Annotated in this window: 43 protein-coding genes (2 of these 43 running past the window's edge); 25 read left to right on the top strand and 18 right to left on the bottom strand. The window is 72.7% G+C overall.

Annotated features, from left to right (window positions below):
* Nucleotides 1–67: the final stretch of an AbgT family transporter gene (locus DB32_RS40285; RefSeq protein WP_053237973.1), read on the top strand. 1,496 nt of this gene lie to the left of the window's left edge; 67 of the gene's 1,563 nt are visible here — the last part of the coding sequence; its start codon lies off the left edge, out of view; its stop codon occupies nucleotides 65–67.
* Between the two features lie 62 nt (nucleotides 68–129).
* Nucleotides 130–1,689, top strand: a complete 1,560-nt coding sequence (locus DB32_RS40280; RefSeq protein ID WP_053239119.1) for a leucyl aminopeptidase — start codon at nucleotides 130–132, stop codon at nucleotides 1,687–1,689.
* Nucleotides 1,690–1,695: 6 nt separating this feature from the next.
* On the opposite strand, the gene DB32_RS40275 is transcribed toward DB32_RS40280, so the two are convergent.
* Both DB32_RS40275 and DB32_RS40270 read right to left on the bottom strand, forming a co-directional pair.
* Nucleotides 1,696–3,213, bottom strand: a complete 1,518-nt coding sequence (locus tag DB32_RS40275) for an aspartate ammonia-lyase (RefSeq protein ID WP_053237972.1) — start codon at nucleotides 3,211–3,213, stop codon at nucleotides 1,696–1,698.
* A gap of 90 nt (nucleotides 3,214–3,303) precedes the next feature.
* The gene (locus DB32_RS40270) at nucleotides 3,304–4,557 is read right to left on the bottom strand and encodes an ester cyclase (RefSeq protein WP_053237971.1); all 1,254 of its coding nucleotides are present in this window, start codon (nucleotides 4,555–4,557) and stop codon (nucleotides 3,304–3,306) included.
* 76 nt (nucleotides 4,558–4,633) lie between these two features.
* On the opposite strand from DB32_RS40270, the gene DB32_RS40265 reads away from it, so the two are divergent.
* The 5 genes from DB32_RS40265 to DB32_RS40245 all read left to right on the top strand — a co-directional run bounded on the left by DB32_RS40265 (nucleotide 4,634) and on the right by DB32_RS40245 (nucleotide 8,620).
* On the top strand, nucleotides 4,634–5,536 hold the full coding sequence (locus DB32_RS40265) for a LysR family transcriptional regulator (protein WP_075098144.1): 903 nt from the start codon (nucleotides 4,634–4,636) through the stop codon (nucleotides 5,534–5,536).
* 112 nt (nucleotides 5,537–5,648) lie between these two features.
* Nucleotides 5,649–6,320: a DUF542 domain-containing protein gene (locus tag DB32_RS40260; protein WP_053237969.1), complete on the top strand. Its 672-nt coding sequence runs from the start codon at nucleotides 5,649–5,651 to the stop codon at nucleotides 6,318–6,320.
* Nucleotides 6,317–6,820 carry a hemerythrin domain-containing protein gene (locus DB32_RS40255; protein ID WP_053237968.1) on the top strand — a complete coding sequence of 168 codons (504 nt, stop codon included), beginning with the start codon at nucleotides 6,317–6,319 and terminating at the stop codon, nucleotides 6,818–6,820. The genes DB32_RS40260 and DB32_RS40255 overlap by 4 nt, the downstream gene beginning before the upstream one ends.
* Nucleotides 6,821–6,882: 62 nt before the next feature.
* The gene (locus DB32_RS40250; protein WP_053237967.1) at nucleotides 6,883–7,560 is read left to right on the top strand and encodes an alternative oxidase; all 678 of its coding nucleotides are present in this window, start codon (nucleotides 6,883–6,885) and stop codon (nucleotides 7,558–7,560) included.
* Between the two features lie 79 nt (nucleotides 7,561–7,639).
* A complete protein-coding gene (locus tag DB32_RS40245) occupies nucleotides 7,640–8,620 on the top strand; it encodes a hypothetical protein (protein WP_053237966.1) in 981 nt (326 codons plus the stop codon).
* 7 nt (nucleotides 8,621–8,627) lie between these two features.
* Here DB32_RS40245 and DB32_RS40240 read toward each other — a convergent pair whose 3' ends face one another.
* Genes DB32_RS40240 through DB32_RS40230 form a run of 3 tightly spaced genes read right to left on the bottom strand, consistent with a single transcriptional unit; the run spans nucleotide 8,628 to nucleotide 10,874 of the window.
* Nucleotides 8,628–8,975 carry a DUF1304 domain-containing protein gene (locus DB32_RS40240; RefSeq protein ID WP_053237965.1) on the bottom strand — a complete coding sequence of 116 codons (348 nt, stop codon included), beginning with the start codon at nucleotides 8,973–8,975 and terminating at the stop codon, nucleotides 8,628–8,630.
* A 38-nt stretch (nucleotides 8,976–9,013) separates the two neighbouring features.
* Nucleotides 9,014–9,562, bottom strand: coding sequence for a TetR/AcrR family transcriptional regulator (locus DB32_RS40235; protein WP_053237964.1), 549 nt, complete (start codon nucleotides 9,560–9,562; stop codon nucleotides 9,014–9,016).
* A gap of 25 nt (nucleotides 9,563–9,587) precedes the next feature.
* The gene (locus DB32_RS40230) at nucleotides 9,588–10,874 is read right to left on the bottom strand and encodes a fibrinogen-like YCDxxxxGGGW domain-containing protein (RefSeq protein WP_053237963.1); all 1,287 of its coding nucleotides are present in this window, start codon (nucleotides 10,872–10,874) and stop codon (nucleotides 9,588–9,590) included.
* 145 nt (nucleotides 10,875–11,019) lie between these two features.
* Between DB32_RS40230 and DB32_RS40225 the strand changes: the two genes are divergently transcribed.
* Nucleotides 11,020–13,929 carry an Hsp70 family protein gene (locus DB32_RS40225; protein ID WP_053237962.1) on the top strand — a complete coding sequence of 970 codons (2,910 nt, stop codon included), beginning with the start codon at nucleotides 11,020–11,022 and terminating at the stop codon, nucleotides 13,927–13,929.
* A gap of 3 nt (nucleotides 13,930–13,932) precedes the next feature.
* Here DB32_RS40225 and DB32_RS40220 read toward each other — a convergent pair whose 3' ends face one another.
* Together DB32_RS40220 and DB32_RS40215 are read right to left on the bottom strand one after the other, a co-directional pair.
* On the bottom strand, nucleotides 13,933–15,144 hold the full coding sequence (locus tag DB32_RS40220; protein WP_053237961.1) for a serine hydrolase domain-containing protein: 1,212 nt from the start codon (nucleotides 15,142–15,144) through the stop codon (nucleotides 13,933–13,935).
* 71 nt (nucleotides 15,145–15,215) lie between these two features.
* The gene (locus DB32_RS40215; RefSeq protein ID WP_053237960.1) at nucleotides 15,216–16,619 is read right to left on the bottom strand and encodes a flavin monoamine oxidase family protein; all 1,404 of its coding nucleotides are present in this window, start codon (nucleotides 16,617–16,619) and stop codon (nucleotides 15,216–15,218) included.
* Between the two features lie 112 nt (nucleotides 16,620–16,731).
* Between DB32_RS40215 and DB32_RS40210 the strand changes: the two genes are divergently transcribed.
* Both DB32_RS40210 and DB32_RS40205 read left to right on the top strand, forming a co-directional pair.
* On the top strand, nucleotides 16,732–17,412 hold the full coding sequence (locus DB32_RS40210) for a hypothetical protein (RefSeq protein WP_053237959.1): 681 nt from the start codon (nucleotides 16,732–16,734) through the stop codon (nucleotides 17,410–17,412).
* A 30-nt stretch (nucleotides 17,413–17,442) separates the two neighbouring features.
* Nucleotides 17,443–18,720, top strand: coding sequence for an MFS transporter (locus tag DB32_RS40205; protein ID WP_053237958.1), 1,278 nt, complete (start codon nucleotides 17,443–17,445; stop codon nucleotides 18,718–18,720).
* 5 nt (nucleotides 18,721–18,725) lie between these two features.
* Here DB32_RS40205 and DB32_RS40200 read toward each other — a convergent pair whose 3' ends face one another.
* From DB32_RS40200 to DB32_RS40190, 3 genes are all read right to left on the bottom strand, one after another.
* The gene (locus DB32_RS40200; protein ID WP_053237957.1) at nucleotides 18,726–19,436 is read right to left on the bottom strand and encodes a hypothetical protein; all 711 of its coding nucleotides are present in this window, start codon (nucleotides 19,434–19,436) and stop codon (nucleotides 18,726–18,728) included.
* Complete coding sequence (locus DB32_RS40195; RefSeq protein WP_053237956.1) at nucleotides 19,436–20,851, bottom strand: PEGA domain-containing protein; 1,416 nt, start codon at nucleotides 20,849–20,851, stop codon at nucleotides 19,436–19,438. Before DB32_RS40195 ends, DB32_RS40200 begins: the two co-directional genes overlap by 1 nt.
* 78 nt (nucleotides 20,852–20,929) lie before the next feature.
* Nucleotides 20,930–21,745 carry a DODA-type extradiol aromatic ring-opening family dioxygenase gene (locus DB32_RS40190; protein WP_053239118.1) on the bottom strand — a complete coding sequence of 272 codons (816 nt, stop codon included), beginning with the start codon at nucleotides 21,743–21,745 and terminating at the stop codon, nucleotides 20,930–20,932.
* Nucleotides 21,746–22,054: 309 nt separating this feature from the next.
* Between DB32_RS40190 and DB32_RS40185 the strand changes: the two genes are divergently transcribed.
* From DB32_RS40185 to DB32_RS40175, 3 genes are all read left to right on the top strand, one after another.
* Entirely contained in the window at nucleotides 22,055–24,364 is a 2,310-nt protein-coding gene (locus DB32_RS40185) for an ATPase, T2SS/T4P/T4SS family (RefSeq protein ID WP_053237955.1), read from the top strand.
* A gap of 107 nt (nucleotides 24,365–24,471) precedes the next feature.
* Nucleotides 24,472–25,272, top strand: coding sequence for a hypothetical protein (locus DB32_RS40180; RefSeq protein ID WP_157070174.1), 801 nt, complete (start codon nucleotides 24,472–24,474; stop codon nucleotides 25,270–25,272).
* Nucleotides 25,273–25,507: 235 nt separating this feature from the next.
* Nucleotides 25,508–27,262 (top strand): hypothetical protein, encoded by a 1,755-nt coding sequence (locus DB32_RS40175; protein WP_053237953.1) that lies wholly within the window; start codon nucleotides 25,508–25,510, stop codon nucleotides 27,260–27,262.
* 377 nt (nucleotides 27,263–27,639) lie between these two features.
* Here the strand turns inward: DB32_RS40175 and DB32_RS40170 are convergent, their stop codons facing one another.
* Nucleotides 27,640–28,614 carry an FHA domain-containing protein gene (locus DB32_RS40170; RefSeq protein ID WP_053237952.1) on the bottom strand — a complete coding sequence of 325 codons (975 nt, stop codon included), beginning with the start codon at nucleotides 28,612–28,614 and terminating at the stop codon, nucleotides 27,640–27,642.
* Between the two features lie 165 nt (nucleotides 28,615–28,779).
* On the opposite strand from DB32_RS40170, the gene DB32_RS40165 reads away from it, so the two are divergent.
* Together DB32_RS40165 and DB32_RS40160 are read left to right on the top strand one after the other, a co-directional pair.
* Nucleotides 28,780–30,585 (top strand): PilZ domain-containing protein, encoded by a 1,806-nt coding sequence (locus DB32_RS40165; RefSeq protein ID WP_169791711.1) that lies wholly within the window; start codon nucleotides 28,780–28,782, stop codon nucleotides 30,583–30,585.
* Between the two features lie 186 nt (nucleotides 30,586–30,771).
* Complete coding sequence (locus DB32_RS40160; RefSeq protein ID WP_053237950.1) at nucleotides 30,772–32,139, top strand: NTP/NDP exchange transporter; 1,368 nt, start codon at nucleotides 30,772–30,774, stop codon at nucleotides 32,137–32,139.
* A 105-nt stretch (nucleotides 32,140–32,244) separates the two neighbouring features.
* Here DB32_RS40160 and DB32_RS40155 read toward each other — a convergent pair whose 3' ends face one another.
* Entirely contained in the window at nucleotides 32,245–34,050 is a 1,806-nt protein-coding gene (locus DB32_RS40155) for a two-component system sensor histidine kinase NtrB (protein WP_053237949.1), read from the bottom strand.
* Nucleotides 34,050–36,068, bottom strand: coding sequence for a PAS domain S-box protein (locus DB32_RS40150; protein WP_240481309.1), 2,019 nt, complete (start codon nucleotides 36,066–36,068; stop codon nucleotides 34,050–34,052). Before DB32_RS40150 ends, DB32_RS40155 begins: the two co-directional genes overlap by 1 nt.
* A gap of 152 nt (nucleotides 36,069–36,220) precedes the next feature.
* On the opposite strand from DB32_RS40150, the gene DB32_RS40145 reads away from it, so the two are divergent.
* The 4 genes from DB32_RS40145 (at nucleotide 36,221) to DB32_RS40130 (ending at nucleotide 40,884) form a co-directional block, all read left to right on the top strand.
* Nucleotides 36,221–37,336 carry a PEGA domain-containing protein gene (locus tag DB32_RS40145; RefSeq protein ID WP_053237947.1) on the top strand — a complete coding sequence of 372 codons (1,116 nt, stop codon included), beginning with the start codon at nucleotides 36,221–36,223 and terminating at the stop codon, nucleotides 37,334–37,336.
* 1 nt (nucleotide 37,337) lies between these two features.
* On the top strand, nucleotides 37,338–38,474 hold the full coding sequence (locus DB32_RS40140; RefSeq protein WP_157070171.1) for a hypothetical protein: 1,137 nt from the start codon (nucleotides 37,338–37,340) through the stop codon (nucleotides 38,472–38,474).
* Between the two features lie 46 nt (nucleotides 38,475–38,520).
* Entirely contained in the window at nucleotides 38,521–39,348 is an 828-nt protein-coding gene (murI, locus tag DB32_RS40135) for a glutamate racemase (RefSeq protein ID WP_053237945.1), read from the top strand.
* An 81-nt stretch (nucleotides 39,349–39,429) separates the two neighbouring features.
* On the top strand, nucleotides 39,430–40,884 hold the full coding sequence (locus DB32_RS40130; RefSeq protein ID WP_169791710.1) for an oligosaccharide flippase family protein: 1,455 nt from the start codon (nucleotides 39,430–39,432) through the stop codon (nucleotides 40,882–40,884).
* 9 nt (nucleotides 40,885–40,893) lie between these two features.
* On the opposite strand, the gene DB32_RS40125 is transcribed toward DB32_RS40130, so the two are convergent.
* From DB32_RS40125 to DB32_RS48845, 3 genes are all read right to left on the bottom strand, one after another.
* The gene (locus DB32_RS40125; protein WP_053237943.1) at nucleotides 40,894–41,847 is read right to left on the bottom strand and encodes a glycosyltransferase family 2 protein; all 954 of its coding nucleotides are present in this window, start codon (nucleotides 41,845–41,847) and stop codon (nucleotides 40,894–40,896) included.
* A gap of 131 nt (nucleotides 41,848–41,978) precedes the next feature.
* A complete protein-coding gene (locus DB32_RS48850; protein ID WP_169791709.1) occupies nucleotides 41,979–42,896 on the bottom strand; it encodes an OmpA/MotB family protein in 918 nt (305 codons plus the stop codon).
* A 125-nt stretch (nucleotides 42,897–43,021) separates the two neighbouring features.
* Nucleotides 43,022–43,612, bottom strand: coding sequence for a hypothetical protein (locus tag DB32_RS48845; RefSeq protein WP_053237941.1), 591 nt, complete (start codon nucleotides 43,610–43,612; stop codon nucleotides 43,022–43,024).
* 111 nt (nucleotides 43,613–43,723) lie between these two features.
* Here DB32_RS48845 and DB32_RS40110 point away from each other — a divergent pair, with 111 nt between their 5' ends.
* From DB32_RS40110 to DB32_RS40095, 4 genes are read left to right on the top strand one after another with little or no spacing between them, the layout of a single operon-like run.
* On the top strand, nucleotides 43,724–45,247 hold the full coding sequence (locus DB32_RS40110) for a flavin-containing monooxygenase (RefSeq protein WP_053237940.1): 1,524 nt from the start codon (nucleotides 43,724–43,726) through the stop codon (nucleotides 45,245–45,247).
* A gap of 52 nt (nucleotides 45,248–45,299) precedes the next feature.
* Entirely contained in the window at nucleotides 45,300–48,563 is a 3,264-nt protein-coding gene (locus DB32_RS40105) for a PD-(D/E)XK nuclease family protein (protein WP_053237939.1), read from the top strand.
* Nucleotides 48,560–51,964, top strand: coding sequence for a UvrD-helicase domain-containing protein (locus DB32_RS40100; RefSeq protein ID WP_053237938.1), 3,405 nt, complete (start codon nucleotides 48,560–48,562; stop codon nucleotides 51,962–51,964). The genes DB32_RS40105 and DB32_RS40100 overlap by 4 nt, the downstream gene beginning before the upstream one ends.
* 38 nt (nucleotides 51,965–52,002) lie before the next feature.
* A complete protein-coding gene (locus DB32_RS40095; protein WP_075098143.1) occupies nucleotides 52,003–52,431 on the top strand; it encodes a hypothetical protein in 429 nt (142 codons plus the stop codon).
* A 17-nt stretch (nucleotides 52,432–52,448) separates the two neighbouring features.
* On the opposite strand, the gene DB32_RS40090 is transcribed toward DB32_RS40095, so the two are convergent.
* Nucleotides 52,449–53,810, bottom strand: coding sequence for a hypothetical protein (locus DB32_RS40090; RefSeq protein ID WP_157070169.1), 1,362 nt, complete (start codon nucleotides 53,808–53,810; stop codon nucleotides 52,449–52,451).
* A gap of 6 nt (nucleotides 53,811–53,816) precedes the next feature.
* Here DB32_RS40090 and DB32_RS40085 point away from each other — a divergent pair, with 6 nt between their 5' ends.
* Both DB32_RS40085 and DB32_RS40080 read left to right on the top strand, forming a co-directional pair.
* Complete coding sequence (locus tag DB32_RS40085) at nucleotides 53,817–54,515, top strand: AAA family ATPase (RefSeq protein ID WP_053239117.1); 699 nt, start codon at nucleotides 53,817–53,819, stop codon at nucleotides 54,513–54,515.
* Nucleotides 54,515–55,297: a class I SAM-dependent methyltransferase gene (locus DB32_RS40080; protein ID WP_053237935.1), complete on the top strand. Its 783-nt coding sequence runs from the start codon at nucleotides 54,515–54,517 to the stop codon at nucleotides 55,295–55,297. Before DB32_RS40085 ends, DB32_RS40080 begins: the two co-directional genes overlap by 1 nt.
* On the opposite strand, the gene DB32_RS40075 is transcribed toward DB32_RS40080, so the two are convergent.
* Nucleotides 55,277–57,671: the 3' portion of a DEAD/DEAH box helicase gene (locus DB32_RS40075; RefSeq protein ID WP_053237934.1), read on the bottom strand. 1,277 nt of this gene lie beyond the right edge of the window; only the last 2,395 of its 3,672 coding nucleotides appear in the window; its start codon lies beyond the right edge, outside the window; it ends in the stop codon at nucleotides 55,277–55,279. The genes DB32_RS40080 and DB32_RS40075 overlap by 21 nt on opposite strands.

Below are 57,671 nucleotides of genomic sequence, written 5' to 3'. Positions count from 1 at the left end.
CGTGACGGTCGCGTGGATGATCCTGCTCGCGTTGTGGCAGGTGCTCGGACTTCCCTGGGGACTCTGACGTCGCGCGAGCGTGTCAGTCAGCGCGCCAATCGGAACGAGAAAAAGGAGAGCCGTCGAATGATGAACTTCCCGTCCTTCCACGCGGCGGCGGTCGCCGAGTTCCACCCCGCGCCCTCGGTCGACGAGATCACGGCGACGAGGATCCGCGTCGCGAAGTCGGCGCCGAAGAACGCGGGCGCGATCGGTGTGCCGGTGGGCACGGAGGGCGACGTGCCGAGCGAGCTCGGGCTCGATCGCGCCACGCTCGCCGCCGCCGGGTTCGAAGGAAAGTCCGGCCAGACGCTGGTCGTCCCGCGCCCCGGCCAGCCCGCGCTCGTCGCGGTCGGGCTCGGTGCCGACTCCGAGCGCGATCTCGCCTCGCTCCGGCACGCGGCCGCGAGCTTCGCGCGCGCCGGTGCTCACTACGGCCACCTCGCGTTCGCGCTCCCGGCGCTGCGCGACGTCTCGCTCGCGCACGTCGCGCAGGCCGCCGTCGAAGGAGCGCTCCTCGCGCGCTATCGATATCGCCCGCTCAAGCGCAAGACCGAGCAGGAGCCGCCGCTCGAAGAGCTCACGATCGTCTCGAGCGCCGGCGAGGACGAGGTGAAGCGCGGCATCGATCGCGGGCGCATCACCGCGCGCGCGACCGAGCTCGCGCGCGATCTCTCGAACGCGCCGGCCACGCTGCTCACCGCGCGCCACATGGCGGAGATCGCGAAGGTCGTCGCCGACGCGTCGGGCCTCGAGATCGAGGTCTTCGACGAGAAGAAGCTCGCCGAGCTCGGCTGCGGCGGAATGCTCGGCGTCAACGCCGGCAGCTCGGAGCCCCCGCGCCTCATCAAGCTCACGTATCGCCCGAAGGCCGACGGCAAGGGCGCGGGCCGCATCTCGCTGATCGGCAAGGGCATCATGTACGACTCGGGCGGCATCAGCCTGAAGCCGAACGACCTCGTGCACGCCGCGATGAAGACGGATATGTCGGGCGCCGCGGCGATCCTCGGTGCGATGTCCGCGCTCTCCGCCCTCGGCTGCAAGAACGCAGTCACCGGATATCTGATGTGCACCGACAACATGCCTGGCGGAAACGCCATGCGGCTCGGCGACGTGCTCACGGCGCGTGGTGGGAAGACCGTCGAAGTCCTCAACACCGACGCCGAAGGACGGCTCGTGATGATGGACGGGCTCGTGCTGGCGACCGAAGAGAGCCCGCCTCCGCAGGCGATCATCGACATCGCGACGCTCACCGGCGCGTGCGAGCGCGCGCTCGGCAACGACAACGCCGGGATCATGGGCAATCACCAGGGCCTGATCGATCAGCTCAAAGCGGCCGCCGACACCACCGACGAGACGATCTGGCAGTTCCCGCTCGATCGCCGGCTGCGCAAGGAGCTCGACTCCGAGGTGGCCGACATCAAGAACATCGGCGGTCCGCTCGCCGGTCAGATCACCGCGGCGCTCTTCCTCGAGGAGTTCGTGAACGGCCTGCCGTGGGCGCACATCGACATCGCGGGCACGTCTCGCGTCGAGACCGACAAGACGTGGCGCTCGAAGGGCGCGACCGGGTTCGGCACGCGGCTCCTCATCGACTTCTTGATGGACTTCAAGGCACCGGAGCAGCCGAAGGCGAAGGTGAAGAACTGAGCCGGCTCACGGCTCGCGTCCTCCATTGCCCGTCTCTCGCGCGCGGCCGTCGCGCGAGAGACGAGGCACCGAGACGTCCAGTCCCGACAAGCGCTCCGGCGTGAGCAGCACGTCGACGTCGGCGCGATCCATCAGCCCGGCGCGCACGACGAGCTCGGCGATCGTGCCTTCGCCGTCCAGCGCGCGCCTCGCGAGATCCGCGGCCGCCGCATATCCGATGTACGGAGTCAGCGCGGTCACCACACCGACGAACGAGGATGTCTGTTCGGCCAGCCGCGCCCGATTGGCCTCGATCCCGACGACGCAATTGTCGCGCAGCGTGATCACCGCCGCGGTGAGCCACTTGAGGCTCTCGAGCAGCGCGTGCGCGACGACCGGGCCGAACGCGTTGAGCTGCAGCTGTCCGGCCTCGCACGCCATCGCGACGGTCACGTCGGCGCCCGCGACGACGAACGCGACCTCGTTGACGACCTCCGGGATCACCGGGTTCACCTTGCCCGGCATGATGCTCGAGCCCGCCTGGCGCGGCGGAAGTCGGATCTCGCCGAGCCCACACTGCGGGCCCGACGCGAGCAGCCGCAGGTCGTTGCAGATCTTCGAGAGCTTCATCGCGAAGCGCTTGAGCCCGCCCGAGAGCTGCATGAACGAGCCCATGTCGCTCGTCGCGGCGACGAGGTGCGTGGCAGTCCGCAGCTCGATGCCGGTGATCTCCGACAGATGCTTTCGCACCGCCGACGCATAGCGAGGATCGGCGGTGATCCCGGTGCCGACCGCGGTCGCGCCGAGGTTGATCTCGTGGAGGTGGTGCGCGATCTCGCGCAGGTTCGCGACGTCGTCGGCGAGCGTGATCGCGAACCCTTCGAGCTCTTGTCCGAGCGTCATCGGGACGGCGTCCTGGAGCTGCGTGCGGCCCACCTTGAGCACACCCGCGAACACGCTTCCGCGCTCTCGGAACGCGCCGACGAGCGACTCCATCTCGCGGAGCAGTCGACCGAGCGCCGAGTCGAGCGCGATCTTGAGCGCAGTCGGATAGACGTCGTTCGTGCTCTGACTGCGATTCACGTCGTCGAGCGGATCGAGATGGCGATAGTCGCCGAGACGGTGCCCGGCGAGCTCGAGCCCGACGTTCGCGATCACCTCGTTGGCGTTCATGTTCGTCGACGTCCCGGCGCCGCCCTGCATCACGTCGACCACGAATTGGTCGAGGAAGCGGCCCTTCTTGATCAGCGCGGCGGCGCGATCGATCAGCGCGGCGCGCTCGCGCGGCAGGGCGCCGATCTCCGCGTTGGCGCGCGCCGCCGCCTGCTTCACGCACGCGAGGCCGTGCACGAGATCGGGATAGTCGGCGATCGGACGTCCGCTGATCGCGAAGTTCTCGAGCGCTCTCGCGGTGTGGACGCCCCAATATGCCGACGCCGGGACGTCCACCGATCCGAGTGAGTCCTTCTCGGTGCGTCGCTCGGCGCCGTCGACGCCGCGTGCGGTGTGGATGCTGAGGTCGAACGCGCCCTGCGAGCTGCTCATGCAAGGCTGCGTAGGTCCGACCTCACGCGCACAAGCTCTCCGGTCGGACACTGCGCGAGCGCAAGGGCCGTGCGCCAGCGCTGACGCGCGTCATCCGCTCAGACGCTCGGCGAACGCCTGACGGTCGAGCTCGGTCCACGAGCGCGTGATGCGTCCTCCGCGCAGCTCGAAGAAGCTCATCCCGCGATGCGTGATCGCGCGTCCCGTCGGCGCGATCCCTCGGAACGCGCCGCGGTGGGTGCCCGACCACGACCACCGCACCGCGACGCGTTCGCCCTGCGTGATCACCTCGTCGAGCACGTACTCGATGTCGGGGAACCCACCGCGCAGTCCCTCGATCAGCGCGCCGAACGCGGCGGGCCCACGCTCGCCCTGCGCGCCCACGTAGTCCGCCGCGAAGAGCTCCGGCAAGAGCTCCATGCGACGCTGGTTCACCACCTCGTCGAACACGCGCCGCACGACGAGGCTCGCATCGCTCGGCGCGAGACCACGACGCAGCACCTCCTCGAGCGTCACCCGGCCGCGCACGCTGCGGCCCGTGCCCTCGTAGGAGAGCAGCCCGCGCGCGATGCCCTCGCTCAGCTCGCGGAACAGCGACGCGACGTTCTCCGACATCCCGGTGCTCGTCAGCATCGGCACGATCGCATCGACGGGCACCACGCGCGTCGTCACGTCGCGTCCGAGGATCTCCGACGCGATCGCCGCCGCCTCGACGAAGCTGCGATCCCGCGGTCCGCGCACCTCGACGATCTCGGTCGCGCTCGGCGGCGCGAGCAGCGCGTCCGCCGCCACGTCCGCGAGATCGCGCGCCGCGACCATCGGGATCGCGTGCTGCTCCCCGCCGCCCATCACCGGCAGCGCTCCGTCGCTCCGCATCGCGTGCGCGCTCGCGAGGAGGTTCTCCATGAAGAACGGCGCGCGCACGAACGTGAAGCGGATGCCACCCACCGCGCGCAGCGCGCGCTCCGCCTCGTGGCTCAGCCGCGTCGGCCCGGTGCCCGACGCGTGCTGGGCGCCCACCGACGACAGGAACACCGCGTGCGGCACCTTCGCGCGCGTGAGCCCCGCGACGTAGTGCGCGACGATCGAGCGGCTCTTCGCGAGAAGATCCGTCGCCCGCAGATCGGGCGGCACGATCAGGTACGCGCCCTCGGCGCCCTCGAGCGCGCGCGCGACGAGCGCCGCGTCGGTGACGTCGCCCACCACCAGCTCCGCGCCCTTCGCGGCGAGCGCCGCGCCCTTGCCGCGATCGCGCACCACCGCGCGCACCTTCGCGCCCGCTGCGAGCAGACGCTCCGCGACCACCGATCCCGTGTTCCCCGTGGCTCCGAAGACCGTGAGCATGTCGTTCTCTCCTTCGATGCGCTCACCGTGTGTTCGGCCTCGTCATGCGTCCAATGCATGCGACGCTATGACGATCATGCGCGAAGTGGATGACGTCCCGAGCCTCGATCTGTTGCGGTGCTTCGTCACCCTCCACCGCGAGCGCCACCTCTCGCGCGCCGCGATCCGCCTGGGGCTCAGCCAGCCCGCGATGAGCCGCGCGCTCACCCGGCTGCGCGATGCGTTCGACGATCCGCTGTTCGTGCGCACGCCGCGCGGGATGGTCCCCACCGCGCGCGCCGACGAGCTCGCGCCGCGCGTCGTCTCGGTGCTCGAGGCCGCGGCCGCGCTGGTGCGCCCGACCGAGCTCGATCCCGCGCAGCTCACGCGCACGTTCGTCGTCGCGACCTCGGGGTTCGTCGACGCGCAGCTCCTCTCGCGGCTCACGCCGCTGCTCGTGCACGAGGCGCCCGGCGTGTCGATCACCACCCGTCCGAACACCGACGATCTCGCAGAGTCGCTCGCGAGCGGGCGCGTCGATCTGATGATCGGCGTCTCGGGCAGCGTGCCGCGCGACGCGCACCGCACCCGCCTCTACGAGGAGAGCTGGGTGTGCGCGGTGCGTCGCGATCATCCCGACGTCGGCAAGCGGCTCTCGCTCGAGCGCTACGCGAAGCTGCCGCACCTGCTGGTCGCGCCGGGCGGGCATCCCGGCAGCCACGTCGACACCGCGCTCGCCGCGCGCGGCCTCGCGCGGCGCGTCGTGCTGCGCATCCACGCGTTCGCGCCGGCGCCCGCGATCGTCGCGGGCTCGGACCTCGTGGTCACCGCGCCGCGCCGGATCATGGAGCCGCTCGCGCGTCCGTTCGGATTGCGCCTCTTCCCTCCTCCGATCGAGATCCCGGGCTCGACGATCGTCGCAGCCTGGCACCCGCGCTCGCAGGACGATCCCGCGCACGCCTGGTTCCGTGCCGCGCTGGTCGCCGCCGTGAAGGGCTGAGCGTCGTTCCGCGTGTTCCATCATGGAACGCGCGTCCTCGCGTTCCTTCGCGTTTTGCAGCGAAATCTCGGTGGCACCTCCGCTGCAACGTGTCGGTGCGGAGGATCCGGAAATGAGCATCGACGTCTCTCGGCCGGTGGCCGATCTCGTGACCGCGCACCCCGAGCTCGCGGCGGTGCTGCAGCGCCACCGCATCGACTTCTGCTGCCGCGGCGCGCGCCCGCTGCGCGACTGGTGCGCCGACCGCGGGCTCGACACCGCCGTGGTCGCGCGCGAGCTCGACGCCGCGATCGCCGCGCGGGTCCCGACCGACGACGACCCGCGCGCGCTCTCCACGCCCGCGCTCGCGCAGCACATCGTCACGCGCCATCACGGCTACCTGCGCGAGGCGCTGCCCTTCCTCGTGCCCCTCGCCGCGAAGGTCGCCCGGGTGCACGGCGATCGTGATCTGCGCCTCGTCGAGCTGCGCACGATCGTCGAGGAGCTCGACGCGTCGCTGCGCCCGCACCTCGAGCGCGAGGAGCTCGAGCTCTTCTCGATGATCGCGCGCGGCGACCGCGTCCCGCAGCACGAGCTCGACGCGATGCGCGAGGAGCACCTCGGGGTCGGCGCGCTGCTCGAGCGCATGCGCGAAGCGGCGCGCGACTACGTCGTGCCCGAGGGCGCGTGCCGCAGCTGGACCACGCTGCTCCGCGAGCTCGAGACCCTCGAGCGCGACGTGCTGATCCACGTGCACCTCGAGAACCACGTGCTCGCGCCGCGGCTCGAGAGCGAGGCGTCGTGACCAGCACGCTGCGCGCGCTGATCGAGGACGAGCACCGCGAGCTCGACGCGCTCCTCGCGCGCGCCGACGCGGCCGGCCTGCTCGACCTCGAGGCGTTCGAGGCGCTCCGCGCGCGGCTGCTCCGGCACATCGCGATCGAGGAGAAGCTGATCCTCGCCGAGGTGCGCGTGGTGCGCGGCGGCGAGCCGATCGAGGGCGCGCGCCGGGTGCGCGTCGAGCACGGCGCGATCGCGTCGCTGCTCGTCGGCACGCCCGACGTCGCGCTGGTGGCCGAGCTGCGATCGCTCCTGATCGCCCACGAGGCGTTCGAGGAGCAGGGCCTCTACGCGGCGTGCGAAGTGGTGCTGGGCCCCGAGCGCGCGCTCGACATCGCACATCGCGCGCGTACCTACCCCGCGATCCCGGTCGCGAAGCACTTCGACGGGCCGCTGGTGCCGCGCACCGCGGCCGACGCGCTGCGCGGCGCGGCCCGGATGAAGTTCGCCGCGGGCGGACACTGACCCCAGATCGTCGAGAGACGACGACGCGCGCGGCCCTGCCGTCGCGCCGAGAGGAGATCGTCATGGACACCACGCTCGAGCGGCGCGCCGAGGCGCGCCGTGACGAAGAAGCGCGCACCCTGCGCGCGCCCCGCATCCGCCACGGCATCGCTGCCCGCGCGCTCTTCGCGGTGATGGATCTCGTGTACGGCCGCGCCGCGAGCCTCGTGAAGTTCCGCGTGCTCGAGGTGATCGCGCGCGTGCCCTACCAGGCCTGGGAGAACGTCGCGTACGTCGCGATCACCCACACCCATCGCGACCCCGACGCGCCCTCGCGCATCTTCGGCGCGGTGAGCGAGCACCGCGCCCAGCAGGACAACGAGCAGTGGCACCTGCTGATCCTCGAGGAGCTCTGCGCGCGGCTCGGCGCGCGCGAGTCGTGGCTGCTCCATCGCGCGATCCCGCAGGTGCTCGCGATGGTCTACTACCACCTGAGCTGGTTGCTCTACGTCCTCCATCCGGCGTGGAGCTACGCGCTGAACCGCGACTTCGAGGACCACGCCGAGCGCGAGTACATGGCGTTCGTGGCTGCGCACCCGGAGCTCGAGCGCGAGCCCTTCGCGTCGCGCTACGAGGCCGAGTACGGCACGTACCTGAGCGTCGCGGATCTGCTGCGGCAGATCGCGCTCGACGAGCGCGAGCACAAGCTCGAGAGCGAGGCGCGCATCCCGTCGCCGCGCTTCGGCCTCGAGCGAGCCTGACCGCGTTCGTGGTCGTGGCAGGCGCGCGACACGGGGACGACATGCTCCGTGACCCGCACTCCAGCCAGGACGGTCACCCATGAGCGCCGCACGAGCCGCCGCCGCCGCCACGACGCCGAGCGTCTTCACCCATCAGACCCGCGCGGAGTGGGGGCGCGCGGTGATCGCGGAAGCGCTGCCCGACCGCACCAAGTACGTGTTCGAGCACGCGGGTGAACGAACGTTCATGAACGGCCACACCGCGATCCGCGAGCTCGAGCTGCCCGAGGGCGAGCGCGAGTCGCTCGCGCGGCAGCTGCTGCGTCGCCCCGCGCCGACGAGCGCCGCGTCGAAGAAGAAGGCCTCGCGATCGAAGAGCGCGGCCGAGGCGCCGCCCGCAGAGCCGACGGTCACGTTCGAGCGACAGCAGGCGATCTTCGCGTCGCGCTTCGCCGACGGGTTCGCGGGGGCTCGCTACGTGCGCGAGGAGCGCGGCACGCTCGACGGGGACGAGCGCCACCTCGACGCGCTGATCGCGCTCGCGCGCGAGCTGCTCTCGGCCGAGCGGCTCGACGCGGCCCTCGCGCGCGGCGCGCACGACGAGGTCTTCGCGGACGCGACGAAGGTGCTGGGCGCGACCGACGCGCTCGCGTTCCCCAAGCCCGATCGCCCGGCGTTCCAGCGCGTCCCCGAGACCGCGCACGCCGACGTCGCGCGCACGCTGCGCGAGCTGCTGCACGGGAGCGAGCCCTACGATCGGCGCTTCGACGCGTTCGTGCGCTCGCTCGGCTCCGCGCACGCGCCGTGGACGATCGCGACGATCTTCTCGGCCGCCGTGCACCCGGACGCGCACGTGCTGGTGAAGCCGACGGTCAGCCAGCGTCAGGCGCGCGTGCTCGGGCTCACCGCGCCGCCGATCGGCGCGCCGACCGGCGCCGCGTACGGGCTGCACCTCGCGGTCGCGCGCACGCTGCGCGATCGCCTCGTCGAGGCGGGGCACACGCCGCGCGATCTCTTCGACGTGTACACCTACGAGTGGCGCACGCTGAGCAAGGGCGCGCTCGCGTCGTCGCCCGACTGATCGTCGATCAGAGGCCGAGCTGGGTGAGCGCGAGGGCGATCGCGGCGGGCAGCGCCTGGATGAACAGGATGCTGCGCTTCGCGGTCGCCGCGCCGTACGCGCCGACGACGATCACGAAGAGCAGCAGCACCGACGCGGCCGCGGTCTGTCCCGCGGTCGCCGCCCACGCGAGCGCGGCGCCGAGCGCGCCGTTGTAGACGCCCTGGTTGCCGGCGAGCACGCGCGTCGTCTCGGCCTGCTCGGCGGACTGCGCGAAGATCTTGCGCACGCGTGGCGTGGTCCAGAGGAACGTCTCGAGGACCATGAAGCCGACGTGCAGCAGCGCGACGAAGAGCGTGGCGAGGAGCGAGAGCATGGCTCGCTCCTTATGGATCGAGATTCTTGAGCGGTCGATCAAGAATCGTCGTCGTCGCGCAGGCCGGTGGCCTCCAGCGCGCGCTGCGCGACGCGCTTCACGCGCGCGCTCGACGCGCCGCTGCGCATCATCACGTGGATCGACGTGACCGCCGCCGCGAGCAGCGCCGCATCGTCCTTCGCGCGCTCGCCGCGCTCGTGCAGGCAGAGCGCGAAGAAGTCCTCCATCGCGCGGAGGCGACCGGCGACGAGCTCCTGTCCCTGCGGATCGAGCAGCGGGTGCTCGACCGCGCTGGTCACCAGCAGACATCCCTTGCCGCGCCGCGACGGCGCGGTGATCGCACGCAGCCATGCGCGGATCGCGTCGTGGCTCGGCGCGGCGGGCAGGCCCTGGGACGCGAGATAGCGCTCGATCGCGCGGTGGAAGCACGCTTCCTTGCTCGTGAACGCGGCGTAGAAGCTGCCCGGCTGCACGCCCATCGCGTCGCAGAGCTGGCGCACCGACGTCGATGCGTAGCCGCGCTCCCAGAAGAGGCGCACGGCGACGTCGAGCGCGGCGTCGACGTCGAAGTCTCGCGGTCTGGCCACGCGCGCGTTCTACTCCACCGCGCGATCACCTGCCCATCACGATGCCGACGCGCGGGTCCTCGCCGCGCTGTCCGGGCGCGCCGCAGAGGAGCGCGCTTCCGGCGACGATGGTGGACTCCGAGGTGTCGCAGCCCATCGCGCGCGTCGCGCCGATGCCGAACCACGCGTGGAGCTGCTCGCACGACGACGTGCGGCCCGCGACGACGCCGAGGCGCACCTGGAACGTGCGGAGGGCCGCGCTCGCGCCGCTGTCGCACACGCTGGGCACCGTCGCGTCGACGTCGAGCATCGTGCGCAGCGACGCCGCCGACGTGCTGAACGTCGCGGTGCCGGCGTGGACGATGTCGCGCAGCGGCGCGGCGCTGGTCCCGTCGAGGGCCGTGACCGCCCACTGCGTCGTGCCGCTCGTGCGCGCGAGCGCGATGCGCAGCGTGTCGACCGGGAGGTACCAGTACGCGCTCGTGAGCGCGTCGGCGTAGGCGAGATCGTTCGTGCCCATCACCATCGGTGCAGAGCTCGTCCACGCGGCGTGCTCGAATTCGAGATCGCCCTCGGGCGTGACCTTCGCGAGCAGCGTCCAGCCGCCGTCGCAGTACGCCTCGAAGGCCGGGATCGGCCCGGTGCCGTCGGGGTCGATGGTGTACACGCCGCTCGCGCTGCCCGCGGGGAGCGCAGCGCACGCGACGGGGAACGTGCCGCCGTCGCGACCGCCTCCATCGATCGTGCCGCCGTCGGTGCTGCCGGCGTCGGTGCTGCCCGCGTCGGTGCTGCCCGCGTCGATCGTGCCCGCGTCGGTGCTGCCCGCGTCGTGCGCGCCGCCATCGTCCAGCGCGGCGTCGGGGATCTCGGCGCCAGGCGTCACCTCGTCCAACGTGCTCGGATCGACGCTGCTCGGATCGCACACGCCCGCGATGCAGGTGCGCCCGTCGGGGCACTCGACGTCGAGGCAGCGCGTCGAGAGCGCGACGCGCAGCAGCCGCACGCTGCGGGGCACGAACGACGTCCGCGCCTCGCGCGAGACGAGCACCGTTCCGTCGGCGCGCCGGCCCTCCACCACGAGGTGCACCGTGCGCGCGGCGTCGCCTCCGCGCGGCTCCACCACGAACGAGAACGGCACGCGCACCCGATCGATCGGGTCCTCCGTCGTCAGCTCGAACGTGTGCTCGCCCTCGCCGTTCACGACCGCGCGCACGTCGTCGAGCGGCTCGGGGATCCCGAGGTCGCTCTCGACGACGACGATCAACATCGATGGATCGTCGTCGCACGCCGCGAGGACGACCCAGAGCGCCAAGGCCACGACGCAACGCGCCATCGCGGTCGAGGCTACACCCGCGAGCACCCGCGCGTACGCGCGTCACCGACGCGAAACACGGCGTCGCGTAGCACTCCAGCGCGAGGCCGCTCTCGATCCACCACCGGGTGCCCACGCAGCACGGAAAACCGGCGCCGGCGCGTTCATGACGGTGGATCGGGGCGCATGGTACACATCGCGCCCAGTGGCCTCGCACGAGCCTCGTTACATCGTCGGCATCGACCTCGGCACCACGCACACCGTCGTCGCGTACGGGCCCGCGGACGCGAGCGCGCCGCCGAGGATCTTCGCGATCGATCAGCTGATCGCGCCGGGCGAGATCGAGGCGCGCCCGCTGCTGCACTCGCTGCGGTATCACCCCGCGCCGGGCGAGATCTCGGACGACGATCTCGCGCTCCCGTGGGGCGAGACCCCGGCGATCCCGGGCAGTGAAGGGCGCTACGTCGTCGGCGAGCTCGCGCGCGAGCTCGGCGCGAAGGTGCCGGGCCGTCTCGTCGCGAGCGCGAAGAGCTGGCTCTCGCACCCCAGCGTCGATCGCACCGCGCCGATCCTCCCGTGGGGCGCGGCCGAGGACGTGCCGAAGGTGAGCGCGGTCGTCGCCTCGGCGAGCTATCTCGCGCACGTGAAGGCCGCGTGGGATCACCACCACCCGCGCGAGCCGCTCGACGAGCAGGAGGTCGTGCTCACGATCCCCGCGTCGTTCGACGAAGGCGGGCGCGCGCTCACGCTCGAGGCCGCGCGCCTCGCGGGGCTGCCGCGCGTGCGCTTGCTCGAGGAGCCGCAGGCCGCGTTCTACGACTGGCTCGCGCGGCGCGGCGTCGACGCCGCGGAGGCGGCGGGCGCGACCAAGCTCGCGATGGTCGTCGACGTCGGCGGCGGCACCACCGACCTCACGCTGATCCGCGTCGAGATCCGCGACAGCGGGCCGCGCCTCACGCGCATCGCGGTGGGCGACCACCTGATGCTCGGCGGCGACAACATGGACCTCGCGCTCGCGCATGACGTCGAGGCGCGCCTCGGGACCGGCGGCGGAGGAAAGCTCGGCGCGGGCCGCTTCACGCAGCTGCTCGTGCAGTGCCGCACCGCGAAGGAGCGCTTGCTCGGATCGACCCCGCCCGAGAGCGTGCGCGTGACCGTGCTCGGCTCGGGATCGAAGCTGGTCGGCGGCGCGACGAGCGCCGAGATCACGCGCGCCGACGTCGACGCGCGCCTGGTCGAGGGCTTCTTCCCGCTGGTCGGGCTCGACGCGCGCCCGCAGAAGCGCGCGGGCGCGATCGTCGAGTTCGGTCTGCCCTACGTCGCCGATCCTGCGGTGACGCGGCACGTCGCGGGGTTCCTCGCGCGGCACGAAGAGCTCGCGCGCGAGGCGCTCGGTCCCGACGGGCCCGCCGTGCCCGACGCGGTGCTGCTCAACGGCGGCGTGTTCCGTGGCGGCCCGCTCGCGGCGCGCATGATCGGACAGCTCGAGTCGTGGCGTGGCGCGAAGGTGCGCGTGCTCGAGAACGACGACCCCGAGCTCGCGGTCGCGCGCGGCGCGGTGGCGTACGGGCTCGCGCGGCGCGGCGTCGGGCTGCGCATCGGTGGCGGCTCGGCGCGCAGCTACTTCCTGCTGCTCCCGCCGGTGAGCGAAGACGCGCCGCGACGTGGTCTCTGCCTCCTCCCGCGCGGCGCCGAAGAGGGCGAGGAGGTCACGCTCGAGGAGCGCACGTTCTCGCTCAAGCTCGGTCAGCCGGTGCGCTTCCTCCTCGCGTCGAGCACCGGACAGGCCGCGTACGTGCGCGCGGGCGAGATCGTCGACGTCGACGACGAGCTCTTCCGCGATCTTCCTCCGCTCGCCGCGGTGCTCGACGACGAGCGCACCAGCGCGACGTCCTCGGGCCAGCTGCGCGCGCCCTCGATCGTGCCCGGGGGCAGCACTGCGCCTGCCGCGCCCCGTGAAGAGCACGTGAAGCTCGCGGCCGGGCTCACCGAGATCGGCACGCTCGAGCTCTCGTGCCTGCAGCTCCAGGAGTCGGCCGAGGCGAAGCCGTCGCGACGCTGGAAGCTCGAGCTGCAGCTCCGCGGCGGCAGTGACGAGACGCTCTCCGCGCAGCGCATCACCCAGCTGCACCCGCGTTTCAAGGAAGCGCGCGCGAAGATCGAGGCGGTCTACGGCAAGAGCGAGGCGGGCCTCGAGGGCAAGCCGCAGAAGACGCTGCGCACCGACCTCGAGAAGATCCTCGGACCGCGCGCGCAGTGGAGCACGCCGCTGCTGCGCGAGCTGTGGGGCGCGCTCTTCGCGGGGACCAAGCGGCGCCGGCGCAGCGCCGATCACGAGCGCGTGTGGTTCAACCTGATCGGCTTCTGCCTGCGCCCGGGGTTCGGCTATCCGCTCGACGACTGGCGCGTGCGTCAGCTGTGGACGGTGTTCGATCAAGGCGTGCAGTTCGCGCCCGAGGCGCAGAACTGGAGCGAGTGGTGGACGCTCTGGCGCCGCGTCGCAGGCGGGCTCGATCAGCCGATGCAGCAGAAGGTGCTCTCGTCGATCGAGTGGTACCTCCACCCTCCGACGCCGCGCCCTCGTCCGCGCCCCGCGGGCCCCAAGGCGCTCGGCTACGACGACATGGTGCGGCTCGCGGCATCGCTCGAGCGCATCGCGCCGAGCGACAAGGCGCGCATCGGTGACTGGCTCATCGAGCGGCTCACCCAGCACGGCGAGAACGTCGCGTCGTGGTGGGCCGTCGGTCGCATCGGCGCGCGCGTGCCGTTCTCGGGCAGCGCGCACCACGTCGTCGCGCGCGCGAAGGCCGAGGACTGGCTCGCGCAGGTGATGAAGCTCGACTGGCGCAAGGTGGAGCCCGCGGCGTTCGCCGCGGCGCAGCTCGCGCGGCGCACCGGAGACCGCGAGCGCGACCTCGACGCGCAGCTCGCGGCACAGGTCGCGGCGAAGCTGCGCACCACGAGCGCGCCCGAGTCGTGGGTGCGCATGGTCAGCGAGGTCGCGGAGCTCGAGGCGGCCGAGGAGCAGCGCATCTTCGGCGAGTCGCTGCCGCCCGGCCTGCGCCTCATCTCGTGATCGTCAGCGCCCGTACACCGCGCGCTCGAGCTCGCCGGGGAAGCGCCCGCTCATCCCTTCGAGCGCGGTGTTCGTCAGCGCGACCACCGTGATGCGCGCCTCGGGATCCACGAACCACGAGTGGCCGTAGGCGCCGCCCCATCGGAACGTCGCCGCGTGCGCGGCGCTCCCCGCCAGGGCGGGATCGAGCACGACCGCGCCGCCGAACCCGAACCCCATGCCGGGGCCGAGCGCCGCGTGATCGGCGCTCCCGAGCTGATCGCGCATCATCGCCTGCGCCGTCTCGGCCCGCAGGATCGCGCCGCCACCCCTTCGGATCATCTCGAGCACGCGCAGCACGTCCTCCGCGGTCCCGACCATCCCCGCGCCGCCCGACGGGTACGAGCGCGAGGAGAGCGCGCGCGACGGCGCGTAGCGCACACCGCTCGCGCCGAACGGCACGACGTGACCGTCCTCCATCCGCACCGGCCGGGGCGTCCCGTCCGCGTACGCGACCGCGAGGCGATCGACGTCGCTCACCACGAACCCGGTGTCGCGCATCGCGAGCGGATTCGTGACGAGCCGCGCGACGACCTCGGGCAGCGCGCCTCCTCCGGCGCGCGCGACGATCTCGCCGAGCACGTCGATCGAGAGCGAGTACCCGAACGCCGCGCCGGGCTCGGCGAGGAGCGCGACCGACGCGAGGCGCCGCGCGTTCTCCTCGAACGAGAGCCCCGGCTGATCGAGACCGTCGGACACGCCGGCGCGGTGATAGGGACCGTCTTCGGGCTCGAAGAACCCGTATCCGAGCCCGCTCGTGTGGTTGAGCAGCTGGCGGATCGTGATCACGGACGGGCGCCCCTCGGCGTCGCGGAACGTGAGCTCCGGCAGGAAGCGGGTGATCGGATCGTCGAGCCCGATCGTGCCCGCATCGACGAGCGCGAGCGCGGCCGCGGTCACGATCGGTTTGCTGACCGACGCGAGCCGGAAGATCGCGTCCTCGCGCATCGGCGTTCCGGCCTCGCGATCGAGCAGCCCCGCCGCACGCCGATGCACGACCTGGCCGTCCACCGCGACGAGGACGACCGCGCCCACGATCCGCTCCTCTTCGATCGCGCGATCGATCACGGCATCGACGCGCGCGGAGAGCGAGCGATCGGTGTGTGGCGCGGGCGCGGGAGAGCCAGCGCACGCGAGGAGGACGAGCGCGAGCCCTGGGGCGAGCAGACGATGCATGCGCCTGACCTGTGGCGCTGATCGTCCGCGTCAAGCCGGGGCGCTCGACCTCCTTCGCGGCGTCGATTCGATTACAGGAACGCGGGCGGGAAGTGACGGATCACGAGATCGCGCGCGTAGCGCGCGGAGTGCTCGACCGTCTCGAAGCTGAGCGTGCTGCCCACGTAGTACGTGTGGTTCTCGCCCTGCAGCGACTCGACGCGCTCGTAGAACCCGCCGCGCAGCGCCTCGGTGCTCACGTGCGGGAAGTAGTCCCACTCCTGACGCAGCTGCAGCGCGCCGAAGCGCCCGCCGCGCGACGCGACGTCCGCGGCGAGCGTCGCGGTGATGTCGGCGTACGACGAGCTCCAGTCGGCGATCTGGTACGCGACCATCAGCGGCGACTGATCGCGGCTCGCCCACACGTTCACGTGATCGATCGTGTCGGGGAACGCGTGGTCGTGGAAGAAGAGCACGCTCTCGCGCGGCAGATCCTGCGCGGTGAACGCGCTGAAGAAGTAGCGCTCGCTCTCGACCTGCGAGAAGAGCTCGTCCTCTTCGTCGGTGAGCGGCATGAAGTCGCCGACACGGTTGAGCGCGACCGAGACGATCACCTCGTCGAACTCGTAGCGGCGCGTGCCGTTGATCGTGATCTCGATCGGCGCGCCGCGGCGGGACGAGCGACGGGTGATCGACGTCACCTCGGAATTCAGCCGCACGTCGAGCTCGCTCGCGACCGCTTCCCAGATCGACTGATAGCCGGTGGGGAACGTGTAGTACGGCGCCTGCTGCAGGCCGCGCTCGCCGCCGAGCTTCACGAGCCACGGGATGAGCTTGAGGAAGTACATCGCCGGCGCGTCCTCGTAGTACGAGTACCCGAAGCCCACCATCACGCTGCGCACGAGCTCGGCGATCGGCGTGATGCCGTTGCGCGCCGCGAACTCGTCGAACGGCAGATCGAGCTCGTCGGGCAGGTACGCGAAGCCGCTCAGGTTGAGCTGCGCGAAGCGCGCCTGGACGCCGGCGTACGCGACGAGCGCGCCGATCAGCTCGAGCTGCGAGTAGCGGCTCGCGAGGAACGACTCCGCGCTGTGCACCACGTCCTGGTCGAGGATGCCGCGGTCGGTCTGGTACTCCTCGTACGGAATGCCGTAGCGGTCCGCGAGGCCGAGCACGTGGTGGTAGTCGGGCGACGCGAACACCGCGCCGAGCTCGGTCACACGGCCGCCGGCGCGCAGCGAGTGCACCTTGCCGCCGACGCGATCCTCGCGCTCGAACACCGTCACGTTGCGGTACCCGAGATCGCGCAGCGTCTGCGCCGCGGTGAGGCCCGAGGGACCGGCGCCGACCACCGCGATGCGGAGCGATCGCCGTGGCCAGACGAGCTCTTCCGCGTTCGTGTCGAGCGCGTCTTCCTCCTCGGGCGCGGCGACGCAGCTCGCGACGCCGACCCCGAGCAGCAGGATGCAAGTCAGACGAAAGACGGATTGGAACACGGTGCCCTCCCGCGTCGGAGCATAGAGAGCGGATCGCGGCGCGTTCCCGATCCGAAGGTCGTTTAATCAGCGATTAACCGCGCGATCGGGATGGCGTAGGCTCGCGCGCCTCATGACCGACGTGTCGAGTGCCGCGGTGTGGATCGAGCCGGTGATGCTGGCGTGCATCGAGGATCGCCGCTTCTTCGAGGAGCTCGCGCCCGAGCCGCGCGCGATGGTGACGCTGTGGGCGATGCGCGCGGAGGTGCAGCGACGAGGGCTCGCGCACTTCGTCGACGACGTGCCCGACTGGATCGTGAAGGACGTGCCGCGCGCGGCGGAAGCGCTCGGCGAGCACGCGCTGAAGGACGCGTTCGCGTCGCTGCTGCCGGCGCTCAAGCGCGGTCGCGCCGCGCGCTTCTCGGGCAAGGGCGTCGAGTGGAGCGCGCACGCGGGCATCGAGCCGCTCGTGGCGAGCCTCGGCGATGCGCTGGTCGCGCGGGTGATCGCGTCGAAGCGCGCGTTCGGCGCGGTGCGGGCGCGCGCGGAGACGATCCACGCCGAGGCGCGCGCCGCGCACAAGCGCGAGGCCGAGGCGGTGCAGGAGAGCGCGAAGGCGAAGGTGCGATCGCGCTTCGACGGGCTGCGCGAGAAGGCGCGCCCGTGGTCGATGCAGACGCGCTTCGCGGTGGAGGACGCGGTGTCGCACGCGAAATTCGGCGTGGGCCGCGTCCGCGCGCTGGTGCCGCCGAACAAGATCGAGGTCGAGTTCGAGGACGGCTCGATCCGCACGATGCTGCACGCGGCGCAGTGATCGCGGCGCGCTCGGGCGCATGTGCTCGGTGTGGAGAGCACGCGCCGAGAGCGCTTCGTGTGGTGCCTGTTCGACTTCGCGAACAGCGCGTTCCCGACGATCGCGATCACCGCGTTCGGCGCGCCCTACTTCGAGGCGGTGCTCGTCGGTGACCGCGGCCTCGCGCTCGGCGCGCTCCACCTGAGCGGCACGTCGGCGTGGGCGATCGCGGTCGCGCTCTCGATGGCGGTCGTGGTCGTGACCTCGCCGGTGATGGGCGCGATCGCCGATCGCGGTCGCAAGCGGACGCTGCTCGCGATCTACGTCGCGGTGTGTGCGCTCGCGACCGCCGCGCTCGGGCTGGTGCCGCCGGGATCGGGGCTGCTCGCGATCGGGATCTTCGTGGTCGCGAACGTGACGTTCGAGGGCGCGTACGTGTTCTACAACGCGTTCCTCACCGAGCTCGTGCCGAGCGAGCGCGTGGGGCGTCTCTCGGGCTACGGGTGGGCGCTCGGGTACGTCGGCGGGCTCGGCGCGCTCTTCGTCGTGAGGCCGCTGCTGCCGAGCGACTACCACGCCGCCGAAGCAGCGCGCGGCGCGCGGGTGTTCTTCGTCGTCGCGGGTTGGTACGCGCTCTTCTCGCTCCCGACGCTGCTCGTGCTGCGCGATCGCGCCGTGCCCGCGCCGATCACCCGCGCGCTGATCCGCGACGCGCTCGCGCAGGTGCGCTCGACGCTGACGCGTGCTCGCGCGCACCGCGTCATCGCGATCTTCCTCGTCGCCTATCTGCTCTACACCGACGCGCTCGACACCACGATCCACTTCACCGGCATCTACACGCGGCGCGTGCTCGGCTTCACGCCCGACGACAACGTGCGGCTCTTCCTCGTGCTCAACGTGATCGCGGCGCCGGGCGCGATGGTGCTCGGGGTGCTCGCGGATCGCGCCGGCGCGAAGCGCGCGATCCAGGTCGCGCTCGTGATCTGGTGCGCGGTGATCGTGCTCGCGGTGCGGGCGTGGGACGCGGCGAGCTTCTGGCCCGCGGCGATCCTCGCGGCGATCGCGATCGGCGCGACGCAGTCCGCGAGCCGCGCGATGATGGCCCGCCTCGCGCCGCCCGGAAAGACGGGCGAATTCATGGGGTTCCTCGCGCTCTCGGGGCGGGCCTCGGCGATCTTCGGCCCGCTGATCTACGGCGCGGCGTCGAGCGCGTTCGCCGATCCCACCGACCCCGGGCGCGGTGATCGCATCGCGCTGATGATCGTCGGCGCGCTCTTCCCGCTCGCGATGCTCGTGCTGCGCGGCGTGCACGAGCCGCGACCCGCGTGACGGGCTCAGTACGACTGGAAGCCGAGCTCGAGACCGCCCAGCACGATCACCTCGCGCTCCAAGAACGTCATGTGGAGGAACGAGGCGAACACGAAGCCGCGGCGCTCGTAGGGCCCACCGCCGGTCGCCGCCGAGATCCGCATCTCGAGGCCGAAGCCGACCCCGGCGGACTGGAGCGAGATGTCGGGCTGACCCGACTCCAGCTCTCGCGCGAGCGCGCGGGTGGCCGACGCGATCATCGGCGAGACCGTCTCGAGGTGCACCACGTCGAGCGCGGGGCCCATCGCGAGCTGAAGCCAGTCGAGGAGCGTCAGCTCCGCGACCGCCGAGAGCGAGAGGTGCGTCGGCACGCCGGGCCCGAAGCAGCCGCGGAGGATGCCGATCCCCGCGAGCTCCTCGGTCTGCACGCCGACCTGCAGCGTCGCGACGAACCCGCCGGTCGTCACGTCGAACGTCTGCGTCTCGTCGGTGGGGAACCAGGTCAGGCCTCGCGCCTCCCAGACCGGAACGTCGAGCCAGAAGACCGAGCTGCCGAACGCGCCGAGCATGAAGCCCCAGCGCAAGCGCGTCTCGTCGCGCCCGCCCGGGGGCCCGCCGTCCGACTCGGGCTCCGGCTCGGCGTGCGGTCCGAGCTCGGGGTCCAGCTGGGCACGCGCCGTCGTGCTCACCGCGACGAGCACCACGACGACGAGCGTCGCGACGAGCGTGCGCGACATCAGAACGTCCCCTCGATCTGCACCGACCCGACGCCGAGCGAGGCGCGCATCGTCGCGCTCTCCATGACCTGCCGCTGGTTGCCCGCACCGAGCAGCAGCCCGCCGCCGACGAGCGACACGACCGCGCCCGCGACACCGCCGACGCCCACGACGGCCCACCAGCCGCCCTCGCGCTGGTGCCAGGTCGCGTAGTCGCTGATCCCGCACGACGACTCGCAGCCCTCGGTCTGCTCGATGTACTCGGCCCGACTGCCGAGCAGCGCGCCCGTGATCACGGCGGACGCGAGCAGGAGACCGCCGCCGCTGAGCGCGACGATCCACGCGTTGCGCTCCGCGACGCGCTGGCGCTGGAGGCGCTGCTCGAGATCGGCCCACGCGAGCTCCGGGGTCAGCGTCTGGTACGTGCCCGCGCGCAGATCGAGCGTCTCCCGGACGACGCGGCGATCCGCGACGTGGAGCTCGATGACGTGGCGGCCCGCGGGCAGCAGCAGCTCGTCGGCGACCTCGACCTCCTCGCCGTCGACGGTGATGCGCGACGGCGTCATCGGCGTGCGCAGCCGGACGCGCGCCGCGACGGTGGGATCGATCTGCCGCACGCTCATCGTGAGATCGACGTCCTCCTGCTCTGCGGTCGCGACGTCGACGGTGCGCTGGATCGCGGCGTAGCCATCGCGCGCCGCGACGATCGTGTGGCGCCCGGGATCGACCTCGATCGAGTCGGGCAGCGGGGTCGTGCCCACGTCGCGACCATCGATGGTCACGCGCTGCCCGGCGGTGCGCGAGGTGACGCGGATGCGCCCGCGGAGGATCGCGGTGCGCTCGAGGGTCGCCTCCACGCGCGCGGTGAGCCCACCGGCGATGCGCACGATCTCGCGGAACGCCTCGTGGCCCGGCGCGCGCAGCTCGACGAGCACGGTGCCCGCGGTGACCCGCATCGTGCTGCCGGGCGCCGCGACCGACGACGCCGGACCGACCTCGATGCCGTCGATCCACACGATCGCGTCGGCGGGCGTCGCCGTGATCTCGAGGAACGCGATGCGCGCGCGCTGGCGCCGCAGCTCGGCCTCGACCGCGGCGCGGCGATCGGGCGCGAGGCTCGGCATCTCGCGCAGGTACTGCTCGAACGCGTCGACCGACTCCACCGCGCGACCGAGCGACGCGTAGACCTGCCCGAGGTTGAACAGCACCTGCGGCGCGGGCGCGACCTCGTACGCGCGGCGGAACTCCACGAGCGCCTGGTCGAGCAGGCCCTCGTCGTAGAGCTCCAGCGCGCGCTCGAAGCGCTCGCGCGCCTCCGCCCGGGCCTCGCGCGATGGCTCCGCGTCCTGCGCGCGCGCCCCGCTCGGGAGCGGCGCGGCGAGCGCGAGCAGCAGCGCGACGGCGAGTGGGAAAGAGCTCCGAGGGGCGATGGGCACGCGATCCGTCCGTGTGAAAACGGCCGGAGCGTGTTCCCGACACGACCACCGCGCCACCAGAGGTGCGCGGGCGTCGGCTCAGCCGAAGTGGACGGCGGAGACCTGGCTGCCCATGAGCATGGACGAATACGGAACGGTTCCGCGATCGTCGCCCGCCGCGCCCGCGATCACCATGAGCGGCAGCAGGTGCTCCTCGCGCGGATGGCAGACCCGCGCCGACGGCGCGCGATCCCACGCGGTGAGCCGCGCGTCGCGCGCCGCGGGGTCGAGCGTGACCGTCTCGCGCATCCACGCGTCGAACGCGGCCGAGGGCGCGCGCGCGGCGGGCGAGCCGAACCCGCGCATGTTGTGGAAGCTCATCCCGCTGCCGACGATCAGCACGCCCTCGTCGCGCAGCGGGCGCAGCGCGCGCCCGATCGCGAGGTGCGATGCGGGATCGAGGTCGCGCCGCATCGAGAGCTGCACGGTCGGGACGTCGGCGTCGGGGAACGTGAGCTTGAGCGGCACGAACGTGCCGTGGTCGAAGCCGCGGTGCGCATCTTCGCCGGAGTCGATGCCCGCCGCCGAGAGGAGCGCGCGCACCCGCGCGGCGAGCTGGGGATCGCCGGGCGCGGGCCAGGTGATCTCGTACGACTCGGGCGGGAACCCGTAGTAGTCGTAGAGCATCGGCGGGCGCGCCGACGTCGTCACCGTGGGGATGCGCTCTTCCCAGTGCGCGGAGACGACGAGCAGCGCGCGCGGCCGCTGGGGGGCGATGTCCGCGAGCCCGCGCAGGTACGTCGCGAGCTGCGCCCACTCCGCGGGATCGCCGAACCCGAGCTCGACGAAGGGCCAGGGACCGCCGCCGTGGGGGATGTACGCCACCGGCATCCGCGCGCCGCTGCCGCTCGTCATCGCTCGAACCTCCTGCGACGCGGGCGCGCACGCCGCGAGGACGAGCCCCGCGCTCGCCGTGCCGAGCAGCGCGCGTCGCGTCATCCGGGTGTCGTGGTCGTCGCTCATCGTCGGGAATCACCTCTACGCCGGCAGCGCGCCCGCGGGAAGGCGCACCCCGCGCAAGTCTGCGTTGCGCGAGCGGGAACGGATGCGATGCAAGCCTTGGATCCGCCTTGACTCTCGGGGCGCGTTCCTGGTTCGATGCGTACGTCCCGGCCCCAGGCCGTCACGCCCATCGGCACGCGCGAGAGGACCCGCAGACACACCATGTTCTCCGTCGTCATCACCGAGAAGGGCGGCGCCCAGCGCCGTCTCGACTTCGACAAGAACGAAGTCACGATCGGCCGCGTCCAAGGCAACGACATCATCCTGCCGAAGGGCAACGTCTCGAAGCGGCACTCCCGGATCGTCCTCAAGGACAACCGCTTCATCGTCGTCGACCTCAAGAGCACCAACGGCACGTACGTCAACGGGCGCAAGATCACGTCGCCCCTCGTCGTGAAGTCGGGCGACAAGATCTACATCGGCGACTTCATCCTCACCCTCGAGGAGGCCGCGGGCGCCGGCATGGGCGCGTCGCCGGGTGGCTCGCACGAGGGCGCGGCGATGGGCGCTCCGCCCGCGATGGCGCCGCCGCCGATGCAGCCGCCCGCGCCGCAGATGTCGCCCGCGCCGCAGATGTCGCCGGCGCCGCAGATGTCGCCGCCGCCGCAGATGTCGCCGCCGCTGGCGCCGCCGCAGATGTCGCCGCCGCTGGCACCGCCGCAGATGTCGCCCGCGCCGCAGATGTCGCCGGCACCGCAGATGTCGCCGCCGCCGCAGATGTCGGCGCCGCAGATCGCAGCCCCGACGCCGCAGATGTCGCCGGCACCGCAGATGTCTCCCGCGCCGCAGATGTCGCCTGCGCCGCAGATGTCGCCGCCGCCGATGGCGCAGGCCGTCGCGTCGTCGCCCGCCGTCGCGGTCGGTGGGGATCGCCGTCCGCCGCCGCTGCGCTCGGCACCGCCGCCGCCCCGCCAGCCCACGATGACGGCCGGTGGGATGGGCGCGCCGCCCCCGCTGCCCGGCCGGCCCGAGCCCGCGCCGCGCGTTCCGTCGGACCCGCCGCCCGCGCCGCGCGAGGCCGATCGCTACCCGCTCGACGAAGAGCCCGCCGACGAGACGATGGCGCCCTCGCCGCGCGTCGTCGCGAACGTGCGCCCCTCGGCGGCGCCGCCCCGCGAGCCCGCGCGCAACGACTTCGCGCCCGCGAAGGAGCCCGCGCCGCGCATCGAGCAGCAGACCGAGGCGCCGCCCGCGCGCCATCAGCCCGCGGCGCACACGCCGGCGCTCGCCGCGCCGATCCCCGAGTCGCGCCCGATCACGGCGCCGCTCGCCGCGCCCCTGCCCACCGCGCCGCTTCGTCGCGCCGCGGTGCCGCGCGCCCGTGACGTGCGCGACCCGCTCGGCCACGTGCTCGCGACGCTCGCCGAGACCCTCGACGTCGGCTCGCTGGTCCCGCCCGAGGCGATCCCCGCGGATCGCTGGCGCGAGGCGCGCTCGGCGGTCGACGCGGCGATCGCGCGCCTCGAGCGCGAGGGCGGCACCGCGGGTGATCGCGATGCGCTCGCGGCGTCGGCGGTGCAGGAGGCGCTCGGCCTCGGACCGCTCGCGGCGCTGCTCGACGATCCGGGCGTGCTCGAGATCGTCGTCGAGGGCCCGTCGTCGATCCTCGTCGATCGCGGCGCGGGCCTGACGGCGGCGCCGGGCCGCTTCTCGTCGGCGGATCAGCTCGTGACGATCGTCGGCCGCCTCGTCGTGCGCGGCGGGGGCTCGTTCGACGCGAGCCAGGCGATGCACGAGGCGACGTTGCCCGACGGCGCGCACCTCGTCGCGGTGCTGCCTCCGGTCGCGCTGCGCGGTCCGGTCATCGAGGTCCGTCGCACCGGCCGCGCGCCGGTCACCGGCGAGAGCCTCGTGCAGCAGGGCGTGCTCAGCAGCGAGATGCTCGCGACGCTGCGCGCCGCGGTGAGCGCGCGTCGCAACGTCGTCGTCGTCGGTGCGAGCGAGCTCGGCGTCGGCACCGTGGTCTCGATGCTCGCGAACCTCGCGGACGGCGACGATCGCGTGCTCGCGATCGAGGCCTCGCCCGAGCTGGCGCTCGCCGCTGCCCACGCGGTGCGGCTCGGCGCGAGCTCGAGCGTCTCGCTCGGGCAGCTGATCGCGCACGCGCCGCGGCTCCGCGCCGACCGCGTCGTGATCGACGGAGCGAGCGGCCCCGAGACGCGCGATGCGCTGCTCCTGCTCGCGTCGCGCGGCGCGGGGACGATCCTCGGCGTGCGCAGCGCGCCGACGGGCTCGGCGCTCGATCACCTCGAGGCGCTCGCGGGGCTCGGCGGCGGCGCGGACACGCTCGGTCGCCTGATCGCGTCGGCCGTCCACGTCGTCGTGAAGCTCGGCCGTGACACCAACGGCGTGCGCCGCGTGGTGTCGATCGCCGAGGTCACGAGCGACGAGGGGATCCCGACCGCGCAGGACCTCTGGGTCCACACCGGCGAGTTCCACGCGACCGGCAACAAGGCCAGCTTCCAGTCCTGACGAGCGCGCGCGAGCCCACGATCGGGCCGGATCAGCGATGATCCGCCCCGATCCGTGGGCTTGACGCAATTGACGCGTCGCGTTACCCCCGCCGCATGGAGGTGTCCATGCAGAGCCTGTGGGATGCGATCGGCCGCCGTCGCGAGGACGCGGTGGCGCGAGGCAGCGCGTACGTGCGCGACCACGTCATCGTCCGGCGCACGCGCGAGACGGGCGCCCAGCTCCTGGGCCGTGCCGAGCGCGAGGCCGCGAAGCTCCAGACCACGATCGCGTCGCGCCGCGGCGTGCTCAACGGCAAACCGATCGAGAAGCTCGAGCGTCGCGTGCTGTCGCGCATCGAGAGCGTGCTCGAGCGTGTCGGCCTGCAGCTGCGCGATCGCATCCAGCGCCTGACGCCGGGCTCGAAGCTCGGCGCGATCGAGCCCGAGACGACGCAGCAGCCCGAGGACGCGACGCTCGTCGACGAGAGCGAGGCCCGCGCCGAAGCCAAGGCGCGCGCGGCGGCCCGCGCGCCCAAGAAGAAGCGCATCCGCGTGGCGATCGAGGACGCGGCGACCCCTTCGACGAGCGTCAGCGTCGCGCCCGACGAGCCGGAGGCGCCGGTGCGCAAGACGTCGAACGGCCACGCCGCGCCGAAGCGCGTGTCGAAGCCGCTCGCGACGAAGCCCGAGCGCCCGGCGGCGCGTCGCGGCACCAAGGCGGCGGCCGCCGCGAAGGCGTCGACGCGCTGGGTCGGCAAGGCCGCGGAGGTCGAGGTCGAACAGCTCTCGGAGCTCTCGGCGAAGGCGCTCCTCGCGCGGATCCCGGAGCTCGACGAGGCGTCGTGCCGGGCGCTCCTCGCGCGCGAGAAGGAAGGCAAGAAGCGCAAGACGATCGTCGACGCGCTCGCCGCCCGTCTGCCTTCCTGAACGCCTTTCTTCCTGAGCGTCAGCCGTGTCGCACGACGCGCACGCCGCGAACGCTGCTTCACGGCAGCGCTCGTCGGCCCGCGCGCGGTCGCGTGAAGATCGCGCGCGTCGTGTGCGTCCTCGGGGCTGCGGGGAGGCAGGGCATCTTCTTGCAGGGGTGCCGCCCCGCATGGTTCGATGGCCTTCCTTCTCGACGGACGGATGTCCGTCGCGCCCGCGCTTCGGAGAGCAACGCATGCGTACGAGTCGGTGGCTCCTCGGTCTCGTCCTCCTGATCGGCGCGATCGCGCTCGCCGGAGGGTGTCGCCCACGGCGCGCCGTGCGCGGCGTGGTGACGAGCGGAGGTGACCAGCCGCGCGGGGGCTCGGTGCAGGTCGGCGGCGGCGCCGAGGTCGCGCACGGATCGCCGCGCGAGCAGCTCGAGCAGTACGACCGCCTGCTGCGCGCCCAGCAGTACGTGCCGGTCGGCCCCGCGACGCACGGCACGCTGCAGCCCAACGGCATCACCGCGTACATGATCGACGTGCAGCGCGGCCACTGTTACTCGGTCGCGCTCTTCGGCGCGCAGGGCACCGACGTGAACCTCGTGCTCCTCGATCCCGCGGGCCGCGCGATCGGGCACGACGTGCGCCCCGACGAGCACCCGTGGGTCAGCTTCTGCGCGGCGCGTCCCGGGCGCTTCGTCGCGCGCATCCAGATGGCGCGCGGCCAGGGCGAGTTCTTCTTCGCGCCGTACTTCGTGCGCGGTCGCCAGCCCGTCGATCTCACCGCGTTCTTCGGCGGCGGCTCGGCGAGCGGCCCGCAGGTCGCGCAGATCGACGACGGCACCACGCAGCGCCTCGCCGCGCTCGACCAGCAGATGTCGTCGCAGCGCTACCAGCGCATCGGCGAGCCCAGCGGCCTCGTGCTGCGCAACCGCGAGGAGCGCCTCTTCGCGCTCTCGCTCGAGCAGGGGCGCTGCTACTCGTTCGCGACGCTCGGCGGGCCGGGCACGACCGACACCGACGTGTTCCTCCAGGACGGCTCGGGCCAGCGCCTGCAGGCGGACACGCGCACCGATCGCGACGCGATGGTGCAGTACTGCGCGCCCGACGACGGCAACTACACGCTCCAGGTGCGCAACTTCGGCGGCGAGGGTCCGGTGTTCACCGTCGCGTACGCGCAGCAGGTCGCGGGTCAGGCCCAGGCGAGCGAGCCGGTCGTGCCGGTGATCGCGACGACGTCGAGCGCGGGCGCGGGCCTCGACGAGAACTTCGCGCTGCTCGACGCCGACATGCGCGCGCGCGGCTACGAGAGCCTCGGCGACTCGCAGCGCGGTCAGCTCGCGGAGGGCGGCGAGCAGTCGTACGCGGTCTCGCTCGAGGGCGGCAAGTGCTACGCGATCCTCGCGGTGGGCGACTCGGGCGTGCGCGACATGTCGCTCTCGCTGCGCGACGCCGCGGGCCAGGAGGTCGATCGCGACGAGGCCGGCGACGCGCGTCCGACCGCGCGCGTGTGCCCGCAGCAGACGGGCAACTACACGATGGTCGTGCGCATGGTCAGCGGCACCGGCGGCTACGTGTACGCGGCGTATCGCTGGCCGCGCGGCACGCGCCTCGGGGACCTCGCGGGCATCCTCTACGTGCGCCTCGCCGAGGTCACGGCGCTGCTCAACGTCGAGGGTTTCCTGCCGGATCCGGGGTACTCGCTCGATCGCGGGCGGCTGCGCCGCGAGGGCCAGAGCGCGACGCACTCGGTGCGGCTGACCGGCGGGCAGTGCTACTCGATCGTCGTCGTGGGCGGCGAGGGCGTGCGTGATCTCGACGTGGCGCTCTCGCAGGGCGCGACGCAGGTCGCGTCCGACGTGGGCGCGCGCAACGCGTTCCCGAGCGTGCGCCACTGCGCGAGCACCGACGGGCAGTTCACGGTGAGCGTGAGCGCGGCGTCGGGCGCGGGCGACTACGTCTACCAGATCTTCTCGCAGCAGAGCGGGCAGGGCGTCGCGCAGTAAGGGCTCGGACGCGACGTCGCGAAGTGAATGTCCGTTCCCCCACGTGGGGAACGGACATTCGTCTTTCCGTCCCCGCGAACACCCGCGCTCGGGAAACGGACACTCCGCGCGCCGGTGTCCGGTCGACCCGACGAACGACGTCGTTCCGCGCGCCGAGTGTCCGGTTCCGCGCTCGGGAAGCGGACATTCCTCGCGCCGATGTCGGGCAGACCGGACGAACGACGGTGTTTCCGCCGACGAATGTCCGGTTCCGCGCTCAGGAAACGGACATTCGCTCACCGATGTCCGTCGGACCGGACGAGCGACGTCGTTTCCACGCGCGAATGTCCGGTCTCGCGTGCCGGAAACGCCAGCTCCGACCTCGAGTGTCCGGTCGATCAGCCGGCGCGCAGCAGCATCACGAGCCCCGCGATGCTGACGCCCAGCACGATCGCCGCGAGCGCGTAGATCACGATCTCTCCGGTGCCCATCTTCGGCGCGACCGGCGGCAGCGTCGGCGTGCTCCTGCGCGGCGGGGGCGCGACCTCGGGCTCACCGGTCGGCGCTTCGGGATCGTCGGCGGGCGCGGTCTCGCTCACCGCGATCGGCTCGAGCGGCGGCGGCTCGGGCATCGCCTCGTCGGGCGCCTGCTCGGCCGCGCGCAGCGCGCTCTCGGTCGGGTCCTCGTAGACCAGCACCGTCGCGCCGATCACGAGCTCGTCGCGATCGACGAGCCGCTTCTCGGGGAGCGCGCGCTCGTTGACCACCAGGCCGTTCTTGCTGCCGCGATCGCGCGCGATCACTCCGTCGAGATCGACGACGAGATCGACGTGCTCGCGCGACGCGTCCGCGTCGAAGAGCACGAGGTCGCACGTCTCGGCGCGCCCGATCACCAGCCGCGCCGGCGGCGGCGGGATCTCGAGCACCACGCCCTCTTGCGCGCCGTTGATCACGACGATGCGCGCGGTCGTCGACGTGCTCGCGCCGAGCACCTCGCGCAGCAGACGGCGCGCGAGCGACGACGTGCGCTCCGCGTTCGCCGTCGACGTGACCGGCACGCCCTCCTTCCACGAGAGCACGAACGCGCCGACCTCGATGCGGTCGCCGTCGCGCAGCGGCTTCGCGCGCTCGGGCACCAGCTTGCCGCCTTGCACGCGCGTGCCGTTCGTCGCGCCGTGATCGACGATCACGTAGCGCCCGGCGCGCAGCTCGATCGTCGCGTGCCGCGTGCTGACCGACGTGTGCGGCAGGCGAACGTCCGCGCCCGCTCCGCGCCCGATCAGGATCCGATCCTGATCGAACTCGTAGACCGCGTCCTCCTGCCCGAGGCCCGTCCCGCGCTCGCGCGGGCTCACCGAAAGCCGCACGCCCATGCGACGAGGGCCGAACCTGCGCTCTGTCGCGCGCGCGGTCAAATGATCCGCCGCGCGCTCTGCCGGAAACTGGACGGCGATCGATCGCTCGGGCTTTCTCCGGCTCGGAGACAGGAGCCTCACATGGAAGCGCAGATCGAACGCCGCTCGTACGGTCTTCCCCGCATGCCGGTCGACCTTCTCGTCGAGCTCTCGAACGAGGGCGACGACGAGGTGTTCGAGGCGGACGCGGTCGACCTCGGGCCCGGTGGGATCGGCCTCCGCGCGGCGGTGCTGCCCGAGGTCGGGCAGCGGCTGCGCTGTCGCTTCGAGGTGCCGGGCGCGATCGACGCGTGCGAGGCGCAGGGCGAGGTCGTGTGGGCCGCCGACGCGGGGCGCTGGAGCGGGAGCTTCGGCGTGCGCTTCGACGGGCTCGATGCGCGCGCGGCCGAGGCGCTCGAGGCGATCGCGCCCGCGCCGGTCGAAGATCCCGGCACGCCCGAGGAGCTGCGCGCGCCGCGCGTCGTGAAGGTGCGCCTCGACGGCGTCGCGAGCGCGATCGAGGGCGAGATCGCGAGCGAGGACGGCGAGTCGATCTCGATCGAGCAGGCGATGCCGTTCCTGCAGATCGGGCGTGGCGCCGAGATCGACAGCGGCGCGGCGAAGGTGCGCGCGGTGCTGGAGCGGGTGCGGCTGCGCGTCGAGAACGGGACGCCGCGGCTGGTGCTCGAGCTCGCGGCCGAGAGCGCGCCGGTGGAAGACGAGCCCGCGAGCGCCGACGCGACGATCCAGGACGAGCCGCTCGAGTCGCTCGTCGCGCGAGCGAAGGTCGAGGAGGAGCCGCTCCCCGATGTGTCGATCGAGCGCGCGCCGATCGAGCGTCGTGAGGCGTCGAAGAAGATCGTGGCGCCGACGAAGGTGCGCCGCGAGCGCGAGGCGCCGCGCGTGATCGCGCGCGAGGAGATCGCGACGGCCGAGCCCGAGGCGGCCGACGAGGAAGCGCCGATCGTGATCAAGGCGCGCGCGTTCGCGGCGCAGGCGCGGCCGGCGCTCGCGAGCGGGTGGGCGAAGACGAAGTCGTTCTCGGCGCTCGTCGTCGCGCGCTCGGGCCCCTGGCTCGTGCGTGCGCGCGACGCGATCGTCGCGGCGTGGCGCACCCTCACCGCGCGGATCGCGCAGCGCGCGCCGCGGCTCGCGCCGATGCTCGGTCAGCCCGCGCGCCGTCGCACCACGTCGGCGCCGCCGGTCGCGACCGCGCCGCAGCCGGTGCGTCGTGCGCGCGGTGCGGCGCCGGTCGTCGAGACGCCGGTGAAGGGCCGCGCGCGCGGGATGGCGATCGGCGCGATCGCGATCGTCGCGGTGGGTCTCGCGGTGTACGGGCTCGCGTCGCGCCCCGAGGCGCCGAGCGACGAGATCGACGTGCATCGCCCGGTGGACGTGCCCGCCGCGCTGCCGGCGACGCCGACGCTCGCGGCGCCGGTGACGGTGCCCGAGACGTACGAGCCGATCGCGCCGCCCGAGCCGGCCGCGGCGGCGCCGACGCCGGGCTGGGATCGTGCGATGCCCGAGCCCGCGACCGCGGCGGGTCCGATCGCCGCGCCGAGCTATCCGTCGATCGACGATCGCCGCGAGGTCGTGGTGCCCGCCGAGGACGAGCCCGCGACCGCGACCACGACGACGACCGGGACGCGCAGCATGGAGTTCGGGGCGCCGAGCGTGGAGCGTGGCCGCACGACGGCGCTGCGCATGAGCGCGCCGGTGCAGTCGATCGAAGGGCTCGCCGACGCGGGCGGGTTCACGGTGACGGTGCACGGCGCGCTGTCGCTCGATCGCGCCGCGCCGCTCGCGGCGGCGAACTCCGCGATCGAGCGCGCGTCGATCATCAACCGCGGCGACCACTGCGTGCTGACGATCCGCTTCGTCACCGGGCGCACTCCGCCCTACCGCGTCGTCGCGAACGGCAGCGCGCTCGAGGTCACGTTCGGCCGCTGAGCCCTTGCCGGAGTGCTCGTCCCGCCGGTCCCGGACGAGAGCGCGCGAAGCGCGCGTACGGTAGGGGCCGGCGGGCGAGCCGATGTTTCGACAGTCTCCGAGCCCGTCACGTTCCGCCGCCTCGTGGCCACGTGGTCACGGGAAGAGCGAGAGATCGCGCGCCCGTTCCGTACGTCCGAGAGGGCCTTGCACCGCGACACCGACTCCACGCGCGCGAGCGAACGCCGAGGAAGCAGCCTCTCGGCGCGTCTGCTCGCGCCGTTCGCGTCGGTGCGCGCCGACGAAGCGCCCACGGTGCTCCTGATGGCGGCGCAGGCGTTCGTCCTGCTCACCGTCTACTACCTGCTGAAGCCGGTGCGCGAGTCGTGGATCCTCCCCGGCGGCGCCGAGCTCAAGACGTACGCCGCGGCGGTGCAGGCGATCGCGCTCGTCGGGGTCGCGAAGGGCTACGACGTGCTCGCGCGCCGGGTGCGTCGCGATCGGCTGGTCGCGATCGCGACGACGATCGCGATCGTGTGCCTCGTGTCGTTCCACGCCGCGTCGCGGGCGGGGCTCGACGTGGGGCTCGCGTTCTATCTCTGGCTCGGCGCGTTCCAGCTGCTGCTGATCGCGCAGTTCTGGTCGTTCGCGAGCGATCTCTACACGCCCGAGCAGGGTCGCCGGCTCTTCGCGGTGCTGGGGGCGGGCGCGGCGATCGGCTCGGTGTGCGGCGCGCAGATCGCGCGCGTGGTGATGCGCGTCGTGGACACGCCGTCGACGCTCTTGCTCGCGGCCGCCGCGCTCTTGCTCGCAGTGCCGGTGCTGACGTCGATCGCGCATCGCCGTCACGCGCCCGCGCGCCGTGCCCGCGATGCTGCGGCGCCTGCGCTCGTCGCGGTGCCCGAGCCGGTCGATCGCGGCGTGGTCGCGCGGGTGCTCGGTGATCCGTATCTGCGCCTCGTCGCGCTGTTCACGGTGCTGCTCAACGCGATCGCGACGCTCGGCGAGTACGCGCTCGATCGCTCGCTGCTCGACGCCGCCGCGGTCGCGGTCGCGCACCACGAGTCGCCGAGCGTCGAGCAGTACGTCGGCGCGTTCAAGGCGGACTACTACTCGGCGATCAACGCGGTCGTGCTCGTGCTGCAGCTGTTCGCGGTGTCGCGGGTGCTGACGGCGTACGGCGAGCGGGCGGCGCTCGCGATCATGCCGGTGTTCGTGGTGCTCGGCGCGATCGTCACGCTCGGCGCGTCGATGGTGCTCCCGATGCTCGTGGTGCTCGCGACCACGCGCGTCGTCGAGAACGGCCTGATGCACTCGGTGCAGAGCACGGCGCGACAGACGCTCTTCTTGGTCGCGACGCGCGACGGACGCTGGAGCGGCAAGGCGTTCATCGACACGGTGACGTGGCGCGCCGGGGACGTGCTCGGCGCGATCGCCGTCGCGACGCTCGCGTGGTGCGACGCGGGGACCAGCGCGGTGATCGCGCTCGTCGGCGTGCTCGGCGTGACGTGGTTGCTCGTCGTCGCGGCGCTGGGCCGAGAGCACCGCGCCCGCGTCGCGCTCGCGCGCGGGTGATCGAGAGAGCAACCACAGAGCGCCCAAGAAGACCGGCAGAGAGAAGTTTCTCTCCTCCGACCTCTGCGGCCCTCCGTGGCCCTCTGCGGTGTTCTCCTCGTCGGCTCAGCGCGACGTCGCGCGGCGGGGGAAGCGCAGGCGGAACGTCGTGCCCGAGCGCTCCTCGCGATGGCGGCTCGACACTTCGATGGTTCCGCCGTGCTGCTGCACGATGTTGCGCACGATCGAGAGGCCGAGGCCCGTGCCCTTGCCCTCGCCCTTCGTCGAGAAGAACGGCTCGAACACGTGCTCCACGTGCTCGTGGGCGATGCCCGGTCCGTCGTCCTCGACCTCGACGCGCAGCGTCTCGTCCTCTTCCGCCGCGACGCGCACCACGATGCGCCCACCCGCTGCGCCGCGGTGCTCCGCGATCGCGTGGCACGCGTTCGTGACCAGGTTGATGAACACCTGGTGGAGCTGCCCGCGCACCGCCCACAGCGTCGGCAGCTCCGCCGCGTAGTCGCGCTGGATCTCGACGTTTCCTTCGGTGATCACGTGCTCGCAGAACACGAGCGCTTGATCGATCTCGTCGACCATCGACACGCTCGCGGGCTCTTCGCTCGACGGGCGCGCGTACGTCACGAGGTCGCGCGTGAAGCGCAGCATGCGCGCCGCGGCCTCGGTGATGCGCGAGAGCTTCTCGAGATCGCCCGCCTCGGCGCCGCCGCGACGACCCTTCGTGAGCAGGTACTCGGCGTACACCGAGATGCTCGTCAGCGGGTTGTTCAGCTCGTGCACCACGCCCGCTGCGAGCTGACCGAGCGTCGCGAGCTTCTCGGCCTGGATGATCTGCTCCTCGAGGTCACGCACCTCGGTGAGGTCGCGACCGATCGCGACCACGCCCGCGATCTCTCCGTCGGGCGCGGTGATCGACGCGGTGTTGAACGCGACGCGCGCGAACCCGCCGGACGCGCGCGGCAGCCGGAGCTCCACGTCGGTCGAAGGACGGCCGCGCAGCGCGGCCTCGAGCGCGGTCGTCGCGCGCCCGTGCTCGCTCGGCGGCAGGAAGTCGAGGAAGTCGCGCCCCATCCAGCCCTCGCGCGCGCCGCCGGTGACGCGCAGCGTCGCGAGGTTCACGTTCTCGATGCCGCGATCACGCCGCAGCACGACGATCGGCGCGTTCGCGTGCTCGATCACCTGCGCGAGATAGTCGCGCAGATAGCTCGACTCGCGCAGCAGGCGCGCGCTGCGCAGCTTGCTCCCGAGCTCGAGCGCGAGCGGCACGAGGATCGGCGCGTCCCAAGCCGGCACCGAGATGCCCGCGGGGTACTCCACCGACAAGATCCCGAGCACGCGCTCGCCGTCCGCGAGCGGCACGTCGAACCCGGTCGCGCCCGCCTCGAAGAACGGCACGTAGCGATCGGACAGCGTCACGCCGACGCGCGCGAGCGCGCTGTCGCCGAGCGCGTGCCGCGAGGCCGCGCCGCGCTCGAGCAGCAGCGGATCACGACCCGCGTGCGAGAGCCGACCCGACGCGTAGAAGAGCGAGACGCCGTCGCCCTCGGCCCCGACGAGGCGCAGCACGAAGCGCCGCTCGGGGAAGAGATCGCGCATCGCTTCCACGAACGCGTGCACGATCTCGTCGTCCTGCCGATCGATGCCGATCTCGCGCGACAGGCGCAGCATCATCGAGGGCACGCGCTCGGGCGCCGGTGGGTCGAGCGTGCGGCGTCCCTCCGTGGGCAGCGCGCGGTGCTCGCCCGAGCCCTCCTCGAGCGTCCACGCGCCCGCCTCGATCACGCGCTGCTCGATGCCGCTGATGCGATCGATCGGGACCTCGGCCGTGATCGGCTCGCTGCCCTTCGTGACCGAGCGCGTGGTGCTGCCGGGCTCGGCATCGGGATCGAGATGCGGATCCGCTCGTCTCGACATCACCGCCCCGTGCCTTCCTTCGCCTCGTCGCCGGTCGCGGCGTCGAGGTCGAGGATCTTCTGCGCCCCCACGTACGACTTCGTCTCGTAGCGCGTGATCTTGCCGATCTTCCGGACGATCTCGGCCATGCGCTCGCCCTCGCGGACGATCACGCTCGCGTAGTGGTGCTCCGGCGCCGCCGGATCGAGCTTCCTCGCGAGGAGCTGTGCGTAGTTGATCACGCTCGTGAGGGGCTGGTTGAGCTCGTGCGCCGTCGTGCCCGCGAGCTCCGCGATCAGCGCCTGCTTCTCGGTGACCGCGAGCTTCTGCTGCGCCTGCATCAGGCGTTCTTCGACACGCAGCTTCTCGCGCAGGTCCGTGAAGATCCCGACCGAGGCGAAGGGCTTCCCGCGCCCGTCGTAGATCATCGCCGCGCTGAGGTTGATCGGGATGCGACGGCCGTGACGATCCGCGGCGTCGAAGCGCACGCTCTCGAGGCGACCCGGCCCTCCGTGCTGCGGCGAGCGGATCATGCGCATGACCTCCTGCGCGCCGCCCGGCGGATAGAGCTCGGTGACGTGGCGCTTGCCGATCACCTCGTCCGCGGTCCAGCCGTAGATGCGCTCGGCGCCGCTGTTGAAGAGCAGGATGTTGCCCTTCAGATCGCTGGCGATGATCGCGTCGACGCTCGCGTCGATCAGCGACTCGAGGAAGTCCTTCGTCTTGGCGAGCTCCGCCGCGGTCTCGCGCTCCTCGGTCACGTCGCGGAACGAGAAGAGCACCGCGCCTTCGCCCTCGAGCAGCGACGCGAACGCGCACGAGACGACGCGCACCTCGCCCTTGCGATCGAGGCGGAGATCGACGCCCTGCGGATAGTGCCCCTCGCGCACGCCCGCCCAGATCTCGACCATCGCCTTGCGATCTCCGGGATGGATGATCGAGAGCAGCGAGCGACCGCGCACGTCGTCCTCGGTCACCCCCGCGATCTCGTAGGCGCGCGGGTTCGCGAAGAGGAGCTGGCCGTCGGGATCGACCGCGGCGAGACCGTCCGCCGCGCTCGTGAAGAGGTTCGCGTAGCGCTTGAGCGCGCGCAGGCGTCGCTCCGCCTCGAACCGCGCGAAGTTCACCTGCTGCGTCTGATCGCGCAGCGTCTGCATGATGCGCGCGTTGCGCAGCGCGACCGCGGTCGCGTTGGCGACGATCTGACAGAAGTCGACCTCGCGCGGCTCGAGCGTGCCGCGGCGCTGGGCGGCGCGCAGGAAGAGCACGCCCATCGCCTCTTCCTGCCAGACGATCGGGAGCAGCGTGAGCGCGCCGAGCGCGCCCTCGGGCACGCTGCCGCGCACGCCCTCGAGCACCGGGTGCGTCGACGCGTCGCGGATCGTGAGCGCCTGTCGCGTGCGCAGGACCTCGAGGATCTCGGGGTATTTCTCGAGGTCGATGCGCAGGTTCTGGATGCCCTGATCGTCGCTCGCCGCGACGACGTAGCCGACGTGGCGGCTCTCGGCTTCGGGCGCGAGCACGATCGAGACGCGATCGACGTTCACGACCTCGGCGATGCGCCGCACGACCGTGTAGAGGATGTCGCTGAAGTCGAGCGCGGACGCGAGCGTCTGCGTGAGCTCGAGCATCGCCTTGGCGTCGCGCTCCTTGTGCGCGAGCGCGGTGATCGTCTCGTAGATGCGCAGCTGCGCGCGGATCCGCCACGCGAGCTCGGGCTGCTGCGAGGGCCATCGCAGCACGTCGTCGGCGCCCGACTCGAGCAGCGAGTCGGCGCGCACACCGTCGGACGTGACGGCGAGGATCGGGAGATCGTTGCCCGCCTGGGTCGCGCGCACCGCGCGCACCCGCGTCTCGCCCTCGGGCGCGCCGACGATCACGACCGCGACGTCGGGCGCGGCGACCTCGCTGCGCATCTGCTCGAGCGTCTCGAACGTGCGGACCCGCAGTCCGAGCTCGCGCGCGCACGCCGCGATGACGGCACGACGCGCAGCGTCGGGATCGCCCAGGAGCACTTCGAGCGTACGCGCGTCGGACACGTCGGGCGGAATGGTACCAGGGATACGGGAATCCCGCTTCTTGGGGGCGTGAGGGAGGCCGAACGACCCGTGCACCGCGGCTCCACGGTTCCCTGGTCTCCTCGCCACTCCGTTCCTGGTCCCTTCTGGACCTGCGACGTACCATCGCGGCGATGTTCCGGGCCGTGCGCGTCGCGTCGTCGATCCTCGCCCTGCTGGCGATCGCGACGACCGCGCGTGCACAGGACGACGTGCTCCTGCCCTCGGAGGAAGCCGGCCTCGACGACGAGGGGCCGGCGCGGCTCGCGCCGCCGATCGCGCCGCGCGTCGCGGTCGTGCTGCTGCCCGGCGGGCCCGACGTCGATCCCGCGATGACCGACGCGCTCACCGAGCTCCTGATCGCCGGGGTCGCGGCGCGCGGCGAGGGGTTCCAGATCGTCGGCAAGGAAGAGCTCCAGGCGCAGCTCGAGCGCGACGACGCCGAGACGGCGCGCTGCATCGAGAGCGCCGCGTGCCTCGGGCGCGTGGGCGCGCTGCTCGACGTGCGCGAGATCATCGCGGGCACGCTCGCGCTCCGCGCCGACGCGAGCGGCGCGCCGGCGTGGGCGTTCGATCTCCACCGCATCGACGTGCGCGACGGAGAGCAGCTCGGGCGCGTGTTCCGCGAGGTGAGCGGCGATCTCGACGCGCTCCTCCGTGCGCTCGAGGAGTCGATCCCCGAGCTCTACGCGCGGCGCGTGCAGCCAGGACGGCTCGTGGTGCGCGCGACGGTGCAGGGTGCCGCGGTGACGCTCGACGGCGCGGCCATCGGCGTGTTCGACGGCGCGCCGCTGCGGCGCGAGACCGTCGAGCCGGGCACGCACCTCTTGCGCGTCGAGGCCGCGGGCTTCCGGGCGTTCGAGCGCTCGGTCGAGGTCGAAGAAGGCGCGACGCTGATGATCGACGCCGTGCTCGAGCGCGCCGGAAGCTGGACGCCCTCGCCGCTGGTCTGGGTCGGCGGCGCGATCGCGCTCGCGTCGGCGACCGCGGGCATCGCGTTCGGCGTCGCGTCGCAGGCGGAGCCGAGCGACGACGTGTCGATGCGCGACGTGGTCGAGCAGTTCTATCCGGCGCGCGACGCCGAGGCGATCGCGGCGAACGTGCTCTTCGGGATCGCGGGCGCAGGCGCGGTCGCGGTCGCGGTCGGGCTCGCGATGTCGGGGATCGACGACGCGCCGCGCGAGCGCGCGAGCGCGTGGGTCGCGCCGGTCGAGGGCGGTGCCGCCGCGGGCGTCGCGGGACGGTTCTGACGTGCGCCGTCTGTGGATCGTCGTGCTCGCGCTCTGTGCCGCGGGGTGCAGCGTGGAGCGGCCCGACGATCTGCTGACGCGCCTCTGGACCTGCGAGGTCCAGGAGGACTGTCTCGACGGATGGCGCTGCGCCGATCGCAGCGTGCTCGGCGAGGACTTCTGTCGTCCCGCCTGTGATCCCGCCGACGCGTCGTCGTGCGACGGATACTGCACGCGCAATGGAGAGTGCCTGTCGCGGTGCACGCTGCTCGGAGACGGAGCGACGGAGTGCCCCGACGGGCACTCGTGTGTTCGCACCGATCTGCTCTCGGGAGAGGGTGTCTGTTATCCCGTCGAGACGTGCTCGCGCTCCGACGAGTGCGCGCAGGGGACGCTCTGCTTCAACGACGTGTTCGATCTGCCGCCGGTGCTGCCCGGCGTGTCGTACGCGTCGGATCAGCTCTATTGCGTCGCGGTGCCCGACGAGATGATGCGCTGTCCGACCGGCTATCTCGTCGCGCCGGCCGCGGGCGACTCCCCCGCGACGTGCCTGCCTCGCTGCGACAGCGCGGGATCGCGGTGTCCGCCCGGTCTGACGTGCCTGCGCGAGCTCGGGTATCTCTTCGCGCAGCCGGGCGCGAGCGCGTGTTACCCGGGGTCGTGGGGCGTGCCCTGCGACGACGACGCGCAGTGTCTGCTCGGCCGTTGTCTCGCGATCGGAGAAGGACGTCGCGCGTGCACCTACGGGTGCGGCGAGGCCGATCGCGTGTTCGAGGGCGACGGCTGCGAGGCCCTGGAAGAGGCGTCGCGCGGGCTGCGGCTCGATGCGCTCGAGGTGCGCTGCCTCGAGGCCGAGGGGCGCGATGTGTGCGCGCCGCTCGGCACGACCGGCGCGCCGTGCAACGACGACATGCGCTGCGCGGAAGGGCTCGAGTGCCGGCGCTTCCTCGCGGGCGGCAGCATCGTGCGCTTCTGCTCGCGCGACTGCGCGAGCGACGCCGAGTGCAACGACGCGCGCGCGCCGCTCACCGCGTACTGCGAGCCGAGCGCGGGAGGAGGCAGCTGTCTCCCGCGCAGCTTCGAGGGCGGAGGATGCGAGCGGGCGGAGCAGTGTCGTCTCGGGCTGATCTGTCGGGAGAACGTGTGCGTCGCGCCGTGATCGGAAGCTTCGCCACGCGTCGATCGGTTGGGCGAGGATGAGCGGCATGGAGAAGCGGAGCGCAGCGCCGATCGGCGTGTTCGACTCGGGGCTCGGAGGTCTCACGGTGGTCCGCGCGATCGCGGAGGCGCTGCCGGGCGAAGAGCTCGTCTACCTCGGGGACACCGCGCGCGTGCCCTACGGGACGCGCAGCGCGCACACCGTGATCCGCTACGCGCGGGGCTGCGGCACGCTGCTCGCGAAGCACGGGATCAAGATGCTCGTCGTCGCGTGCAACACGGTGAGCGCGGTCGCGCTCGACCACCTGCGCGTCGAGCTCGACATGCCGGTGCTCGGCGTGATCGAGCCCGGCGCGCGCGCCGCGGTGCGCGCATCGAAGAGCGGGCGCATCGGCGTGATCGCGACCGCGGGCACCGTCGGCAGCGGCGCGTATCCGCGCGCGGTCGCGAGCTTCGAGACGCGCGCCGAGGTGAAGCAGCTCCCGGCGCCGCTGCTCGTGCCGCTCGCGGAAGAAGGATGGCTCGACGGAGAGGTGCCGACGCTCGTGGTGCGCCGCTACCTCGAGGACCTCATGCGCGGCGATCTGCAGATCGACGCGCTCGTCCTCGGGTGCACGCACTATCCGCTGCTGAGCGGCGTCATCCGCGAAGAGGCGGCGCGCGTCGCGGGTCGCGAGATCGCGGTCGTCGACAGCGGTGTCGCCGCGGCGGGTGAGCTCGACGAGACGCTGCGCGCGCGCGGCCTCTTGCGCGAGGGCGCGAGCGGCGGTCTGAAGCTGATGGTCACCGATCGCCCGGGCCGCTTCGCGGAGGTCGCCGCGCGCTTCCTCGGGCGCGATCTCGACGGCCTCGAGGTCGAGCAGGTCGACCTGTAGCTCGACGCGGGATTCCAGCGCGCGACGCGTGCTCATGTGGCCCCGAGCGACATGAGCGCGACACCTCACGACCCCGGAAGCGTGTCCCACGACGAGCGCCGCGCGCGGCGCGCCGCCGTGATCGCGCTCGGTGGATACGCGGCGAGCAAGGTCCTCGTCTTCATCTCGAGCCCTCTGCTCTCGTACCTGATCGCGCCCGACGTGCGCGGGCTCGTCGAGCTCGTGAACCCGGTGGTGATCGGCATCGAGCTCGTGAGCGATCTCGGGATCGGTCCCGCGATCATCCAGAGCCAGCTCGGTTCCGATCGCACGTTCCTCGGCGTCGCGTGGACGATCCAGGCGGTGCGCGGCGCGATCCTCTCGCTCGTCGTGTGCGCGCTCGCGTGGCCCTACGCGGAGCTCACCGGACACCCCGAGCTCGCGCACATCCTGCCGATCGCCGGGCTCGCCGCGCTCGGCAGCGGCTTGCTCTCGACGAAGATCTTCACGACCAGCCGCGAGCTCGCGATCGGTCGCCTCACCGCGGTCGAGCTCGGCGCGCAGATCGTCGGGTTCGTCGTGAAGATGGTGTGGGCGTACTACAGCCCGACCGCGTGGTCGCTCGTCGGCGGCGGCCTCGCGATCATCTTCACCAAGCTCGTGCTGAGCCACGCGCTGCTGCCCGGTGCGCTCGATCGTCCGCGGTGGGATCCCGCGATCGCGCGCGAGCTCGCGCGCTTCGGTCGATGGGTGCTCGCGAGCACGCTGCTCACGTTCCTCACCGGCCACGCCGATCGCTGGATCTTCGGCGCGCTCATCCCGCTCGGCATGCTCGGTCTCTTCGGCAACGCCGCGGTGATCGCCGCGCTGCCCGTCGAGGTCGTCGGCCAGCTCGCGTCGCGCGTGGTGTTCCCGCTCTACGCGCGCGTGCTGCAGAGCGGCGGCGAGCTCGCGCCCGTGTTCCAGCGCGCGCGTCGTCCGCTGCTCGTGATCGGCGGCTGGGCGATCGCGGGGCTCGTCGCGGGCGCGCCCACCGCGATGCGTCTCCTCTGGGACGAGGACTGGTGGGGCTCGGGATGGATGATCCAGATCCTCGTCTTCGCGTCGTGGTTCCGACTCTGCGAGACGACGAACGGCGCGGCCCTGCTCGCGCGCGGCGAGCCGCGCTGGCTCGCGGCGGGCTCGCTCGCGAAGCTGATCGCGATGTGCGTCGCGATCCCGATCGGGTACGCGATGGGCGGCTTCCTCGGCGCGCTCGTGGCGTACGCGTCGACCGAGGTCGTGCGGTACGCGGTCTCGGTCTGGGCGGTGTCGCGCATCGGCCTGCAGGGCGGGCTGCGCGAAGACCTCGCGGGCACGCTCATGATCGCCGCCACCGGCATCGGCGGATGGCAGATCGCCGAGCTCGCGCGCGCGTGGGGCGTGCCGGTGATCGCCGAAGCGGCGCTCGTCGCGGTGGTGGTCACGCTCGCGTGGGCACCGCTCGCGATGCCCGCCGTGATCTCGATGCTGCGCGAGCGACGCGCGCGCACGGCGATGGCGCCGGCGCGCGCGTGACGCGCTCGATCACGCCGCCTGATCGAGCGTGATCGACGGCGCGTCGGGACCGAGCGTGTCGCGGAGCTGCTCGCTCAGCGCGGCGAGCTGCTCGCCCGCCTCGCGACCTCGGCTCGCGACGATGCGCGCCGCGATCTCCGCGGTCGCGGCGCCGAGCACCGCGCGCGCCCAGACCCTGCCGAGCGCGCCGTAGCGCTTCTCGTAGTACGCCTCGCGATCGCGGTTCCACACGATGTTGCGCTCGCGACGTCGCGCGCGCCGCGTCGAGCCGCCCTCCTCGTGCACGACCTCCGCGTCCGCGACGTAGCGGATGCGCCGTCCGCTCTGCCAGAGGCGGAAGCAGAGGTCCACGTCGTTGAAGTAGAGGCTCATCCGCGCATCGAACCCGCCGATCTCCTCCCAGTCGCGGCGACGCACCACGAAACACGAGGTCGGCGGCTGATCGACGTCGCGGCTCTGCTCGTGATCGAAGTCCTCCATCCGGCTGCGCGCGACGATCCAGCGCCCCGGAGGCACACGCCCCAGCGCGGTCGAGTGCGCGAGCGCGCTCGCGAGCGTCGGGAAACGCGCGCAGGTGCGGCGCACCTCGCCGCGCGAGCCCACGAGCTTGGGGCTCGCGGCGGCGTACGCGAGGTTCGCTTCGAGGAATCGGACGAGGCGATCGAGCGCGCCGGGGCGCACCAGCGCGTCCGAGTTCAAGAGCGCGATGTAGCGCCCGCGAGCGCGCGCCGCGCCCTGGTTGTTCGCGTACGCATAGAGGAGGTTCCGGCGGTTGCGCACGAGCTCCACCTCGGGGTGCTCACGCGCGACACGATCGGCGGTCCCGTCCTCGCTCGCGTTGTCCACGACGATGATCTGCCGGCGTAGCGAGCTGCGATCGGCGCGCAGCGCCCGCAGGCACGCGGCGGTCATGTCGCAGGTGTTCCACGACACGATGACGATCGAGAGATCGACGTGCTGCAAACCGGGGCTCCTTCCCGCGGCCCGCAGCACGCGTGATGCGAGTGCGGACCACGAGAGGGACGTAGCCGCGTCTCGCGTGATACCGAGACTGCGTTCTCGTCTCCCCGCGCCGAGACGTCTCTTCGGGCGTGTCAGGCGCGCGGACGCGCGATCAGCGTCAGCTCGATGCGGCGGTTCATGCGGCGGCCGCGCACCGTCCCGTTGTCGCCGACCGGGCGGAACTCCGAGTAGCCCGCCGCGGCGAGGCGCTCGCCGGGGATCGAGCACTGGTCCGCCAGGAAGCGCACGACGTTCGTCGCGCGCGCGGTCGAGAGCTCCCAGTTCGTCGCGAAGCGCTCCAGCGCGTCGCCGGTGAGCGGGGTCGAGTCGGTGTGGCCCTCGACCTGGATCAGGCGGTCCTCCATGCGCGCGAGCGACGTGGCGACGCGGCGCAGGAGCGCCTGACCGCGCTCGCTCAGCTCCGCGCGACCGGGCGCGAAGAGGATCTGGTCCGCGAGCCGCACCGCGACGCGACCGTCGCCCTGCGAGACCGTCACGTCGCCGGCCGCGATCTCGCTGCGCAGCTGCTCCGTGAGCTGATCGTGCATCGCCTGCAGCGCACCGATGCGCGCGTCGCGTTCCGCCACCGCGCCCGCGAGCTCTTGCTCGCGCGCCCGCAGCGCGTCGCGCTCGCTCGTGATCGCGTCGCGCTCGGTGCGGAGCGCATCGCGCTCGGTGGTGAGCGCCGCGAGCGCGGCCGTGGCTTCGTCGCGCGCCCGCGTCGCGCCTTCGAGCTCGGTCGCGAGGCGCCCGCGCTCCGCCGAGAGCGGCTGGTGGATCTGCGACACGAACACCGCGCCTCCGCACAACAGCGCGACGAGCACGAGGATCAGCGCCCAGCGGAAGTTGCGCTCGCCGTTGCCGCGCTTCGTCTCCAGCTCGATCGTCGGCGGGCTGTCGTGCGCGTCGGCGTGCGACTCGCGCGTTGGCGCCTGACCGGTCGGCGGACGATGCGCGGGCTGCGGCGCGCGAGGACGCATGGGCTCGATGGGCCTGGGTGCAGTCGTCATGGCGCCGAGCTTGCGCAACCCGCTGCGGAGGTTTCCACCGCACAGCCGCGACGATCGGCGGCCGTGTGCCGCGCGATCGCCGCGTTGCCTACGTGCGCCGCGTCCCAGCCTCACGCTGCACGTGTTCAGTAGAACGTGAAGCCGAGACCCAGCGTGCCGGTGATCGCGTGCTCGACGCCGGCCTCGTTGCCGCCGAGCGTGCGCTCGGTGGGCACGAGCAGGCGGTACTGCACGCCGAGCGCGACGATGAAGTTCCGCACGCGGAGGTCGAGCGAGAGCCCGGCGTTGCCGCCGAGGTGCGCGCCGACGGCGAGCCGCTCCTCGTCGTGATCGAAGCTCGCGACGGTGGCGCCGATCATCGCGTCGAGCGCGAGGCTCAGGTGCTGATCGCCGACGAGGTGCGCGCGGTAGAGATAGTCGAGCTCGATCGCCATCGCCTCGCCCCACACGTTCGTGCCGTACGCGCCGCGCACCATCGCGCCGTGGCCGGTGCGATGCGCGTAGCGGACGTCGACGGACAGCGTGAAGACGATGCGGTCGTAGCCGGTGCTCGGTGACGTGAACCATCCCAAGCCCGCCGATGGGAGCACGACGTCGACGCGGTGCTCGGGCAGCTCGAGCTCGGCGAGCGTGCGGTCGTCGGCGCGCGCCGGCGCGGTGGAGAGCGAGAGACCGATCGCGAGCGCGATCACGAGGCGAACGATCGTGGTGTCCATGCCGCGCCTCCAGAGCATCGCGCGTGCCGCGAGGACGTCCGCACGCGATCCCCACTGGACGCTCCGCCTCCGCGCGGGCTACGACGTGACGCACGAGCGAGGAGCGCGCGAATGACCGAGCACGTCGACGTGATGATCGTGGGCGCCGGGCTGTCGGGGATCGGCGCGGCCTGGCATCTGCGCGAGCGTTGTCCCGATCACGGCTTCGTGATCCTCGAGGCGCGCGACGCGATCGGCGGCACCTGGGATCTCTTCCGCTATCCGGGGATCCGATCCGACTCCGACATGTTCACGCTCGGCTACGCCTTCCGGCCGTGGCGCGAGCAGAAGGCGATCGCCGACGGCCCCTCGATCCTGTCGTACGTTCGCAACACTGCGCGCGAGAGCGGCATCGATCGGCACATCCGCTTCCGCCATCGCGTGACGCGCGCATCGTGGTCGAGCGAGGACGCGCGGTGGACCGTCGAGGCCGCGCGCGACGACGGCGAGACCGCGCGATTCACGTGCAACTTCTTGTGGATGTGCTCGGGCTACTACGACTACGCCGAGGGCTACACCCCGGAATTCGCGGGCACCGAGCGCTTCCGCGGCAAGATCGTGCACCCGCAGCGCTGGAGCGACGACGTCGACTACGCGGGCAAGCGCGTCGTCGTGATCGGCAGCGGCGCGACCGCGATGACGCTGGTCCCCGAGCTCGCGAAGAAGGCGGCGCACGTCACGATGCTGCAGCGCTCGCCGACGTACGTCGTGTCGCTGCCCGCCGAGGACGCCGTCGCGAACTTCCTGCGCGAGCACCTGCCCGAGCACGTCGCGTACGACATCACGCGCTGGAAGAACGTGCTGTTGAGCATGGCGTTCTACCAGTTCGCGCGGCGTGCTCCGGAGCGCGCGACGAAGCGGCTCGTCTCGCTCATCCGGAAGGAGCTCGGCGCCGAGTACGACGTCGCGACGCACTTCACGCCGAAATACAAGCCGTGGGACCAGCGGTTGTGCCTCGTGCCCGACGGCGATCTGTTCGTCGCGCTGCGCGAGGGACGCGCGTCGGTCGTCACCGATCACATCGAGACGTTCACCGAGAAGGGCATCCGTCTGCGCTCGGGACAGGAGCTCGACGCCGATCTGATCGTCACCGCGACCGGCCTCAAGCTGCAGTTCCTCGGCGGCATGCAGGTCGAGATCGACGGACAGCCGCTCGAGCCCACGAAGACGACGAACTACAAGGGCGTGATGCTGAGCGACGTGCCGAACCTCGCGTGCACGTTCGGCTACACGAACGCGTCGTGGACGCTCAAGGCGGACCTCACGTCGGAGTACGTCTGTCGCCTGCTGCGGCGCATGCGCGAGACCGGCGCGAGCGTGTGCACGCCGCGGCTGCGCGACGCGGACGTCGGCGCGGAGCCGTTCCTCGATCTCACGTCGGGCTACGTGCAGCGCGCGCTCGCGCACCTGCCGAAGCAGGGATCGCGCAGGCCGTGGAAGCTCTACCAGAACTACGCGCTCGACATCCTCTTCCTCCGCTACGGCGACATCGACGACGGCACGATGGAGCTGAGCGGCACGCGCGCACGTCGCGACGAGCCGAAGCGCAGGCTCGGACCGATCGCGCGCGCGGTGCGCGCCGCGGCCTCGCGCTGAGCGTTCCGGCGGGCGCGCGTGCGCCGTCGACGTGCGAGACTGCGGGCCCTTCATGGATCGCAGGCTGATCGAGAGCGAGAGCGCGGCCGCGCGCGTGGCGAGCGCTGCCGCGTGGCTCGGGGCGCGTCGTGCGTCGGCGGTGTGGATCGTCGGTGCGCGTCGCGAGCCGGTCGACGCGCTGGTGCGTCGGGTCGCGTCCGAGCAGGGCGCGGCGCTCGGGTGGGAGCGCACGACGCTCGACGCGCTCGCGGGGCGGGTCGCGGCGCGCGCGCTGGCGCGTCGTGGGCTCACACCGGTCGCGGGCACCGCGGTCGAGGCGCTCTGCGCGCGGCTGCTGCATCGCATGCGGGCGCGCGACGTCGCGCGGCTCGGACGTTATGCCGCCATCGCGGATCGACCGGGCCTGCCGCGCGCGCTCGCGTCGACGCTCGAGGAGCTCGCGCACGCCGATCTCGCGCCCGAGGTGGTGCGCGCGCACGCGCCCGATCTCGCGGCGCTCTACGCGGCGTACCGCGACGAGCTGCCGGCGCTCGGGCTCGCGGATCGCGCGACCGTGCTCGAGCACGCGACCGCGACGCTGCGCGAAGGGCGCGCGGTCGACGTCGAGCGCGCGGTGCTGCTGCTCGACGTGCGGGTGCGATCGCGCCTCGAGGCCGACCTCGTCGCGGCGCTGATCGCGCGCGCGCCGAGCGCGCTGGTGACGATCCCGCGCGGCGACGACCGCACGCGCGCGCTGCTGTGCGAGCGCGTCGACCTCGCGATCGAGCCCGCGACGCACGCCGTGGAGGTCGCGCCTGCGCTGCGCGCGCTCCAGGCGCGCATCTTCGAGGACGCGCGCGACGCGGTCGCGAGCGACGAGGCGGTCGAGATCCTCTCGGCGCCCGGCGAGAGCCGCGAGTGCGTGGAGATCGCGCGGCGAGTGCTCGTCGCGGCGCGCGAGGGCACGCGCTTCGATCGCATGGCGGTGCTGCTGCGCGCGCCCGAGCGCTACGGCGTGCACCTCGCGGAGGCGTTCCGCCGCGCGGGGATTCCTGCGTCGTTCAGCCGCGGCGCGCGTCGGCCCGATCCCACGGGGCGTGCGCTGCTCGCGCTGCTCGCGTGCGCCGCGGAGGGGATCTCGGCGCGCGCGTTCGGCGAGTACCTCTCGCTCGGCGTGGTGCCCGACGCCGAAGGCGGCGCGCCGCCCGACGCGAAGGGGGCGCGCGCGCGGTTCGTGCCCGCCGACGAAGAGCTCGCGGCGAGCGACGACGATGCGGACGACGAGAGCGGGCTCGCGCCGATCGACGAGGACGCGTACGACGAGACTGCGCCGGTGCGCGCGGGCACGCTGCGCGCGCCGCGGCGCTGGGAGCAGCTGATCGTCGAGGCCGCGGTGATCGGCGGGCGCGATCGCTGGGCGCGTCGCATCGAGGGCGCGATCGCGGCGGCGCGTCGCGCCCGTGAAGATCTCGAGGACCCCGACGACGTCGAGGGTCGCCGTCACGCCCGGCGCATCGCGGACCTCGAGGCGCTGCGCGACTTCGCGCTGCCGCTGGTCGACGCGCTCGCCGCGCTGCCCGGGCGTGCGACGTGGTCCGCGTGGATCGACGCGCTCTCCGCGCTCGCGACCCGCGCGCTGCGTGATCCTCGGCGCGTGCTCGCGGTGCTCGCATCGCTCGCGCCGATGGGCGACGTCGGCCCGGTCGACCTCGCGGAGGTGCGCACCGTGCTCACGCCGCGGCTGCGCGAAGAGCCGGCGCGCGCGCCGGGCGACGAGAGCGTCGGTCAGGTGCTCGTGTGCACGATCGAGGAAGCGCGCGGACGCGAGCTCGACGTCGTGTTCGTGCCCGGCCTCGCGGAGAAGCTCTTTCCCGCGAAGGTCATCGAAGATCCGCTGCTGCTCGACGCGACCCGTGAGGCGATCTCCGAGGCACTGGCCACGAGGCGCGAGCGGGGCGCGGAGGAGCGCCTCGCGCTGCGCATCGCGCTCGGCGCCGCGAGCAAGCGCGTGGTCGCGTCGATCCCGCGCATCGACGTGGAGCGCGCGCGACCGCGCGTGCCTTCGTTCTACGCGCTCGAGATCGCGCGCGCGATCGAGGGGCGCCTGCCTTCGTACGAAGAGCTCGGACGTCGCGCCGAGATCGCGGGCGCAGCACGCCTCGGATGGCCCGCGCCCGATCACCCCGAGCTCGCGATCGACGCGGCGGAGCACGACCTCTCGGTGCTCGGTGGGCTCGTCGATCTACCGCCGAAGGCGCGGATCGGGCGCGCGGCGTACCTCGTCGCGGCGAGCCCGATCGTCGCGCGCGCCCTGCGCGCTCGATGGGCGCGCTGGGACAAGAAGCGCTGGCGCTCGCAGGACGGAATGGTCGAGCCCGACGAGGGCGTGCGCGCGATCCTCGCCGAGCATCGCCTCGATCGCCGCGCGTACTCCGCGACCGCGCTCGAGAGCTTCGCGATGTGCCCGTACAAGTTCTATCTGCGCACGATCATCCGGCTCGAGCCGCGCGAGGTCCCCGAGCCGCTCGAGATGCTCGACCCCGCGCAGCGCGGGACGCTGGTGCACGCGGCGCAGTTCCGCTTGCTGGTGCGTCTGCGCGACGAGGGTGCGCTGCCGGTCACGCCCGAGACGCGGGCGCGCGCGCTCGAGGTGCTCGACGAAGAGCTCGATCGTGTCGCGCGCACCACCGCGGAGGAGCTCGCGCCCGCGATCCCGAAGGTCTGGGAGGACACGCTCGCGGCGGTGCGCCAGGACCTGCGCGAGTGGCTCCACCGCACGAGCGAAGATCCGAGCTGGGTCCCGTCGCGCTTCGAGCTCGCGTTCGGCATCCCCGCGGGCGACGAGCGCGACGCGGCGAGCCTCCACGAGCCGGTGCCGCTGTCGATCGGCATGCGCCTGCGCGGCGCGATCGATCTCGTCGAGGAGCGCGAGGGCACGCTGCGCGCGACCGATCACAAGACGGGCAGCGCGTGGACCAAGCCCGGCCAGCGCGTGATGGGTGGCGAGAAGCTCCAGCCGATCCTCTACGCGCTCGCGCTCGAGTCGATCTTCCCCGACCGCACGGTGTGGGGCGGACGTCTCTACTACTGCACCGACAAGGGCCGCTACACCGAGGTCGAGGTCCCGCTCGACGACGACTCGCGCGCTGCGATCACGAAGGTGACGACCACGATCGATCAGCACGTGCGCGACGGGTTCCTGCCGCCTGCGCCGAGCGAGAAGGCGTGCAGCTTCTGCGACTACGCGGTGATCTGCGGCCCACACGAGCGACGTCGCACGATGCGCAAGGAAGGTGATCGCCTCGTCGGCATCGACTCGCTGCGGAGGATGCCGTGACCAAGCTCCCTGCCGATCACGAGGCGCGCGTCCGCATCGCGAACGACCACGCGACCTCGCTGCTGGTCGAGGCCGCCGCCGGCACCGGCAAGACGACCGCGCTGGTGACGCGCCTGGTCTCGATGCTGAAGAGCGGCGCGTGCGAGCTGCGCGGCGTCGTCGCGATGACGTTCACCGACAAGGCCGCGGGCGAGATGACGCTGCGCCTGCGCGCCGCGCTCGAAGAGGCGCGCGCCGCGTCGAGTGACGAGACCGAGCGTGCTCGCGCCGAGCGCGCCCTCGAGCAGCTCGAGACCGCGCGCGTCGGCACGATCCACGGCTTCTGCGCCGATCTGCTGCGGGAGCGGCCGGTCGAGGCGGGGGTCGATCCCAGCTTCTCGGTGCTCGCCGACGACGAGGCCGACGCGCTCGTGCAGCGCGCGATCGGCGACGAGCTCGGCGCCGCGCTCGCGACGCCGGGCGAGGGAATCCGTCGCCTGCTCCGCCGCACCAGCCGCGATCAGGAGACCGCGCGCGAGCGCCTGCGCGACGCGGTGCGCACGCTGATCGAGCATCGCGATCACGCGACGCCGTGGCGCCGCGATCCGTTCGATCGCGACGCTGCGATCGACACGATCCTGACCGACGTCACCGAGCTCGCCGCGCTCGCGCCGAAGGCGACGACGCCGAGCGACTGGTGCGCGAAGAGCCTGCTGCTCTTCCAGCGCGTCATGGCCGACGTCGAGGTGCGCGAGCGAACGCTGCCGCGCGATCACGACGGGCTCGAGGCCGCGCTGGCCGACATCGCGCGCAAGAAGGAGTGGGGCTGGAAGGGCGCCGGGAAGTTCTTCGCGCCCGGTCTGCTGCGCGCCGACGTGCTCGCGAAGCGCGACGCGCTGAAGGCGAAGCTCGACGCGTTCCTGGTCGCGGCCGACGCCGATCTGGCCGCGTGTCTGTGGCGCGATCTGCGGCCGATCGTGCTGCGCTACGAGGTGCTGAAGGAGCGCGCGGGCGCGCTCGACTTCCTCGACCTCCTGCTGGGGGTGCGGCGTCTGCTCGTCGAGCACGCGGAGGTGCGGCGCGAGCTGCAGACGCGCTTCACCCACGTCTTCGTCGACGAGCTGCAGGACAGCGACCCGGTGCAGGTCGACGTGGTGCTCCTCCTCGCGTCGGACGATCCGTCGATCGCCGATCCCACGAAGGTGCGCCCGGTGCCGGGGAAGCTCTTCCTGGTCGGCGATCCGAAGCAGAGCATCTATCGGTTCCGCCGCGCCGACATCGCGAGCTATCGCCTGCTCCGCGAGCAGCTCGAGCGCGCCTCCGTGCCGGTGCTGCACCTCTCGACCAGCTTCCGCTCGCTCCCCGGCATCCAGCGTGTGATCAACGCCGCGTTCGAGCCCGCGATGTCGAGCGCGCCCGCCGGCGTGCAGGCCGAGCACGTCGCGCTGACCGAGTGGCGCGCGGCCGAAGAGAAGCGACCGAGCGTGATCGCGCTCGGCATCCCGCGCCCCTACGACAAGACCGAGAAGATCACCAAGGGCGCGATCGAAGCGTCGACGCCCGACGCGGTCGCCGCGTTCGTCGCGTGGCTCGTGCGCGAGAGCGGCTGGACCGTGATCGATCCGGTCACGAACGAGCCCACGCGCGTCGCGCCGCGCCACGTGTGCTTGCTCTTCCGGCGTCAGGTCGGATGGAACGACAGCGACGTGGTGCGCCCGTATCTGCGCGGCCTCGAGGCGCGACGCGTGCCGCACGTGTGGGTCGGCGGTCGATCGTTCCACGAGCGCGAGGAGATCATCGGCCTGCGCGCGATCGCGTCGGCGATCGAGTACCCCGACGACGCGCTCGCGGTGTACGCCGCGCTCCGCGGCCCGTTCCTCGCGCTGACCGACGCGGAGCTGCTGCTCTATCGTGATCGGGTCGGGCCGCTGCATCCGATGTCGAAGGTCGCGCTCGACTCGGTCGAGACCGCGCTGCGACCCGTCGCCGAGGCGCTGCACCTGCTGCGCGAGCTGCACCTCGGTCGCAATCGCCACCCGATCGCCGACACGTTCGCGCGCTTCTTCGACGCGACGCGCGCGCACGCGGCGCTCGCCCTCGCGCACGGCGGCGAGCAGGTGCTCGCGAGCGCGAGCCGCATCCTCGATCTCGCGCGGCGCTTCGATGCGCGCGGCGCGCTCTCGTTCCGCGGGTTCGTCGAGCTGCTCGAAGATCAGGCCGAGCGCGGCGAGGGCGCGGGCGGCGGCGACAGCCCGAGCGGCGAGGAAGGCCAAGAGGGCGTGCGCGTGATGACCGTGCACAAGGCGAAGGGCCTCGAGTTCCCCGTCGTCGTGCTGTGCGATCCCACCGCGTCGACGGGCAGCTACGCGGATCGCTGGATCGACCCGAGCAAGGGCGAGGCGTTCTTCAAGCTCGCGGGCGTCACGCCGATCGAGCTGCGCGAGCGCGACGCCGCGGTGGTCGCAGCGAACGAAGCGGAGATCGTCCGCGTCGCGTACGTCGCGGCGACGCGCGCTCGTGATCTCCTGGTCATCCCGGCGTGCGGCGACGCGCCCTTCGAAGAGGGCTGGCTCGCGGTGATGAACCGCGCGATCTACCCGCCGCAGAGCGAGTGGCGGCAGGGCGACGGACGCGCGCCGGGGTGCCCGACGTTCGGCGACGAGTCGGTGGTGTCGCGCTCGTTCGACGCCGAGAGCGCGGGCACGCAGTCGGTGAAGCCGGGCCTGCATCGATCGGTCGGCGTCGTGTGGTGGGATCCGCGCACGCTGCCGCTCGACGAGGAGCCCGCCGACGGGCTGCGCAGCGACGACGTGCTGCGCGCGACGAGCGGCGTCGACGACGGAATGCGCGCGCACCGCGCGTGGCTCGATGCGCGCGCCACGGCGATCGAGGACGGCGCGATCCCGACGATCCTCGCGTCGACCGTGCACCAGCTCGCGCGCACGCCGCGCGACGAGAGCGAGCCTCCGCACGTCGAGCGCATGATGTGTGCTGTGAGCACACGACCGACGGGCCGCCGCATCGAGGCGCTCTTCCGGGGCGCGCTCGCGCTCCTGCAGCCGGGCGACGGCGACGACGTGATCGCGGCGATGGTGCGGGCACGAGCGCGGGTGATCGGCGCCGACGCCGACGAGGAGCGCGCGGTGAGCGAAGCGCTGCGCGCGCTGGTTCGTCACCCGTGGATCGCGAGCGCGCGGCCCGCCGCGCGTGCCGTGCCGATCGTCGCGCCCGACGAGCGTGGCGTCGTCGTCGAGGGCACGATCGATCTCGTGCGCGAGGACGCGGGCGCGCTGATGGTGGTGCGCATCGTGATGAGCGAGGGCGAGCCCAGCGAGGCCCAGCGCGCCGAAGCGACGATCCTCGCCGACGCGCTGCGAGGCACGACCAAGCGCACGGTGCGCGCGGCGCTGCTCGTGGTGTGAGGGGAGGGCGCGTCGTGGGATCGCGTATGCGGACGACGATGACTCGCCACCTGCTCTCCGCGCTCGCGCTCGTCGTCTCGCTCTCGGCGTTCACGGGCGTCGCGCGCGCCGACATCACGATCTACCGCGACGGCTCGCGCTGGGCGGTGATCGAGGACGACGGCGACGTGTACGTGAACGGCTCGCGCGCCGGGCAGATCGAGGACGACGGCGACGTGTACGTGAACGGCTCGCGCGCCGGCCAGGTGGAGCCCGACGGCGACATCTACCGCGACGGCTCGCGCATCGGGCAGATCGAGAGCGACGGCGATCTCTACGTGAACGGCTCGCGCGTCGGGCAGATCGAGAACGACGGCGACATCTACCGCAACGGATCGCGGTGGGGACAGGCGCAGAGCTGCTGCATCAGCGCGAGCGCGTACCAGCGTGTGGCGGCGGTGCTGCTGATGTTCTCGAGCGGATTCTGAGCGCGAGAGAAGGCCGCTCACCTTCTGGCGCGCTGGCTCGCCGCGGCGGCCTCGAGCTCGTGCTCGTCGAGCTCGCCGGTCGCCGCGTGCTCGAGCACGACACGCACCTGCGGCGACGCGCTGGTCTCGCTCGCGCGCTTCGCGCGCTCCGTCGCGCGCGCTGCGTCCACCGCGGAGAGCGCGAGGATCGCGCCGACGCGCTGCTCCGTGTCGAGCGCGGGATCGTCGATCGCGGCTTCGAGCGCGTCGCGCGTGAGCGCAGCCTCGCGGTGGGTCGTGCCTCCGTCGAGGGCCCGCGCGAGCGCGGCCTTCCAGGTCGCGACGTCACGCCCGTTGCGCGCGAGGACGCGCTCGAGGGCGCGCCGCGATGCGCCCGCGCGTGCACGCTCGAGCGCGCCTTCGATCCGTCCGAGCAGCGCGCGTCTCGTCTCGTCGCGCGCCACCCGCACCCGGAGCGCGGGGCCGCTGCTGCGCTCGAGGACGATCGCGCGACCCTCGATGCGCACCGAGACGAGGTCGGCGAGCGCGATCGACGTCCACGTGCGGCCGCGGCGGATGCGCACCTCGTCCGAGCCGACGATCGCCTCGCGCGCGCCGACGTTCGCGGTGAGCGGCATCGCGAGCACGAACGGCACGAGGAAGCTCGCGACGCCGAGCAGCGCGTCGACTCCGTCGGGCGCGATGCGCGCGAGGACCTGGAGGATCGCGAACATCGTCGCGACCGCGAGCGAGTAGGCCGCGGGGCGCACCAGGCCGACGTTCCAGCGCACCGTCGCTCGCCTCGCGTCGGGCCCGAGGCCGAGCACGTCGAGCGCCTCGTCGAACGGGCGCCCGCCGGTCGCGCGCATCACGACGATGTCGCCGTCGCGCAGCGCGAGCACGAGCTCGCCGCGGCTCGCGACGCCGCCCTCGATGTCGCGGCCCGCGATCCAGCGCCGCCCGTCGAGCAACACGCCGGATCGCTCGACCGTGACCCGACCCCGCGCGCGCGGTCGGCGCACCGTCACCGAGCCCGCAGCGAGCGATGCGGTGACGAACCCGGCCAGCGCGGTGACGAGCCCCGCGATCCCCGTGACGCCGATGACGCCGGCCATCGCGCCGCCGATCGCGACGAGCGTGCTCGCGAGCGTGATCGCACCGCCGACCAGCGAGCGGCGGTACGCCGCGCTCGATTCCCCGTGGCACTCGCGCTCGATCTCGACGCCGCCGACATCGACGGGCTCCACGACGTCGGAGCGCTCGCCGACCACCTTCGCCGCGCGGGTCACGCGTGGCGTTACCACGCGCCGCGAGGACATCCCAGGTCGCGTTCGCGTGCTGCGGGCCTCGGCCAGCACCTGCGTGATAGCGTCGATCGCGTGCTGCAGTTCCTGCGTCACGTCGAGATGCTCTGGGACACGGTCCCCGATCGACGCGCGTACCCCTTCGCGATCCCCGCGATCGCGAAGCTCGAGCGGCTCGAGCTGCACCCCGAGGTCACGTTCTTCGTCGGTGAGAACGGCTCGGGCAAGTCCACGCTGCTCGAGGCGATCGCGATCAAGGCCGGCTTCAACCCCGAGGGCGGCACCAAGAGCTTCACCGGCTCGTTCCGTCCCAGCGAGTCCGAGCTCCACACTCACCTGCGTCTCGCGCGCGGCGCACGTCGCGAAGAGCGCGGCTTCTTCCTGCGCGCCGAGACCATGTTCAACGTCGCGACCGAGGCCGAGACCGGCGGCTACGGAGGCTGGGCTGCGCTGCACGAGATGTCGCACGGCGAGTCGTTCCTCTGGGTCGCGATGAACCGCTTCGGACGTCGCGGCCTCTATCTGCTCGACGAGCCCGAGTCCGCGCTCTCTCCGACACGGCAGCTCAGCTTCTTGGCGCGCATGCACCAGCTCGTGCGCGCGGGATCGCAATTCGTGATCTCCACGCACTCGCCGATCCTCCTCGCGTATCCCGGCGCGCGCATCGTGCAGCTCGGGCCCGACGGCATCGACACGGTGCGCTACGAAGAGACCGAGCACTACGCGGTCACGCGGCACTTCCTCCAGGATCCCGCCGCGAGCCTCGCGCGCTTGTTCCGCGACATCGAGGACGAGGACTGATGCGACATCGAGACGGCAGCGCGGGCGACGCGGACTACGGGCGCATCGGCATCGGATACGCGGCCCATCGACGCCCCGATCCACGCATCGCCGCGTGCATCCTCGATGCGCTCGGCGACGCGCGCACGGTGCTCAACGTCGGCGCCGGCGCGGGCTCGTACGAGCCGCGCGATCGCGAGGTCACCGCGGTCGAGCCCTCGGCGTCGATGCGCGCCCAGCGCGCCGCCGATCTCCCCGCCGCGATCGACGCCACCGCGGAGTCGCTCCCGTTCGACGACGATACGTTCGACGCCAGCATGGCGACCTTCACCGTGCACCAGTGGTCCGATCTGCGCGCCGGCCTCGCCGAGATGCGACGCGTGACGCGCGGCCCCGTGCTCGTGCTCAGCTGCGATCCGAGCGCCCTCGATCGCTTCTGGCTCGCGCGCTACGCGCCCGAGGTGATCGCCACCGAGGCGCGCCGCTACCCCGCGATCGACACCCTCGTGCAGATGCTCGGCGCGTGCGACGTCATCTCGGTGCCGATCCCGCTCGACTGCACCGATGGCTTCGGCGAGGCGTTCTACGGGCGCCCCGAGCGCCTGCTCGATCCCGACGTGCGGCGCGCCCAGTCCGCGTGGAGCTTCGTCGAGCCCGACGCGATCGACCGCGCGGTGCGCACCCTCGCGCACGACCTCGAGCACGGCATCTGGGACGCGGAGCACGGCGCGCTGCGCACCGCGCCGACGTTCGACGGCTCGCTGCGGCTCGTCGTGTCGCGCTCACGTCAGCGCGATCAGTGACTCGAGCGCGTCGACGTCGAGCGCGCCGAGCGGCGCGCCCTCGGTGATCACCGCGCCCGCGAGCTTGCGCTTGTCGTCGTGCATCGCGAGCACGCGCTCCTCGATCGTGCCCTGCGCGACGAGCCGCACGATCGTGATCGGTCGCTCCTGACCGATGCGGTGCGCGCGATCGCTCGCCTGATCTTCGGCCGCGGGGTTCCACCACGGATCGAGGTGCACGACGTAGTCGGCCGCGGTGAGGTTGAGCCCGGTGCCGCCCGCCTTGAGCGAGATCAGGAACACGCTCGCCTCGCCCTTCTGGAAGCGATCGACGCGCCGCGTGCGCTCTCCGGTCGGCGTCGCGCCGTCGAGATAGAGCGTCGAGATCTTCGCCGCGTCGAGCGCGCGCTGCACCAGCGCGAGGTGCCGCGTGAACTGGCTGAACACCAGCACGCGATGCCCGCGCGGCACGATGTCGCGCAGCAGCTCCACCAGCGCGTGCAGCTTGCTCGACTCGAGCCGCTCGTCCTCGACGACGAGCTGGGGATGGCACGCGAGCTGGCGCAGCCGCGTGATCTCCGCGAGCACCCGCACCGTGCGCTCGTCGCGACCGCGCCCGGCGAGCGCACGACGCGCCTGGTGCACCGCGCCGTCGTAGAGCGCGCGCTCCGCGGGCGAGAGCTCGATCATGTGCAGCACCTCGGTGCGCGAGGGCAGCTCCTTCGCGACCTCGCCCTTGGTGCGCCGGAGCACGAACGGCGCGATCAGCTGGCGCAGCAGCGCCGCGCGCTCCTCGTTGCCATAACGCTGGATCGGCACCACGAAGCGCGCGCGGAACCGCGCCCACGTGCCGAGCATCCCGGGCGCGATCAGCGAGAACAGGCTCCACAGATCGCCGAGCTGGTTCTCGATCGGCGTGCCCGAGAGCGCGACGCGGAACGCCGCGTCGACGCTCGCCACCGCGCGCGCCCGCTGGGTGCGCGCGTTCTTGATCATCTGCGCTTCGTCGACGATCTGCGTCGCGAACGGCGACGACGTCGGGTTGCGCAGCAGCAGATCGTACGACGTGAGCACCACGTCGCCCGGCCCGAGCGGCGCGTCGTCGCGCTCCCTCCGCACCCGGAGCCCGGGCGCGAACCGCGCGAGCTCGCGCGCCCAGTTGTCGACCACCGACGTCGGCGCGATCACCAGCGCCGGGCCCAGCGACGCCCGCGCCTCGAGCAGCGCGATCGCCTGCACCGTCTTGCCGAGCCCCATGTCGTCGGCGAGGCACACGCCGGGCGCCCACGCGCTGCGCGCGATCATCCACGCCACGCCGTCCCGCTGGTAGCTGCGCAGCCGCACCCGCCACGCGGGATCGAGCTCGACGTCCGCTTCGCGCGTTCGCGCGCGCTCCATCCACGCGCGCGTCGTCTCGTCCGCGGGCTTGGTCCACGCGCCCACCTCGCGCTCCCACGCGCCGATCGCGGCGCTCGGGATCTTCACGCCCTCGAGCAGACACAGCTGCGCGCGCTCGAGCCGCTCGAAGAGATCGCGCTCGAGCTCCACGTAGTCGTTGCCGCTCACCTTCACGAAGCGCTCGCCGCGCCGCGCCGCGTCGAGCACCCGCGACACCGCGAGCTCGGTGCCGAGCACCACCACCCGCACCCGGCCCTCGACCGTCAGCCACGAGCCCTTCTTGCGCAGCTGCAGATCGAGATCGCTCGCGCGCACGCTCGCGCTCGGCTGCGGGATGCGCCCCCGCTCGGCCCACTCGATCTCCAGCACCCCGCCGAGCCGCGCCGCGCGCGAGAGCAGCTCGAGCGCGTCCTGGGTCTTCGGGATGCGCCACGCGAACGGCTCGAGCCGCATGTGCTCCGCGAGCCCGAGCGCCTCGATCATCCGGTCGGCGACCTCGCGCTCCCACGCGAGATCGCGACGCGCGTGCACGTGCACCGCGTCCTCGAGCCCGTGCACGATCGCCGGGCCCTGACCGGGCGGCCACGGCGGCGCCATCGGCAGCGCGCGCGCCGCGAGCGTGACGTCGATGCCCTCGTCGAACCCCGGGACCACGCGCAGCAAGAGCGTGCGCGGCGCCTCGCGCGCGCTGCCTCGCACCACGTCGGGCGCCGACACCCGCGCGACCTGCTCGATCGACGCGACCCACGGCGCGAGCGCGGGATAACTCTCGGGCGGCAGCACCCCGCGGAACGTCGCGAGCGCTGCGAGCAGGCGCCGCAGCGGCGCGGTGAGCGCGGCGTACGTGAGCGTCCCGCTCGCGCGCTCCTCGTGGAAGAGCAGCGTGGTGTCGCGATGCCGCTCGCCCGGCGCGACCACCGCGCCCGCGAGCCGCACCCTCGGCACCACGCCGCCCGGCAGCTCGTCGAGCACGACCTCGACCTGGTGCTCGACGAGC

The organism is Sandaracinus amylolyticus (genome assembly GCF_000737325.1).
Lineage (GTDB): Bacteria > Myxococcota_A > Polyangia > Polyangiales > Sandaracinaceae > Sandaracinus > Sandaracinus amylolyticus.
This window is presented reverse-complemented; position numbering and strand designations above follow the sequence as displayed.

Excerpts from the sequence above, each read along its gene's own strand:
- DB32_RS40280 (WP_053239119.1), top strand. The coding sequence starts at position 130 with ATGAACTTCCCGTCCTTCCACGCGGCGGCGGTCGCCGAGTTCCACCCC.
- DB32_RS40275 (WP_053237972.1), bottom strand. The coding sequence starts at position 3,213 with ATGAGCAGCTCGCAGGGCGCGTTCGACCTCAGCATCCACACCGCACGC.
- DB32_RS40270 (WP_053237971.1), bottom strand. The coding sequence starts at position 4,557 with ATGCTCACGGTCTTCGGAGCCACGGGGAACACGGGATCGGTGGTCGCG.
- DB32_RS40265 (WP_075098144.1), top strand. The coding sequence starts at position 4,634 with ATGCGCGAAGTGGATGACGTCCCGAGCCTCGATCTGTTGCGGTGCTTC.
- DB32_RS40260 (WP_053237969.1), top strand. The coding sequence starts at position 5,649 with ATGAGCATCGACGTCTCTCGGCCGGTGGCCGATCTCGTGACCGCGCAC.
- DB32_RS40250 (WP_053237967.1), top strand. The coding sequence starts at position 6,883 with ATGGACACCACGCTCGAGCGGCGCGCCGAGGCGCGCCGTGACGAAGAA.
- DB32_RS40245 (WP_053237966.1), top strand. The coding sequence starts at position 7,640 with ATGAGCGCCGCACGAGCCGCCGCCGCCGCCACGACGCCGAGCGTCTTC.
- DB32_RS40240 (WP_053237965.1), bottom strand. The coding sequence starts at position 8,975 with ATGCTCTCGCTCCTCGCCACGCTCTTCGTCGCGCTGCTGCACGTCGGC.
- DB32_RS40230 (WP_053237963.1), bottom strand. The coding sequence starts at position 10,874 with ATGGCGCGTTGCGTCGTGGCCTTGGCGCTCTGGGTCGTCCTCGCGGCG.
- DB32_RS40225 (WP_053237962.1), top strand. The coding sequence starts at position 11,020 with ATGACGGTGGATCGGGGCGCATGGTACACATCGCGCCCAGTGGCCTCG.
- DB32_RS40220 (WP_053237961.1), bottom strand. The coding sequence starts at position 15,144 with ATGCATCGTCTGCTCGCCCCAGGGCTCGCGCTCGTCCTCCTCGCGTGC.
- DB32_RS40210 (WP_053237959.1), top strand. The coding sequence starts at position 16,732 with ATGACCGACGTGTCGAGTGCCGCGGTGTGGATCGAGCCGGTGATGCTG.
- DB32_RS40200 (WP_053237957.1), bottom strand. The coding sequence starts at position 19,436 with ATGTCGCGCACGCTCGTCGCGACGCTCGTCGTCGTGGTGCTCGTCGCG.
- DB32_RS40190 (WP_053239118.1), bottom strand. The coding sequence starts at position 21,745 with ATGACGAGCGGCAGCGGCGCGCGGATGCCGGTGGCGTACATCCCCCAC.
- DB32_RS40185 (WP_053237955.1), top strand. The coding sequence starts at position 22,055 with ATGTTCTCCGTCGTCATCACCGAGAAGGGCGGCGCCCAGCGCCGTCTC.
- DB32_RS40180 (WP_157070174.1), top strand. The coding sequence starts at position 24,472 with ATGCAGAGCCTGTGGGATGCGATCGGCCGCCGTCGCGAGGACGCGGTG.
- DB32_RS40175 (WP_053237953.1), top strand. The coding sequence starts at position 25,508 with ATGCGTACGAGTCGGTGGCTCCTCGGTCTCGTCCTCCTGATCGGCGCG.
- DB32_RS40170 (WP_053237952.1), bottom strand. The coding sequence starts at position 28,614 with ATGGGCGTGCGGCTTTCGGTGAGCCCGCGCGAGCGCGGGACGGGCCTC.
- DB32_RS40165 (WP_169791711.1), top strand. The coding sequence starts at position 28,780 with ATGCCGGTCGACCTTCTCGTCGAGCTCTCGAACGAGGGCGACGACGAG.
- DB32_RS40155 (WP_053237949.1), bottom strand. The coding sequence starts at position 34,050 with ATGTCGAGACGAGCGGATCCGCATCTCGATCCCGATGCCGAGCCCGGC.
- DB32_RS40145 (WP_053237947.1), top strand. The coding sequence starts at position 36,221 with ATGTTCCGGGCCGTGCGCGTCGCGTCGTCGATCCTCGCCCTGCTGGCG.
- murI (WP_053237945.1), top strand. The coding sequence starts at position 38,521 with ATGGAGAAGCGGAGCGCAGCGCCGATCGGCGTGTTCGACTCGGGGCTC.
- DB32_RS48850 (WP_169791709.1), bottom strand. The coding sequence starts at position 42,896 with ATGACGACTGCACCCAGGCCCATCGAGCCCATGCGTCCTCGCGCGCCG.
- DB32_RS48845 (WP_053237941.1), bottom strand. The coding sequence starts at position 43,612 with ATGGACACCACGATCGTTCGCCTCGTGATCGCGCTCGCGATCGGTCTC.
- DB32_RS40110 (WP_053237940.1), top strand. The coding sequence starts at position 43,724 with ATGACCGAGCACGTCGACGTGATGATCGTGGGCGCCGGGCTGTCGGGG.
- DB32_RS40105 (WP_053237939.1), top strand. The coding sequence starts at position 45,300 with ATGGATCGCAGGCTGATCGAGAGCGAGAGCGCGGCCGCGCGCGTGGCG.
- DB32_RS40095 (WP_075098143.1), top strand. The coding sequence starts at position 52,003 with ATGACTCGCCACCTGCTCTCCGCGCTCGCGCTCGTCGTCTCGCTCTCG.
- DB32_RS40085 (WP_053239117.1), top strand. The coding sequence starts at position 53,817 with ATGCTCTGGGACACGGTCCCCGATCGACGCGCGTACCCCTTCGCGATC.
- DB32_RS40080 (WP_053237935.1), top strand. The coding sequence starts at position 54,515 with ATGCGACATCGAGACGGCAGCGCGGGCGACGCGGACTACGGGCGCATC.